Below are 57,671 nucleotides of genomic sequence, written 5' to 3'. Positions count from 1 at the left end.
CGAGCGGTACGAGCGTGTCCGCATCGCCACGCTGCCGCCGCACGCGCACCTTGCCGGGTTCGCCGCGGACGACATCTCGCACCTCGTGGCCGAACTCCTGGAGAACGCCTCGTCGTTCTCGCCGCCGGACATGTCCGTGGAGGTCTCCGGCTGGCTCCTGGAGAACGGTGAGGTGATGCTCTCCGTGCAGGACGAGGGCATCGGCATGACCACGGAGCGGATGAAGGAGCTCAACTCCCGGCTCGCGGAGTTCGAACCGGAGGACGCCTACGACCAGGAGAGCGGCGAGGGCCTCGGGCTCGGCCTGTACGTGGTGGCCCGGCTTGCCCACCGGCACGGCGTACGCGTGACGTTGCGCGAACAGAAGCAGGGCGGCATCGCGGCCGTCGCCGTCCTCCCGGGGACCCTCCTGACCCCTGCCCCCTCCACCGCCGTGCCCTCCGCCACCCCGGCCGCCGCGGCCACCCCCGCACTCACCTTCCCCGGCGCGGACGCCGAGGCCAACTCCAACGTCCTGTACGGCCGTTCGAAGCTCCCGGTGCGGCCCCCGGCCGGGGACGAGGACCCGTTCATCGCGGCGGCGCAGGAAGCGGTACGGGGGGCTGCCGCCGGGGACACGGTGAGCGAGGCCGAGGCGGGCGAGGACGCCCAGGCGCCGATGGGGTCCGCCCCGGCGCCGAGCGCACCCGAGCCGACGCCTGAGCCGACGCCCGAGACCACGATGGAGCTCCTGGCCCCGGTACCCCCGATGGACGAGCCGGTCGAGACCGGGGGAGTGCCCTGGGACGGAGCGCCCGCCGAGACGGCCTCGGATCCTGGGCCGGCCGCCCCGACCCGAACAGCCGCTGAGGCAGGGCCCGATGGGGCACCCGAGGCCGGACCCGCAGTACCCACCGAGTCGGTGGCGCCCACCGCACCCGAGCCGGTCTTCGAGTCGCCGGCGATCTCCGAGTCGCCGGAAGCCTCCCGCCCCCGCTCGGTCTCCGAGCCGGAGGAGTCCCCCCGAGCCAGGCCGGTCTCCGGGTCGGGCGATGCCCCCTGGGCCCGGACGACGTCCTCCCAGTCACCGGAGGCCACCCAGCGAGGGTCGGTCCCCGGACCGGAGGACACTCCCCGGCCAGAGGCACCCCACACCCCGTACCCCACCCCCCACGTAACCCTCCCCACCCAGACCACCACGGCCGCTCCCAAGACCACCCCCACCCCCGACCCCTACGCCATCGGCCCCGACACCCACGATCGTGTCCCTGACGCGGACGTGGACGAGCCCGAGCGGGTCACCGACAAGGGGCTGCCCAAGCGGACGCCGAAGATCTCCGCGCCCGCGCCGGCCCCGAGGCCACGCACGGGCGGTGTGGACGCCGAGGCACTGCGCCGCAGGCTCGGCGGGTTCCACCGGGGTGCGCAGGAGGGCCGCCGCGAGGTGGAGGCGGAGATCGCCGACCAGACAGCGGAGCTGAACGTGCCCGCGCATGGCGCTGGGCCGCACGCACAGGACGTAGAACCATCGGGGGGCACAGTCGAGGAGGCAAGCAGTTGACCGCGCCCAGTACCTTCGGCCTGAGCAGTGAAGCCCGTAACCTGCACTGGCTGTTGACGAACCTCGTCGAGGAGGTGCCCGGCATCCTCTCGGTTGCGGTCGTCTCCTCCGACGGGCTGCTGCTGCTCTCCTCCGACCCCGGGAGGAACGCGGAGGCCCGGGAGGCGAGGGAGGAACGCCCCACGGGCCCCAAGGGGTCCGCCGCCGACCTGGCCACCATCGTCTCCGGCATCGGCAGCCTCACGATCGGCGCCGCCAAGCTGATGGACGGCGGCCCCGTCAAGCAGACGATGGTCGCCATGGACGAGGGCAGCCTGTTCGTCATGTCGATCAGCGACGGCTCGCTGCTCGGTGTGCACGGCTCCCCGGACTGCGACATGAGCGTGGTGGCGTACCACATGGCGCTCTTCGTCGGCAGGGCCGGACACGTCCTGACCCCCGAACTCCGCGTCGAGTTGCGGAAATCGCTGGAGACAGAGTCGACGGGGAGCGCCCGATGAGCAGTGGTACACCCAAGCTCCCGGTCCGCGGCGGCGACCGCAAAGCCGCCCGCGTGCGCCCCTACTCGCTCACCGGCGGCCGTACCCGCTTCGGACACGTGCTGCTCGTGGAGACGTTCGTCGCGGCGCTCGAAGCCCCGGAGGAACGCCGGGAGTTGACCAACGGCTCGCTCGGAACCCGGGTGATGCCGGAGATGCGGGCGATCGTCGAGCTCTGCCGCCGGATGCGTACGGTGGCGGAGGTCGCCGCCCTCCTCAGGATGCCGCTCGGCGTGGTCCGCGTGCTCCTGAGCGACCTGGCGGACCAGGGAAAGATCCGTGTGTACGGAACCGGTCACGGCCCGGGACAGCCGGACCGCGCTCTGCTGGAAAGGGTGCTGAGTGGACTCCGTCGTCTCTGAGGGCGCGCCAAGAACCGCCTTCCCCAACGCAGTTCAGGTACAGGCGCCGTCGCCGCTCCCCGAGGCGGACGAGAACCTCCAGGCCTGGCAGACGGACCGCACCCGCGCCCCGATCGCGACGAAGATCGTGGTGGCGGGCGGCTTCGGAGCCGGCAAGACCACACTCGTCACCGCGGTCTCCGAGATCACGCCCCTCCAGACGGAGGCGCTGATGACACAGGCCGGCGCGGACACCGACGACCTGACCGGGACGCCGGAGAAGCTGACCACGACCGTGGCCATGGACTTCGGCCGCATCACGCTCGACGACGACCTGGTCCTGTACCTCTTCGGGACGCCGGGCCAGCAGCGGTTCTGGTTCATGTGGGACGACCTGGTGCGCGGCGCGATCGGTGCGGTCGTCCTCGCCGACACCCGCCGCCTCAAGGACTGCTTCCCGGCGCTCGACTACTTCGAGAGCTGCGGACTGCCGTACGTCGTCGCGGTCAACCACTTCGACGGCAGCGAGCGGTACGAGCCCGAGGACGTGCGCGAGGCCCTCACGGTGCCTCCGCACATACCTGTCATGATCATGGACGCGCGCCGCCGGATCTCGGTCGTCGAGACCCTCCTCGCCCTGGTCGGCCACGCGCTCGAAGTCAGCCCCGAGTAGGAGACAGCACCCGCATGCGGAAGATACTCGTCGTCGGAGCCGGCCAGTCCGGACTCCAGCTCGCCCTCGGCCTCCAGTCGCAGGGGTACGAGGTCACCCTGATGTCGAACCGGACGGCGGACGAGATCCGCTCCGGCCGTGTCATGTCGACGCAGTGCATGTTCGACACGGCACTGCAGCACGAGCGCGATCTCCAGCTGAACTTCTGGGAGTCCCAGGCCCCGAAGATCGAAGGACTCGGCGTCTCGGTGGCTGTGCCGGGCTCCTTCGACCCGGGCCCCTCGCAGCGTGCGATCGACTGGGTGGGCAAGCTCGACGGGTACGCGCAGTCGGTGGACCAGCGGGTGAAGATGGCCGGCTGGATGGAGACGTTCGCGCAGCGCGGCGGCCAGCTGGTGATCCACGGCGCGGCGGTCTCCGACCTCGACTACTTCGCCCGTACGTACGACCTGGTCCTGGTGTCGGCGGGCAAGGGCGAGCTGGTGTCCATGTTCGGCCGGGACGCCTCCCGTTCCCCGTACACGGAGCCGCAGCGCGCGCTCGCGGTGGCGTACGTCCACGGCCTGGGCCCGCGCCCGGAGCACCCGGACTACGACGCGGTCCGCTGCAACCTGGTCCCGGGCGTCGGCGAACTCTTCGTCATGCCGACCCTCACCACCTCAGGGCGTGCCGACATCCTCTTCTGGGAGGGCATACCCGGCGGCCCGCTGGACGCCTTCCAGGGCGTCAAGGACCCGGCCGAACACCTCTCCCTGACCCTGGAACTCATGGAGCGGTTCACGCCGTGGGAGCACGCGCGGGCGACGAAGGCCGAACTGACCGACGCGCAGGGCACGTTGTCCGGCCGTTACGCCCCCACCGTCCGTAACCCGGTCGGCCGGCTCCCCGGCGGCGGCCTGGTCCTGGGCGTCGCCGACGTGGTCGTGGCGAACGACCCGATCACCGGCCAGGGCTCCAACTCGGCCTCCAAGTGCGCCGCCGCGTACCTCGCCTCGATCGTCGAGCACGGTGAGAAGGAGTTCGACGAGACCTGGATGCGGGCGACGTTCGACCGGTACTGGGACACGGCGCAGCACGTGACGAAGTGGACGAACGCGATGCTCGGCGTTCCGCCGGAGCACGTCCTGAACCTCATCGGCGCGGCAGGCCAACTCCCGCCGGTGGCCGATCGCTTCGCGAACGGCTTCAACGACCCCGCGGACTTCGAGAACTTCTTCTATGAGCCGGAGAAGACAGGCGCTTACCTGGCGTCGGTCGCCGGATCCTGACAGCCCCCAGTACGAGATCAGGGCCCCTGGACACTGTGTCCGGGGGCCCTTTGCCGGTTGTCACCGCTTGGACGAGCATGCTCGTGAAATCTAGAAGAGCATGCTCGTGAAAGCGCGGGATTACGCGAGGTTGACGGTCTGGGGGCCGGTTGCGGGCTTCTTGATCGGGACATTCTTGACCTTGTACGTATTCACGTCGCCCTCATCGTCTATGCAGACAACCTTGGCGGTGCCGGTCGTGCCGTTCTTCGGAATGCCCGGGAGAGTGACGGTGTACTTCTCGACCGGATCCTCGCCGAGGAGTTCGTCCGAGTCGGCGGTCCCCTTCTTGGGGGTTATCGTCACTATCTGCGGTACTGAATCAGCGAATTTGGCGCAGCTCACGGTCCCAGTGACAGTTACCTTCACGGCGGCGTCAGCTGTGCCGATGGTTGCCACAGATGCAGCGAGCGTCAGCGAGGCCACGACCGCGGCGGGGCCGAGTGCCTTCCTTTTGGTGCTGCTGAAATTCGGCATTTCGGACTCCCGTACTGATTTTCAGACGGCTTTGTCGAGAGTGCCGGACTGTGTGACTGTGCAAGACGCAGACCGCAGCGCTGAATGGCGTATTTCGACGTACGCCGTCATATGGGTCCGCATGGGTGAGCCGATCGAATCCGGCTTTCGACGCCAACTTCCTTATGTGTGGAGAGCACTTCTTCAGGTGTGGCGTTCGTTAATCGAGCCTAGCGAGAGGTGGGAGGCGTGTCCACTTTTGGCCCAACGTGCGTGATTGACGCCTAAAACACCGCGGCGCCCCTAAAGGGGAGCCGGTGCGCCGAAGCCCTCATCCTCACCCTCCATGGCCCCCTCGGGAAGCTTCGGCGGCGTGTAGTGGCCCTTGGGCAGGGCAGATCCCGGATCCGGCCGCACAGCCCCGAGCACCGGATTGGCGGCAATGGGCGAGACCTTGATCTTCGTCCCGGGCCGGGGTGCCTGCACCACAACTCCGTCCCCCAGATACAGGGCGACGTGCGTGGCCTCGGGGAAGTAGACGACCAGATCCCCTGGCCGCAGCTCGCTCAGCGGAATGCGCGGCAGCTGGGCCCACTGCTCCTGACTGGTCCGGGGGATGGGCCGCCCGGCATGCTCCCAGGCCTGTGACGTGAGCCCCGAGCAGTCGTACGTGGCCGGCCCCTCCGCCCCCCACTCGTAAGGCTTCCCGACCTGCTCGACGGCGTACCGGAGCGCCTCCTCGCCCTCCCGCGAGGGCCGCCGCTCCCCGCTCAGCGCACCCGAGGCCATGAACTTCTTCTGGGCCGCGGCCTCCCCCGACTTCTCGAACTCGGCCAGCTCCGCGAGCTGATCGACGGTCAGTGAGGCAAGCAGCTCCTCGACCTCCTTCAGCCGCCCGCGCACCTCGTCCCGCTCCTTCTTCTGCCGTGCGGCGAGGGTGAGTTGACTGTCCAGGGCCTTGCGCGCGTCCCGGGCCAGGGTGTCCGTCCGCTTCTCGTTGCCGACCAGCCGGTCCACGGTCTTGGCCCGCTCGCGAGACAGCTGCATGACCACATGCCCCTGGTCGAGGGCGTGCTGCGGATCGCGGGCGAGCAGCAGCCGCACGTACGGGGAGATCTCACTCCGGCCTTGGTACTGCTGCCGGGCAAGCCGGCCGGCGGCGCCGCGGCTGTCATGCAGGGAGAGGCGCGCCTTGGCCAGCCGACCGTCCACCACCGCCACCTCGGCCCGCTTCTTCTTCAGCTGCTCCTCGGTGGCGTTGTACGTCTCGGTGGCCTGCTCGGCCTCCCGGTACAGCCGCTGAAGATCCGTCAGCAACTCGGCGACAGAACGCGAGCCGGGCTCGGAAGGCGCGGGAACGGCCGAAGCATCGGGCGAGAACACCAACACCACCCCGGCGGTCACCGTAGCCACGGCCGCCGTACAGACCAGACGCAGAAGCCTTCCTGACACGTCATCACCTCCGGTGCGGGGGTGGTCCGTCCACCTCTCACCGGCAGGATCGGGCGCGCGCATCCCGGGCGCGCGCCGGCTGGTCGGTTCGGCCGAAGAAGGTCACTCGTCGGCGTTGGCCTCCGGCGTGGCGTCCGGCTTGCGCCCGGTTTTAGACCAGGGCCACTTCAGCCCGCGCCCCGCAGCCCCCGAGGGGTCGTATTCATACTTCCACCCCTGATGCAGCCCGAGCCGTTTGCTCTGCCCGGCCTGCACCCGCCGGTAGACGAGCACGGTGGGCGGCCCACCACCGGAGTCCGGAACAGGAACCCGATAAGTCTTCGGCGGATGCCCGGTGGCCCCGAGCAGAACAGGCAGCACCCGCCCATCCAGCGGCCCACCAACAAAGGGAGTGTCTTCGCTCTTCACAGCCCCAGTGTCACAAACGCCACCACGACACGAGCGGGTACGCCACTCTCACGGGTGCGCCACTCTCACAGGCGTGCCACTCTCGCGGGCGCGCCACTTCCACCGGCGCGCCCCCCTCACAGCAGCCGCGCCGCGTCCCCGATCACCGGAAGCACCCGCCGCCCCAGCGATCCCACAACCCCGTCCGCACTCTCCACCACGAGCGCGGCCTTCACCACACCGGCGGTCTGCGGATCCCGCCCGGCGGTAGCCACGACCGCCACCACGAACTGCTCGACGAGCCAGTCCCGCAACTCGTCCAGCGGCGGTTCCTTGCCCTCGTCGAGCCAGATGAGCGAGGCGGCCTCCACGGCGGTGATCCACATCCGTACCGTCATCCGCAGCTTCAGCCCCGGTTCCCGCACACCCAGATGATCAAGAATGTGCTCGGCGGCAGCCCGCCGCACCCCGTCCACGATGGCCGTGGTCCGAGACGTCTCGACAACACTCCCGCCCTGCAACAAGGCGCTGAACCCGGCGTCGTGCTGATCCACGAACGCCAGATACCGGTCAAGAGCCCGCGACAGCCGCTGCGTCAGAGCCCCCTCCGGAGGCTCGGCGAAACACTGCTCCAACTCCTCCGCCGCAGACCGAAGCGCAGCCTCGTACAACTGCTGCTTCCCGCCCGGAAAGTACCGGTACACGAGCGGCCGGGACACCCCCGCCGCCTCGGCCACATCATCGAGCGAGACCTCCTCGGGCGCCCGCTGGGCAAAGAGCGACAGAGCCGCCTCAAGCAGCTGACTGCGCCGCTCCTCAACACTCAGCCGACGGTAGGCGGGGGTAGGAGCCGCAGAGGTCATGCCCGGCAGCGTAACGGGCGGACCACCGCACAAGCCCCCACGCCCCCGCAGCCGCCGTACAACGCAAGGGGCCGTGTCGGTACATCAAATGCCCGCATCCGGACGGATCCAAAGCAGACGGCACCTTCCATCCTCACAGTCGATCCGTCCGGATGCGGGCGGATGTACCGGCGCGGCCCCGCCCCCACGACGGCGCCCGGGCGCCACCGGCCGGCACCCGAAGGCCGCACCCGTCAGGCCAGCAGCCCCGACGCCTTCCACAACCGCCGCCCAGCCCCCCGAAGCACCCCGATGTCATCCAGGAACTCGGTCAACCGCTTGGCCCCGGTCTGCATCACATCCCGCCGATGCCCACTGGCCTTCACCTGGGCAAGAGCTTCCCGCTTGTCGAGCCCGACGTTCGTATAGACCGAGGGATTGACGAACGCGACGGAGAACACCCGGGCGAACTCACCCGAGGTCACCCGGGTGAACTCCTGGGACCACCGGGGCGCCGTCACCATCTGCCGCCGCAGCTCCTCCCGCGCGTACCGCACATGCCGGGCCTCCTCCACGACATGAATGCGCGTAACCCCCCTGACAAGGGTCTGCACCCGCTCGTCAGGGAAGGTCAACCGCTGCATCCAGTCCAAGATCTCCTCACCGAGCAGCGTCGCGGTAAAGGACCCCGGAGTCGTAGAAATGGTCTTGAACAGCCGCCCCAGATTCAAATGCGCCCGGCTCACCGGGTAGTAAGGCGTCTCACTCCGGACAATCAGCCGGGCGAACATCTTCGAGTGCCGGCACTCGTCCTCGATCTCGGTCAGCGCATACCGCACATGCGCACTGGTCGCGGCTTTGTCGTAAATGTGCCGCACCAGAAGCTGCATCAGAATGATCTCGAACCAGATCCCCAACGAGGCAAGCGCCGCAGCCTCATGCCGCGACAGAGCGATCCGCTGCTCCAAACTCATCCGCCGCCACAGCGGGGTGTCGTACAGCGACACCAACTCCGGCGGCCAGAACCACTTGCCGTCCTCGAACGGCGCGTCCCAGTCCAGCTCCTCGTCCGGGTCGAAGGAGTGCTTGGCGGAGGATTCGAGCAGCCGCGAGGCCACCTGCTCCCGGTCCTTGAGCAGACCGAGCGCGTCGCGCAGCACATCGGCTTCGATCATCGCTGTCCCCATCCCAAGTCGTACCGGACACCTGCGAGTTACCGGCGGTCACATTTTATGAGACAGCGTGTCAGCAAGCCCGTCAATCCCTCCCACACGACTTGTCGACGCCGAATAAACCCCACCCCCGCCAAGCCGCACCCGGCATCATCACCCCCATGACCGAGCCCTACGAGCCCGCCAACCCCGCCCAAGCGAACCGCCCCGCGGCCCGCCGCAGCCTGGAGGGCCTGGCCCTAGGCGACGCCTTCGGTGAGCGCTGGTTCCCCCTCTTCCGCGACCGCTTCCAGGCGTACGAGGAGATCCGCGCCCGGCGCACACCCCAGGAACCGGAGTGGCACTGGACGGACGACACGGCGATGGCGCTCGGCGTGCTCAGGGTCCTGGACGAGCACGGCGAGATCCGCCAGACGGAGCTGGCCCAGGCCTTCGCCCTCGGCTACGACGCGGACCAGGCCCGAGGCTACGGGTACGGGATGCACGAACTGCTCCCGCGACTCCTCCAAGAACCAGAGCGCTGGCGGGAGTTGGCAAGGGATCTCTTCGACGGCGAAGGCAGCCTGGGCAACGGCGCGGCGATGCGCGTCGCCCCGCTGGGGGCGTGGTTCCAGGACAGCCTGCCGCGCGTGGTCGAGCAGGCGAGACTCTCCGGCGAGGTGACGCACGCCCACCCGGAGGGCATAGCGGGCGCGATAGCCGTGGCGGTAGCGGCCGCACTCTCCGCCCGGGGCGAACTGGACCTGGCCGCCGTCGCGTCCGAGACCCCCGACAGCGCGGTCCGCGACGGCCTGACCAGGGCGGCGGACCTCCCCTTCACCACCGAACCCTGGAAGGCGTCCGACATCCTCGGCAACGGCCATCGAATCCGAGCCGACGACACGGTCCCCTTCGCGACCTGGTGCGCCGCCCGCCACCCGACCGACCTGACCGCCGCCCTCTGGAGCACGGCCGAGGGCTTCGGCGACGTCGACACGACCTGCGCGATCACGGGCGGAATAGTGGCCGCGCGCACAGGGACGGACGACGTCCCGGAGGAGTGGCTGCAACGCAGGGAAAAGGTACCCGGAGCTTCCTAGACGGCCCCGGCAGGGAACGACTTGCGCAGGGTGAACGCGTACGCGGTGGGTCCATGCTCACGCAGGTGAAGGATGCGCTCCTCGGCCTCCGCCACCGTGGGGCGGTGGCCGGCCGGAACCCACCACATGGCGACCATCGCCTCCTCCACCCGCTCGAACCAGTCGCGCCGGCGGGCCAGCAGCTCACGGTGCTGCCCCTGGTACATGAAGGCGGTCAGGGCGTTCGCGTCCCGCCAGGTCGACATGTTGATGATCAGCCATTCGTCGTCGAAGACGGCCAGGTCCGTCGCGTCGCCGGAGTCGCTCTGCAACCGCCAGACGAACCCCTCCGCCGCGTCGGCGACGGCGTTCACGGGGTCGAGTGCCTCGACGAAGTCCTTCAACTGAGGGGAATCCAAAGGCGCTTTGAGCCGGCCAATGTTCACCTGGGCGAGTTCGTACCCGAGTTCAGTCATGAACCGAACGATAGGTCGGCCCGCAGGCCCGCCACACCCCCCTTCTCACGGACCGGACATCACCATCGGCCCGCTCACAGGCCGAGCGCCGCCTCCATCACCGCCTTCGCGATGGGCGCCGCATCCCCACCCCCGCTGATGTCCCCCCGCTCGGCCGCCGCGTCCTCGACGACGACGGCGACGGCCACCGCGGATCCGATGGAGTCGTCGGCCTCGGCCCAGGAGATGAACCAGGCGTACGGAGTACCGGAGTTGCCGATGCCGTGCTGGGCGGTGCCGGTCTTTCCGCCGACGGTGGCGCCGGGGATGGCGGCGTTCGAACCGGTGCCCTCTGTCACCACATCCGTCATCAGCTCACGCAGTCGCAGCGCGGTGGAGGGGTTCATCGCCTGATGCAGCGTCCTGGGCCCGGTGCTGGACACCGTGGCGCCACCCCGGGTCGTCGTCTTCTCCACCAGATAGGGCGACTTGACGGACCCGCCCCCCGCCACGGCCGCCGAGATCATCGCCATCTGAAGGGGCGTGGCCCGGGTGTCGAACTGCCCGATGGAGGACAGTGCCAGCTGAGCACGGTCCAGTCGCATATCGAAGTTGCTGGGCGCGACAGCGAACGGAATCCTCAACTTCCGGTCGTTGAAGCCGAAGTTCGCCGCACTCCGCGTCATGTTCTCCAGCCCCACATCCACACCGAGCTTCGCGAACACGGTGTTGCAGGACCACTCGAAGGCGTACCGCAGCGAAGCGTTCTCGCAGCCCTCGATCTCGTTCGTGAGCGTGGTCGTCGTACCGGGCAGCGTGTACGGGTTCGGTGAGTCGGTCGGCATGTCGACATCCGTGACCACACCCGCGTCAAGCGCCGCCGCGGCCGTCACCACCTTGAACGTCGACCCTGGCGGATACGTCTGCCGGATCGCCCGGTTGAGCATCGGCTTGCTCTCGTCCCCGTTGAGCCGCGCCCAGGCCTCCGCCACCGCGGGGCCCGTCCCGGACAGCACCTCCGGGTCGTACGACGGTGTCGAGACAAGCGCGAGGATCTTCCCGGTGGACGGCTCGATCGCGGCCACCGCACCCCGCCGCGAGCCGAGCCCCTCGTAGGCCGCCTGCTGCGCGGCCGGGTCGAGGGTGGTGACGACCTTGCCGCCGGGGTTTTGGGCGCGCGTGAGGTCGTTCCACAGGGGGAGCGGGGCGAGCATCGGATCGCTGCCGGAGAGGATGCCGTCCTCGGCGTTCTCCAGGAAGGCGGTCCCGTACACCTGCGAGGCGAAGCCGGTGACGGGCGCGTACAACGGCCCGTTCTTGTACGTCCGTTCGTAGCGGAGCTGCTCGCCGCTGTCCTTGGAGCCGGTGACCGCCCTGCCGCCGACGAGGACGTCTCCGCGGGGCTGGCCGTAACGGGCGATCGGTTGGCGGCGGTTGGCGGGGTTCTCGTCGTACGACCGGGCCTGGAAGACCTGGACACGGGTGGCGTTGACAAGCAGAGCGACAAGCAGCACCGCGCACAGGGCGGCAGCTCTACGGATGTAGCGCGTCACAACGCAACGACCTCCCGATGGCTCACGGCGCCCCCGTCCCGTCGTACTGACTCCGCGCCGAGTCGCTGATCCGGATCAGCAGCGCCACGATGATCCAGTTGGTGACGACCGAGGACCCGCCCTGTGCGAGGAACGGCATCGCCATGCCGGTGAGCGGGATCAGCCCGGTCACCCCGCCCGCGATGACGAAGACCTGGAGCGCCACGATCGACGCGAGCCCGACGGCGAGGAGCCGTCCGAAGGGGTCGCGCAGGGTGAGCCCAGCCCGGTAGCCGCGCTCGACGAGGAGGGCGTACAGCAGAAAGATCGCGGACAGGCCGATCAGGCCCAGTTCCTCGCCCGCCGTCGCCAGGATGAAGTCCGACTTGGCGGCGAAGCCGATGAGGATGGAGTGGCCGAGCCCGAGGCCGGTGCCGAGCATCCCGCCGGCGGCGAACGCGAAGAGGGACTGGGCGATCTGGTTGGGCCCTTCGCCCGCCTCGATCGATGCGAAGGGGTGCAGCCACTCCTGCACCCGGCTGTGGACGTGCGGTTCGAGCCAGCCGACGGCGACCGCGCCCACGCCGGCGAGCAGCAGGCCCACCGCGATCCAGCCGGTGCGGCCGGTGGCGACGTACAGCAGGATCACGAACAGGCCGAAGAACAGCAGCGAGGTCCCCAGGTCCCGTTCGAGGACCAGTACGCCCACGCTCAGCAGCCAGATCGCGACGATCGGGCCGAGTACCCGGCCGGTGGGGAGCTGGAGCCGTTTGAACCGCCAGATCTGGCGGCCGGTGTACGCGAGCGCGTTGCGGTTGGCGGCGAGATAGCCGGCGAAGAAGAGCGCGAGCAGCACCTTCGCGAACTCGCCCGGCTGGATGGAGAATCCGGCGATCCGGATCCAGATGCGGGCGCCGTTCACGGCGGGGAAGAAGATCGGCAGCGTCAGCAGGACGAGTGCGGTGACGACGGAGACGTAGGTGTAGCGCTGCAAGACGCGGTGGTCGCGCAGGAAGAGCACGACCGCGATGAAGAGCGCGACGCCGAGCGTTGACCAGATGAGCTGGATGGGGGCGGCCTGGTCGCGCGGGGTCTCCAGGTCGAGCCGGTAGATCAGCACCAGGCCCAGGCCGTTGAGGAGTACGGCGATGGGCAGCAGCAGCGGATCGGCGTACGGCGCCCTCAAGCGGACCGCGAAGTGGGCAAGGAGTGCGAGCACGCCGAGCCCGGCGCCGTAACCGGCGGCGCCGGGCGGGACGGTGCCGTTCTTCGCGAGACCGACAGCGCAGTAGCCGTACACGCAGAGCAGAACGGCGAGGACGATGAGGGTGAACTCGATGCCACGGCGCCGGGGCAGGCGTACAGCGGGGGTGGGCGGCTCCGCTGCCACGGTCGTTCCGGACATTCCGGCCTTGATCATGTCCGGAACGTAGCAAGCGGAGTTCCTGATGTCCCGTTATGTAGTGATAAACGGGCTGTTCCGGTGCACCTTGCGCACCGCCTGCGGGCTCAGCACCAGCGGGGAGCCGGGCCGATGTTGTCGATGTAGCGCGCCGCACCCCAGGCCCAGGTGCCGTCGGTGAGCTGGTACCAGAGGCGGTTGCCGTCGACGGACTGGCCCGAGGTCTTGCAGAAGATGTGCACGATCTCGCCGTACCTCGCGACGCGGAGCACCCGGCTGCCACGGTTCGGGGCGGTGCGCAGGGCGAGTCCGCCGCGGGCGCTGATCCGGCCCTTGTAGCGGCGCGGGTCGTTGTCGCGACTGTCACCCCGTCCGTTCTCCGAGTCGCGGCCGTCGTCGTCCCTGCCGTCGAACCTGCCGTCGTCCCTTCCGTCTTCCCTCCCGTCGTCCCTGCCGTCCTCTTCCCAGTCACGGCCGTCGCCGTCGTCCCGTCCGTTGTCCCACTCGCGGCTGTCGCCGCTCCCGGGGTCCCAGTCGTCGTCGGCGAGGGCGGGGGTGGCGCCGGCGAGTGCGATGAGGCTGCCGGCGGCGAGAGTTATGGCGAGACGTGTGTACGTGGACCGCAGGGGTTTGGGGGACATGGGGGGCTCCTCCAGGAAAGGGGGCGAACCTGACTAATCGCCACATTAGGAGCGGGCCGGGGCGCGCGCAGGTCACACTGCGCCATCGGGGATCCAGAGGTGCTCAGAGCCTTCAGGGAGCTGCGGGGCCATCGGGGTGAGGAGCCCCCGGGGGCCCGGGTTGCTGCGCGGACTGAGGGAGCGTCAAGGTCGCCACCGCCCCGCCGTCGGGAGCGTTGGCGAACGCCAGCCGCGCGCCAAGGACCTCTGCCTGGCCGAGGGCGATCGTCAGCCCGAGCCCGTGCCCCTTCGAACCGCCCTCGGTCCGGAACCGCTGCGGCCCGTGCTCCACGAGGTAGTCCGGGTAGCCGTCGCCGTGGTCCCACACGGTGACGACCGGGCCGTCGACCGCCAGCACCACCGGCCCCCGCCCGTGCTTGTGCGCGTTGGCCACCAGATTCCCGAGCACCCGCTCCAGCCGGCGCCGGTCGGTCTCCACGCGCGTGTCCCGTACGACCCGGACCTCGGTCTCGGTCCCCGACGCCCGCACCACCCGCTCGGCCAGCGGAACCAGCGGCTCCGAGTCCAGGTCGAGCCGCTCACTCCGGGCGTCGAGGCGGGAGATCTCCAGCAGGTCCTCGGTGAGCGTGCGCAGCGCGGCGACCCGGTCGCGCACCAGCTCGGTCGGGCGCCCCGGCGGCAGCAGCTCGGCCGCCGCGTGCAACCCGGTCAGCGGGGTCCGCAGCTCGTGCGCCACGTCCGCGGTGAACCGCTGCTCGCTCAGCAGCTTGCCCTGCAACGAGGAGGCCATGGTGTCGAGGGCGGCGGCCACGGCGGCGACCTCGTCCTGGCGGCCCGAGCCGGAGGCGAGGGGGGTGACGACGGTACGCGGGTCGTTGACGCGCGCGTCCAGGTCGCCCGCGCTGATCCGCCGCGCGACCCGCGCCGTCGCGTGCAGTCGCCGGGTCACCCGGGTCACCGCGAACGCCCCCACAAGCAACGTCGCCCCGATCGCCAGCGCCGAGGACCACACGATCGCCCGGTCCAGCGCCTCGATGGCGTGCGCGCCCTGCGAGTAGTCGAACTTGACGGCTAGCGCGCGCCCGCCGTCGGCCGGTCCGGCCGCCCACATCGTGGGGTGCCGGTCCTGGTCGCTGCTGACCATCGTGCCGCGCCGCCCGTCCGCCGCCAGCTCGCGCAACTGCTTCGGCAGCCCGGGGAGATCGACGCCCGCGCCCGGCGGAAGCCGGTCTCCAGCCTCGTACGCCGTCGTCACCTCGGTGAGCCGGGCGAGTGCGCGGCCGCGCGCCTCACCGACGGTCTGGTTGGTCACCGAGACGTGCACGAGGACGCCGAGGAGGGCGGCGAGGCCGCAGCACATCACCGTGATGAAGGCGGCGGCCTTCCAGGTGAGGGTGGCGGTCCACTGGGGGAGGCGCCGGAGGGGGAGTCTCATGAGGCGCTCGGGGAGGCGCTCGGCGTGGCGGCCGGGGACCTGGACGGCGTGGGTGCCCCGGTGGAGCTGCCGACCCGCAGGATCTCGTCGCGCGTCGCCAGCATCGCGTGCTGGTGCGTGTCCCAGGACCAGACCGTGCGGTACTCGTAGCCGGGCAGGGTGGACGCGGCCCGGACGACCAGCTCGCGGCCCGCGAACTCGACGCCGATCACGGCGTCCGTGGTGTTCATGACCTGGACAAGACGATGCTTCTCGAAGGTGTAGACGCGCACGGTCAGCTGGTCCCCGGGCACCGTGAAGCCGAGCACCAGGTCGTCCTTGCCGTCGCCGGTGAGGTCGCGGTAGTACGCCTGGAGGACCGGGCAGCCCTTGCCCCGCGCGCCTGACGGGCCCCCGCAGTCACCGAGCCGCTCCGCGGTCTCCGGGTACAGCGCCGTCCGGCCGGTGTACTCGTCCGGGTGGGCGGCGACCTGCGCCTCGATCACCGAGACCGGGTCCAGCTCGTGGATGTCGTCGTTCTTCACCGCGATGCCCTTGACGACCTCGGTGTCCGCCTCGCCGTAGTCGAGCGCGGGCGTCGTGGCGGGTGCCAGTGTGGGCCACAGCTGGGAAGGGCCCACGGCGGTGGGTGTCTCGCCGGCGCCGCGCAGATCGCCCGGGTCGCCGCAGCCCGCGAGCGCGAGCAGCGGGACTGCGGCGAGCAGGGCGATCGCCCTGGGCACACGGCGGCTGTGGGTCACTGCACTCCAGCGAGGGAAACGGGAGGCGAGCGGCTCGCCCCGCACACCATATTCGTAGGGAAGTCCTTTTTGTTCACCGGCTGGACCCCGGTGCGGCCGGTGAACGGCCGCGCGAGTCTCACGGCTCCGCCAGCTCCTCCAGGAGCCTGGCCGTGGTGAGCCCGGCCCGCAGGTACTCCACGAACAGCTCATTGTGCAGCGCCCACGGCGAGCGCCGGGTCCGGATCAGCTGTATCGCCTCGTCTGCGGTGTGTCCCGCGCGCATCAGCGCGTGCGCGACCACGAGACCGGAGCGGTTGTAGCCGTGAAAGCAGCGGACCAGGACGCGGCGCCCGTCCTCCAGCGCGTCGTCGGCGGCCTGCGCGAGACGGATGACGCCCGCCAGCTGCGTACCGTCGAGGGGCCCGTCGGGGACCGGCCACACATGGTGCTCGACGCCCGGGTCCGGCCCGTGCCCCGGCAGCCGCAACAAGGTCAGGACCAGGTCGAACTCATCGTGTACGACGGCGAACTCCGGCTCTCCGGAGCGTCCCGTGAACGCGTGCCCGCCCATCCACAGGCCGGGCACGATCTCGCTCCACGGGCTGTCCGGAGCCGGCACATCCGACGGCCTTCTGCGGGTCCGCAACGACGCCTCCCACCAACTCCCCCAACTGCTCACAAAGGTAACCGGCTTCTTGCCCCTGGAGCACCCCGCCTGTTCCCATGGTCGTGGGGTGATGGTGCATGAACGGACTGCGCGTCATACCGACCTGGCGTCATGGCCAGGAGCGGTTGTACGTCTGCTTCACGGACGGGAGGAACGTCGCCTGGTACGACCGTGAGTCGGCCCGGGTCAATCTGCTCAGCGAGGAGCGCAGAGAGGACGTGCTCGACGCGCTCGGCCCGTTCCTGACCGGCCCGGTGACGGTGGGACCACCTCCCGTCCCCACCCCGGCTGAGCTGGCCCGCCTCACCCTGCACCCGGACGACGACCTGGCGCCGAACCGCCCGGGCGAGGCGCTGCTGATCGCCCTCGACCGCGACCCGGGCCCGGCCCACCGCCTGCGCCCCGATCCCCGCCGCCGAGCGCTCGCGGCGGAGCAGGCCGCGGGCGACGCCCTCGACCACCTGGAGGGCGCGGGCTGGCACACCCTGCACTCCCTCCCGCTCCCGGGCGGCGACCGCCTCCACCACCTGGTCATCGGCCCGGGCGGCCTCTTCTCCGTACGCGCCCTGTACGCCCGTAAACAGCGCGTCCTCGTGGCCGACCCGATGGTCACCGTCGGCCGCCGCGAACCGCACCCCCTGCTCCGCCGAGTCCGCGCCGACGCCGACCGCGCCTCGTACGCACTGACGGCCGAGGTGCGCCCCGTCCTGGCCGTGGCAGGCCCCGCCGACCTCGACGTCGCGGCGCCCCTCCGCGGGGTCCGAGTCCTCCAGGACACGGACCTCGCGGGCCTGGCCCGCCTCGGCGGGGTCCTCAAACCGGCGGACGTGGAGGCGCTGCACGCGATGGCGCGCGATCGGCATACGTGGACGAGGGTGTGAGCGTTTCCTACCGCTCGTTTCCTACGGCTCGCTTCCTACCGCTTGTGATGCAGCGGCTGGAAGTAGTGGCCGAGTGCGTAGGTCCCGATGTGCCTGCCCACCCGGTTGCCCACGATGTCGGCGGTCCGGAAGTGGATGCCCTCCCAGACCCGGGCGTTGATCACGTCACGGTTGAAGTCGGCCGAGTCGGTGTACGTACGGGTGGTGCCCGTCACCGCCGATGAGACCCGCAAGTCGATGTCACCGCCGGTCAGGCGGTCCAGGACGCTCATGACGGCACCGTCGTTGGCGCAGTGGCCGCCCATGTACTCGGGGTACGGAGGCGTGTTGGCGAGCGGCAGCCAGGACGGGTCGGCCTCGGTGGCGGGGTTGCCGTCGGTGTCGGCCAGTCGGATCGCCGTGATAGGGCGCCAAAGGGCGTAGGTGAACTTGGAGTTCCATGTGGTGATCGTCGCGTCGGCGGAGGCCGTGCCGGCGGCGGCGAACAGCCGGGCCGCCTCGACGATGTCCAGCCCGTGCCGTGCGGTGTAGTCGCGGTAGGCGGCCTGGAGTTGTTGCGGCAGGGGGTCGGTGAAGAAGAGCGCTGTCTCGGTCTGCTTCGCCGTCCGCACAGTGCTGGTCTTCGCGCCCATCGCCTTCACCTCGGCGAGGTCCCTGGCGTAGCGCTTGGATGTCAGCTCGGGCGGCGGTCCCGGCATGAACTGGTCCGGCGAATCGAGGAGCATCGGCCGCACCTTCGCCATCCACGGGTTGATGAAGGGCGTGTGGTTCGGCAGGGTGGGCCGCCAGACGCCGGGGGCGGGCTGCTTGTCGAACGTCACGGTCGCGCCGCGCCCGTCGTTCTCCCGAAGCTCGACGAGCCGAGCCGCCGCCCGCTCCCCGAACGCGACACCTTCGTCCTCCGGCTTCCCGTCGGGAACTTTCTCCAGCGACGCGGTGTAGGCGGCGTCGATCCTGGCCTGCGACCTCGGGAAGTACGTCAGGAGCACGCGACGGGCAGCAGCCGCGGCGGCCGCCGCGGACGACGCGGTACGCGGGCCACGCTCATGCCACTTGTACTGGGCGTACCGGCCCTCGATGCCCACCACCGCGTTGTACACGGCAGCCGACACAAAGCCGTACCAGATGAACGGCTCGGCAGTCGGCCGCTGCGCGTCCCCACTGACCACGGCGACAGCGGTCTCACTCCAGTCCCGGATCACATCGGAACTCGCGGCCCGCACCGGGGCGGCAGTGGAGGCCCAGGGCGAGGACGAGACCCCGAGAGCGAGAGCGGTGAACCCGACGACGAGTGCGCGGGGGAGGGCACGGGAGGGGGGCGGTGTCGCTTGCATGCGGCTCCTTTGGCAGTGGGTTTTCGCCCTGGCCGGGCGTAGATCTTTCAGCTCGGCCGGGGAGATCTTTGAGCCCGTCGGGCGTCTGAAGACGAGGTAGTGCCGTCCCGATCCCCCACCCACCCGTCGGGGCTGCACTTTTCAGCCTGGCCGGGGGAGATCTTTCAGCCCGTCCGGCGTTTGAGGACGAGCCCTTCGGGCGAACGGGGGTCTGGGGGCGGAGCCCCCAGGAGCAAGGGACGGGTAGGGGCGGAGGGGGCGAAAACCGCCTTCCACTCACGGCGGCGGCAGCCCCCGAGCGACCCCCCGGTCGAGCAAGGACGCAAGCAGATCCCCGTACTCCTCCACCCGCGAAGCGACGTCCCCCGCCTGAAAGGCCAGTTGGGAGCCGGCCCGGCAAGACGAGACCTCCCCCCAGGTAACCGGCGCCGACACCGTCGGCTCCGCCCGCGCCCGCAACGTGTACGGCGTCGCCGTAGTCTTCCGCGCAGCGTTCTGACTCCAGTCGACAAACACCTTCCCCGCCCGAAGATTCCGCGCCATCCGGTGCACAACCAGCCGAGGCATCACCTTCTCCGCCTCCACGGCCAACCCCTTGGCGTACTCCGTCACCCGCCCGGAGGGCGTCGACTCCAGCCCCGCCAGCAGATGCAACCCCTTCGCCCCGGACGTCTTCGCGTACGCCTCGACCCCGTCCGCCGCCAACCGCTCCCGCAGCCACAGCGCGACCTCGCAGCACTCCACGACGGTCGCCGGCGCCCCCGGGTCGAGATCGAAGACCAGCCGGTCCGCGTCCCCCGGCGCCCCGATGAGCCATTGCGGCGTGTGGAACTCGGTGACGAGGTTCGCCGCCCACATCAGACTCGCCAGGTCCTGGACCAGCACCATCCGAGCCGGCCCCTCCGACCGCGGCACCTCGGCGGTGGTGACCCACTCGGGCGTACCCGGCGGCACGTTCTTGGCGAAGAACACCTGGCCGTCGGGCCCGTCCGGATAGCGCAGGAAGGACACCGGCCGGTCCCTGAGGTGAGGCAGCAGAACCTCGGCGACCGTCGCGTAGTAGTGCAGCACCTCGCCCTTGGTGAAGCCGGTCGCCGGATAGAGGACCTTCTCCAGATTGCTCAGCGCGAGCCTTCGCCCCTCCACCACTGTGATCGGCGTCATACGATGACAATCTCACCAAACGATAAGAAATTGTCTGAAACCAGCTGCAATCGAGTGGAAGGTGCTGCACGTGCGATCCATATGGAACGGCGCCATCTCCTTCGGCCTGGTCAGCATCCCGATCAAGCTCGTGAACGCCACGGAGAGCCACTCGATCTCCTTCCGCCAGGTCCACCTCGACGACGGCGGCCGCATCCGCTACCGCAAGTTCTGCGAGGCGGAGGACCGCGAGGTCACGACAGGGGAGATCGGCAAGGCGTACGAGGACGCGGACGGCACGCTGATCCCGATCACGGACGAGGATCTGGCCCAGCTGCCCATCCCGACCGCCAGGACGATCGAGATCGTGGCCTTCGTACCGGCCGACCGGATCGACCCGCTCCAGATGGACACGGCGTACTACCTGTCCGCGAACGGCGTCCCCGCCGCCAAGCCGTACACGCTCCTGCGCGAGGCCCTCAAACGCAGCCAGAAGGTCGCCATCGCGAAGTTCGCCCTGCGCGGCCGGGAACGCCTGGGCATGCTGCGCGTGGTCGACGACGTCATCGCCATGCACGGCCTGCTCTGGCCGGATGAGATCCGCGCCCCCCAGGACGTCGCGCCGGACACCAGTGTCACCGTCCGCGACAAGGAACTGGACCTGGCGGACGCCCTGATGGACACCCTCGGCGAGGTGGACCTCGCCGACCTGCACGACGACTACCGCGAGGCCCTGGAAGAACTCATCGCCGCCAAGGCCTCCGGTGTGGAGGCCCCCGCCGCCCCCACCGGTGAGAAGACCGGCGGCAAGGTACTCGACCTGATGGCCGCCCTGGAGAAGAGCGTGCGCGAGGCCAAGGAATCGCGGGGCGAGGGCGAGGAAACGGGCGAAGCCGCGGAGGTCACCCGCCTCCCGGCGCGTACGGCCGCTCGCAAGTCGGCCCGTACGGCTCCCAAGGAGGTCGGCGGAAAGAAGTCGACGGCGAAGAAGACGGCGGCCAAGAAGACAACGGCGAAGAAGGCGACGACGGCTACGACGGCGAAGAAGCCGGCCTCCAAGACGACGGCCCGGGCAGCCACGAAGAAGACCGCGGCGAAGAAGGCGGCGGCAGCAAAGAAGACGTCACCCCGAAAGCGCACGTCGGCCTGAGCCGCCCTGTTGTGGGCATTCTTCGGTCAAGCGATCCGCCGCAACGCCAGCACCGCGTTGTGCCCGCCGAACCCGAACGAGTTGCTGAGGGCGAGGTCGCCGAGGGCGGGCAGCGGCCGCGGACTCTTGGTCACCACGTCCAGTTCGATGGCGTCGTCCTGTTCCTCGCAGCCGATGGTGGGCGGAATCAGGCCGTGGTGGAGCGTGAGCACGGTGGCGACGGCTTCGACCCCGCCCGCGGCGCCCTGCAGATGACCGAGGTGACCCTTGAGCGCGGTCACCGGGACCCTCCCGCCGAGTACGGCCCGCAGCGCGCCTGCCTCGGCGAGGTCACCGTCGGGGGTGGCGGTGGCATGGGCGTTGACGTGCACGACGTCCACGACATGGGCGCCGGCGTCCCGTACGGCCCGCCGCAGCGCGAGCGCGACGCCGCTGCCCGAAGGGTCGGGCGCGGCCATGTGGTAGGCGTCCGCGGACAGTCCCCACCCGGCGGCCTCGCAGTAGATACGAGCTCCACGGGCCCGCGCGTGCTCCTCGGCCTCGAGCAGCAGGAAGCCGGCCCCCTCGCCGTTGACGAAGCCGTCGCGGTCCTTGGCGAAGGGCCGGGAGGGGCTGGTGGATCCGAGACCGTGGGTGGACAGCGCGCGCATCGCGGCGAACGAGGCCATGATCGCCGGGGTGACCACGGCCTCCGCGCCGCCGGCCAGGGCGACATCGACATGCCCGTACCGGATGCGGTCGATGGCCTGCCCGATGGCCTCGGTACCGGAGGCGCAGGCGCTGGTCACGGTGCGGGCCTCGCCGGTGATCCGCAGCGCGAGCGACACCTGGGAAGCGGCCTGCGAGGGCACGGTCATCGGCGTGGTCAGCGGTGACACGGCACGCGGCCCTTTGTCCCGCAGCTTGCGGTCACCGCCGACGAGCACGGAGGCATCACCGAGGATGGCCCCGACACTGACCCCGACCTGCTCGGGTTCGAGCCCGCTCTCGACCGTCCCGGCCACGTCGAACCCACCGTCCTGCCAGGCCTCGCGCGCCGCGATCACCGCGAACTGCGCGGCCCGGTTCATCCGCCGAGCCTGCGGCCGAGGCAACAGCCCGACGGGATCGACAGGCACACTGCCGGCGATCCGCACGGGCAGCTCGGCGAACTCCTCGCCCTCCAACTCCCGTATCCCACAACGCCCTTCAACCAGCCCCTCCCAGAGCGGGTCCACCCCCACACCGAGCGGCGTGACGGCCCCGAGCCCGGTGACGACAACCCGCCGAGGCGCGGCGCCGGCGGCGGCCGCCCGACGCGGCCGGGGGAGATGCCGTACGACATGCCCCTCCGCGACCTCCCGAGCGACCCGTTCCCGCAGCCCCGAGTCCGACACGGGCTCCTCGACCCGACTCTCCAGGTCCCGGTACCACTGACCCCACCGGCGGCTGTACGACTCCTCGACGGCCCGGGGGTCGACGGCGCGCAGCGAGGTGACCCGATCCCCGTCCCGGAATTCCACCACCTCAAGATCGGCGGAACCGATCTCCGGAATTCCGGCGACATCCATCCGCCGACACCCCACCGTCACTTGGTGATCCCGCTGAAACACCCGATCGTGATCGCTTCCGCCGAGCGGCGGCCGCAGCGCCAGCCGAATGGTCTGCGGGTTCTCGGGCAAGGTGTGCATCACCACGTACCACCTGTCCGCCGCCACATCCTCTTCCGACAGAGCGAGAAGATCACCGGGAATCACTTCAGCGACGGTGACGGGGTGGGGCTGTACGGGGACATCAGCAGAATTGCGCATGTGAGCGGGATCTTTCTGTGCCAGTTGGAACGGGGAAGGAACGGGGAAATATCCGTCCCAACTGTCAACGACAAAAAACCACTTGTATAGATGCACCTGCCACTAATGTGCGCAATATCACCCAAAGCGAAGCTTCATGGTCAACTCTGGGCGAAGGTCATGTTCGGAGGGCGGGGCGGCGCCCCGAGCCCCTCGCGGCGATGCCCGCACACGGTGGGTACTGGCTGCGAGGGCCGCGACGCGAAATCGTTTTCTATGCAAATTCTGTGGGTCTCGCAAAGTGCCCCGAATGCCGTTTAGGGGAAATTCCCTTCTTGGTATTTTCGCTTGCAACTGGCAGTTTCCCCAGGTATTTTGATGCCGCGTCACACGGATAAGGATCCACCCCCCCCACCGAATTTATTCCCCCCAATGAGGCTCCGGTTCACCGGGAATTCCTTTGCCGCACAAGAGGCGTTGATCTCGCCGCAAGGAATGCCGGAAGCCGGCTCTTGCCTCCCCCACCCCCCGCAGTGTTGAGGAGTTGGTGTGCGCAGCACGCTGTCGTCGACGACGAACCCCGAGAGAACCTCACCCCGTCCGAAGCGTCCGTCCAGGAGACTCGGCTGGTCCGCGCTCGCGAGTGCCGTCAGCGCCATGGCGCTGGTCGTGGCGCTCCCGACAAGCGCGAGTGCCAACGTCCTCACGCTGCTGCCGCAGAACGCAGGCGGCACCGAGCAGACGTTCTCACCCGCCTACGACTATGACGGGGACGGTTGCTACGCCACCGCCGCCATCGGCGCCGACGGCACCATCAACCCCGGCCTGGCGCTGGGCGGCGATGTGAACGGCCACTGCCACGACCTGGCCCAACTGAACAACGCCAACACGTACGCACGCGTGAAGACGAACAACGGCTGGTCCGCGGTCATGTATGCCAGCTACTTCGAGAAGGATCAGGCCACCCTCGGCCCCGCGGCCATCGGACACACGCATGACTGGGAACACGTCATCGTGTGGATCAACAACAACCAGGTCCAGTACGTCTCGGTGTCGCAGCACTCCACCTATCAGACCCTTCCGGCCTCGTCGATCCTCTTCAACGGGACCCACCCGAAGATCGTTTACCACAAGGACGGCGTCTCAACTCACGACTTCCGCTTCGCCAACACCAATGACGACCCGCCGGAGAACGCCACCGGCGGCTGGTTCTTCCCGCGCCTCATCGGCTGGGACGGCTACCCGGCCGGCTACCGCGACAAGCTCATGACCGCCAACTTCGGCGACGCCACGATCAAGATCAACGACAGCAACTTCAGCTGGGCTCTCGCCGCCACCCTGCCCGCCGGAATCCCGTTCGACCCCTGGGCCTGAGACCGGGACTCCGGAGCGTTGCGGGTCCCTCCCGGTTTGAGGCCGGTGAGGGGGAGAGCTGGTGAGGGGCTGACTCGGCACGAGTACGGCGACTGTGGATCATGGAGTTCCCCGCGCTTCAGATCCGCCAGACAGGTCGCCGTGCTCGTTGTTGCTCCATCAACTCCCATGTCCTCACTGCCCGCGGTCGTGGCCCGCCTCGCGGGGGCGGGAGTGCCGCCTTGACCGATGCGTTACAGCCAGGGCATAACGCCCTACTGTCGTCGGCATGACGGAGCCAGTGGCAGAGACGCACCCACATGAGAGCGATCCGGACGCGGCACGCCTGATCGTTCTGTCCGACGGCGTCTACGCCATCGCGATGACACTGCTCGTCATCAACGTGGCGATCCCCGCACATCTGGACGCCGCCGCATTCCGCAGGGCCCTGAGCGATGCGCTTCCCAACATCGGCGCCTTCGCCCTCAGCTTCACCCTGATCGCCGGATTCTGGCGTGACCACCGCCGCATCCTCACCGCACTGCCCATCGACACGGCCATAGTCACCCGCCTGATCCTCCTCGGCCTCGGCCTGGTCGCCCTGATGCCCTTCCCGACCGCACTCCTGGCCGAGTACGCCTCCCAGCCGGAAGCCGTCGCCCTCTACGCGGGCGCCATGGCCACGATCAATGCGGTGCACGCGACCCTGCTGCGGCTCACGCAACGCCAAGTGCACCCCTCGCCCGAATCATCCGCCGCCACGGCCCGCCGCCGCTTCACCGCCCAACTCGGTTCCAGCGCCCTGATCTTCACCCTCTCCGTCCCCCTGGCCTACATCAACCCAGAAGCAGCCATGTGGTTCTGGCTCACCCTCATCCCCGCCCACTACGTCCTCGGCCACTACTTCAACCGACTCCCACCAAAGTGAACCGTCCGCCCCGAACGCGAGCTGGAACGCTTGGCATGTCTGGCACGTAGCAGTGCTAGCGACGGGTCTGGCTATTCAGGTTGACCTCGCACGGCAGTCGGAGCCCGTCCTCTTCGGCGTCCGACTCTGCCCCGGCCGGGCCTGGCACAGCGAGGCAACCGACGGGTTCGTGCCGGCACACCAACGGTGCGCGTGGAGTGACCTGGTTCACATCGGCGACCTGTCACGTCCGGTGCGGGTCGCTTGTCCCATGGGCGTCACCGGCACCGAAGCCGGTGCCCGACCTTGGGAGATCCAATGAACAACGGCCACCACATCGTCGTCCTCGGCGCTGGCTACACGGGCTTGTTCAGCGCCATCCGGCTGGCCCACCGCACCCGCCGGACCGACGTGAAGATCGCCCTGGTCAACCCCTCGAGCCGGTTCGTCGAGCGGCTGCGAATGCACCAGATCGCCGCCGGGCAAGAGCTGGCCGACCATCAGATCCCCGACCTGCTCGCCGGGACCGGCGTCAAGTTCGTCCAGGGCACGGCCACCGCCATCGACCCCGAGGCCCGGCGGATCACCGTCGACGGCACCGAGACCCTCGGGTACGACACGCTCGTCTACGCGCTGGGCAGCTCGACCGACACCGGCAAGGTCCCCGGCGCCGACACCCACGCGTTCACCCTCAACAACCCGGAGATCGCCGGTCGGTTCGCCGCGCGGCTCACGGAGGTCCCCGCGTCCGGCGGCACGGTCACCATCTGTGGCGGCGGCCTGACCGGAATCGAGGCGGCCACCGAGATCGCCGAGAGCCACCCCGGCCTGGACGTCACGCTGATCAGCCTGGACGAGCCGGGCGGCATGATGGGCCCCAAGGCCCGCGCCTACCTCTACGGCGCGCTGGACCGCCTCGGCGTCACTCTCGAGACCGGAACCCGCGTCACCAAGGTGCTGCCCGACGCCGTCGAACTGGCCGACGGCTGGCTCCTCCGCTCCGACGCCTGCCTGTGGACCACCGGCGTCAGGGTGTCGCCACTCGCCGCCGACGCCGGGATCGCCACCGACGACCGCGGCCTCATCCTGGTCGACGCCACCCTGCGTTCGGTTTCCCACCCCGAGATCCACGCCATCGGCGACGCCGCCGCCGTCCGTCTGGCCTGGGGACAGATCCACGGCACCTGCCAGAGCGGCCTGCCCACCGCCCAGTACACCGCCGACACCATCGCGCGGCTCGTGCACGGCAAGGCCGTCAAGCCGTTCCGCTTCGGCTACTTCCACCAGCCGGTCAGCCTCGGCCGCCGTGATGCCGTCATCCAGTTCACCAAGGCCGACGAAACCCCCCGCCGCATGCACCTCACGGGCCGAAGCGCCGTCGCATACAAGGAGATGGTCAGCAGCAGCCCGCTCACGACCTACCGGTTCAGCAAGCGCATGAACGTCACCACCATCGTCTCCAAGGGCGGCCGCGCCACCCGCAAGCCCGTGGCATGACGGGCGCATCGGCTCCCAGCGCCGTGATCACGGGCCTTGCCGTTCTGGTTACGGCGCTGGCAGCATGAGCCGATGGTCGACGCCAGGGACGAGCAGGACCCGTACATCGAACACCGCAGGCTCCTGTTCGCCACCGCCTACCGCATGCTGGGCAGCGTCACCGACGCCGAGGACGTCCTCCAGGACACCTGGCTGAGCTGGAGCACCGCGCACCGCGACGCGATCAGCCACCCCAAGGCGTACCTGGTGCGCACAGTCACCAACCTCTCGTTGAACCGCCTCACTTCCGCACGGGCAACCCGCGAGACCTACGTCGGGCCGTGGCTCCCCGAGCCCCTGCTGACCTCCCCCGACATCGCCGCGGAGACCGAACTGGCCGACAGCGTCTCCACCGCGATGCTGGTTGTGCTGGAAACCCTCAGCCCTGTCGAACGTGCCGTCTTCCTGCTCCGCGAGGTCTTCGGCTACTCGCACGCCGAGATCGCCGAGACCCTCGCACGTCCCGAGCCGACAGTCCGTCAGATCGCCCACCGCGCACGCAAGCACGTACAGACCCGCCGCCCCCGCTTCGACGCCGACCAGACCAAGCGCCGGCAGGTCACCACCCAGTTCATAGATGCCTGCGCGGGCGGCGACCTGAACGCCTTCATGAAGCTGCTCGCCCCCGAGGTCACCGCTTGGTCCGACGGCGGCGGCAAGGTCACCGCCGCCCGCCGCCCCCTCCACGGCACCGAACACGTCGCGCGCTGGATCCTGGGTTTCCTGGCCAAGCCCGAACTGGCCGCCCTGACCATGGAGCCGGCCGTCATCAACGGCGAGCTCGGCATCCTGGCCACCCTCGACGGACACACAGTCGGCGCCATCTCGTTCGACCTCGCCGACGCCCACATCCAGAACCTGCGCTTCCAGGTCAACCCCGAAAAGCTCACCGGCCTGACCCCCGACAACAGCTTGGCACTGTCCTGAAGCGTTCAGCCCTGAAGCAGCCCCGTCCGACGGCAGGCAAGCCATGGACGGACTCCGGCGAGACGCACGACCGAAGGGGTCTGAAACAGCGGACGGAAGGCGAGGTACGCATCGTGCCGATTCCGCCGCCGTTGGTACGGCTGCTCCGGGAGCACCTGAAGGAGTTCGGCCCGGCGAAGGACGGCCCGCTCTTCGCCAGTGAACGGGGGCAACGTCGTGGCCGCGTCGTCGTACTTCGCGCGTGTGGAAGCAGACGCGAGAGCTGGCCGATGGACGCGATCCCTGGAGAGATCCGGGGCTTTCGTTATGTCTGCACGGCTACGCTGAACAGGCGCGAGAACGGCCTCTGACGTGCTGCGACCCCCTGCTAGATCAACACGCTATTACAACGTGATCACTGTCATGAGGCTGCCTTCGACAGCATCCGCCTGCATAAACGCCAAGACCCCGTCCTCAGCGAAAGCGCTGATGGCGGGGTCTCTGGGCACCTCATACAGGGTGCCCCCGGCAGGATTCGAACCTGCGCACACGGCTCCGGAGGGCACGCCGTACCTGTCGCAGTTCGGCCCCCTGAACTGCAGGAACGCCGCTGACTGAGCCCGGGTGAGGAACGTTCACTCGCCACTCACTCGGAGCGGCTCCGTGGAGCCCTACCGGCACAGTACGTGGCTCGCGTGGCTTCCTTCGGCCCTCAACTTTGAGCCCCGTGGCGAGAACAGCGCTCTACCTGCCAGTGATTTGCCCGGTCACCCTGTCAAGAGCGGTGGGCACGACAACTGGCTGAGTGTGGGGAGCGCTTGGGGGTGGCTGGTGGCCTACGTTCCTATTCTGAAGGGCAAAGCGGGGGAGTTTCTGGCGCTTGGACACGTCACAGCGGAGGTGCAGGCTCAGCTCCGCCCAGTGATGGAGATCGTGCCGGACTTTGAGCTTCGGGACTTGCTGGAGACCTTCTGCGATCACGCGATGGAGAACGTGCCAGACGGCATGGTCCTCACAGTTGACTGTGGTGCGTTGCCCCCAGTCCGCGTGCTCAGCGGGGACGCGGGCGGGCCCATGGTGCGGGTTGGGGAGTCTCTGGGGCTTCGCGGTGTTGCCATGTGCCCAGTCTTCAGGTGTTCCGATACTGACGAAGTGTTGGCGGAAGTAGCAGCGGTGTCCGCCGGCCACCGGCAGGGAGCATGCCTGCGCGTATCTACGGCGGAGGGCCTCAGCGATTCGCTCCCCTGCGCAGACGAGATACGGGATCTGCTCCGAGCGGTACAGCTGGCTCCGGAGGAAGTCGACTTGCTGTTTGATGCCGGTCCAGTGCACTCGGATCGGGCCCGGGAAGTCCTGGCCGAAGCGACCACTGAAGCCCTGAGGCGTCTCTCATGCTGGCCATGGAGGCGTCTCTGCGTGGCGGCCGGCGCCTTCCCGGTCAACCTGAAGGGATTCGAGCGGGGCCGAGCAACGCCTGTCGTCAGGGAGGACGCGCGGTTATGGCAGGCGGTCGCCGAGAAGTGGCCGGGGCGGCAACCGGAATTCGGAGACTTCGGCGTGACGTACCCCCGCATCTTGCCCAAGAGCCGTGGGACCCCAGATCCCAACATGCGTTACACCACGGCGGCCGAGTGGCAGGTCTTCGTATATCCGCGGGTCAGGCCGGGCAACGACGACTTCTTCACTCTCAGCCAGGACTTGGTCAACTCGCCCTACTGGCCTCTCACGGGAGCCGCTACGTCGTGGGGGGACGCTCGACTTCAGGAATGCGCTCAACGGAAGCGACCGAAGGCAGGTGGGGGCACCGAGTGGCGCGCCTGGGCAACCTCGCACCATCTAGCCGTCGTAACGTCTCAGCTGGCGACGACTGGGCATCCATAGAGCTGCAGTCGCGGAGTGGTGGCCAGGCCACCATCGAAGCGGTGGTTCGTCCCCAAAGGCTCCGGAGTGAATGCGTAGATCAGCTCTCATAGCCGCTTGACCTGCAGTGGAGTTTCTCAAGAGGCTCCGTCGGTACCGAGTGTGTCGGAGGTGTGTCGAGCATCACCCTCGTGATGCCCTCGCCGCGAAGCCAGTGGACTTGCGTCAGGCCCAGTTGCTCAGCGGCCGTTCAGGGCGGCCGCGTCCGTGTCCGCGCCGGCCGCGCGTTCTTGTGCGCCGTTGTCACCGCGCCGGGCGCCTGGGTACCCTGCGTCTAGCCATGCGGACCCGGGCTGAAGTGCTGGGTCTGACAGCAACCCTCCATTGACCATGCGGACGAGCAAGTAGCTCAGACGACACGTCAATTGACAGGGTTTCCCATTCCTTGTGGCCGCATCGGCACGCGTTGTGCTCGCGCGGCTTCTGAGACGTGATGTGAGACAACAGTGATCTATTCGTTCATCGCGCACGCGAGCCCAGGGCGGAGCAGAGTGTTCGCCCTTGTCAAAAGTCCTCGCGAAGAGTTGGAGGCAGTGACCACGCTCGGAGCTGGTGATCTCCACCTAACTGAGGAACTGGTCGGAGCGCTCAACGGCTTCCTGGCCGACCGGGATGACAAGGCTCTCGAAGTAGTCCTGAACCGAGTTCCAAAGGCTGTGCGCACCGCCACGCAGCACTACCTCAAGGAGAAGTGCCCGCCGATGCTCGGAACATTTACTGGGTTCGGGCCGATCGATGTAGTTCGCCCCGCTGTCTACTTCAGGGACATCGATGATGAGCTGGAGGAGTACCTTGATGGCGCCTACATGATCGGTCTCGGTATTCGCATGTCGAACGAACGGGACAGCGAAGGCGATGTCGAGTGGGTTCTGCAATTGCTCAGCGACGAGGTCTCCGTGCCAGCCAGCGCCGAGCCCCGCACATGGGAGCTTCCCGCAGAAGCGAGTCACCTGCAGACCTGGACGAGTAAGCGACGTACTGGGTCTGTCGGTCCCGTCCGTGGGGCGCTCAATGTGGCCGAGGAAGCAAGCGCCCAGGGGCGTTGGGTAAGAATCCACACCCTGCTTCACAGCGACCGCGACGTCGACTTCGAGGGCAACGGAACCTCAGAGTTCGTCGTCGATGTCTTCGATGCACCCATCCCACCGCAGTGCTTGGATGAGTAGTTCGAGCCTGCGTCAACGGCTCCGGAGCACAATCAGAGTTCGGCTTGCGAATGGCCTCTGAGCAGCAGGTTCCTTGATTCAGAAAGGTGTGAGGTGCCCTCCTGTATCGCAGATAGTGCGAAGTTGGAAGTTGCCTCCGGCTCCTGCGCCCATCGAGAGGTCGGCTTCGCCGACGGGCTGTAACACCCTGGTGCGTCGGTGTTACAGCCCGTCTGTGACCGTGTGCCTCAGAGTCCCGAGGCGCACTACGGGATGGACCCGAGGGGGACGGGCTGCATATGAAGAAACCCTCCGGGGGGAGTCATCATCGGCCCCACGTTCACAGCCATTTGTTGTACAGCGAAAGCACGTCCGATGTGGTTTTCGATAATCTTTACGGCGCCCGTGCCGCCAAAGGTTTGGGTCGTGGCATGGAAAACGCTAAGCACGAGATCTTGAAGAACCTGGTCGTCTTCCAAGTCCTCGACGATTACTCCTTGAGCGCGCGCGTGGTCGCGATCGATGCCACGGCCGTGAGCCTTGTGTAGATCAGCGTCGGCGAAATACTTAGCGATCGCCTCACTCTTCTGATCTCGGTCAGGGTCTGCGGCTAGCATGTAGCTTCTCAGCCACTCTTTTACTAGTTCGCGCCCCAACTCCTCGTACTGAGCGCAAACCTCCAAGAGTCCTGGGGCGTACTGCTGGAGAATTGGAAGCCATACACTCAGGCGGGTTGCGTCATTTGAGCATTCTTCGGCTGCGCGCTCGAACTGTCGGATAAGGGCGCGGGCAGGCATGGCGCGACCACCAGTGACAAGCTGAGGATCGATTGGCCCGAGCTGCGAATGCTTACCCATGACAATTACGTTCGCAGAAAGTGCCCACATTGTTGCGGCTGACATAGCGGCCAGAGGTACGAAGACACGCACGTCTTCGTACTTGGATCGCATGTAGCTCACTAGGCTATTGGCGGCTTCTGGAGATCCGCCAGGGCTGTGAAGGATAAGGTCAAGACTTGGGCCGGGAAGATCTCGGAAACACTCCATCAATCCTTGCATATCCTGCAAGGTGATTGATGTGTTTGCGGGATTAGCCTGCGCGCCTAGAAAGTCTGTCGCGTAAAGAACTACATTTCGCCCGGTGTGGGCATGTAGCTCAGTTAGATACTTCCGTCGGATCAAGTCAAAGTCCGGCCCTGCCGATCCTTGACTGGCCGACTCTCCGATTTCTCGAAGGATGTCTCCCCACCCTGGCACTGAACTAAGAGTTCCCTCCTGTAGCGAAGCGAGTCAGGGGGGTGGAAATTACAGGTTGAGGGGCACGCTGACTGGCGGCCCGATAAACCCGCATGACCTCTGCAACTCCAGGGCGCTTCATCGCGGCATTCAGAAGCTCTTCTTGCTTCTGCGTCGGACTTTTTTTGTCACCCACGGTTACTCTCCCCATATGGTCGGATGCTATCAACTTTACAGGCGCCCCCGGGGCGGGCGAAAGATACTGGGTGGAACCCGCTCGGATTGTTTCGGTATTGATCAGGTGTGCTAGTGGTCGACACTACATGTAGTGATCTATTTGAGGCGATGCCACTAGATAGCCGACTGCCTCGGCCGCAGAGGGTGCTTCCTGCCTGGCGCCCGCAGAGGTTGGACCTGCCGACGGACTGTAACCCCCTCGGGTGTTGCAGCCCTCTGTAACCGGACAGCCCGGACACCGTGACTTTGAGCTGTCCGGTCTGTTTGCGCAGGTGAGAGCCTTAACCGGACAGTCGGACAGGTGGGACACTTCATGTCCGCCTCCTGGGAAGTGGGACGCTAGTAGGAAGTCGTCACGTAACTGGGAGGAAGGCCACGTGCCGCAGGCCAGTCCGCGAGGTAGGTACCTGGAGATCTCTGAATTCTCTGCGTCAGAAGATCAAGGGCGGTGAGATCACCGAAGAACTGAAGTCTCAGGCAGAACTCATGAGTTCCTACAGCGTGAGCCGTAGCACCATCGAGCGGGCCCTTGACGTGCTCAAGTGCGAGGGCCTGATCGAATCTGTGCAGGGGGCGGGTTGGTACGTGTCGGGGACCGGTGACCGTCGCCCGTTGGTCGTGAGGGTGACCGACCTGTTGCGGGCCGACGAGGTCAAGGTTGGAGACCCCTTCCCCACCGAGAAGAAGCTGTGCGACCTGTTCGGCGCATCGCGGACCGCCGTCCGTTCCGCCATCGCGCAGATGGAAGGGCAGGGGCTCATCGGCAAGGGGGCGACGCGGGGGCGGGAAGTGCGTGCTCTGCCTATCGGCGAGGGGGGCCAGACAGCATGACGACGAGTGAGCGCACGGCGTTCGATGCGGATGCGGCAGAGGACATCTTGCGAAGGGCATGCGCCCTCGCCGATGTGGACGCGGCCGGCATCGAGATGTTGAGGTTCGGGGACCATGCGGTGTTCCGTATCGACGGAGGCCGGATCATCTCGCGCGTGGGCCGTAGCCCCGATCGGTTGCCTTCCGTGCGCAGGGAGGTAGCCGTCGCGGAGTGGCTCGCGGCTGAGGAGTACCCGGCGGCGCGACTCGTCACAGAGGCGGAACAGCCCGTCGTAGTCGAGGGGCACCCCGTGACCTTCTGGGAGGGGCTCGCCGACGGCGAAAAATACGCCAGCACACGTGAGATGGGCGAACTCCTCCGGCGGCTCCACGAACTAGAGCCGCCGTCCTTCTCTCTGCCTCTGCTTCGGCCCTTCGACAAGGTCACCCAGCGCTTGGAGCGCGCCGCGATCCCGGATCGGACACGCGCCTATCTCGACTCTCTGGCACACGAGTTGGCAGCCGAGTATGACCGTCTGAGGTTCGCTCTTCCGGCGGGACCCCTGCACGGAGACTTCAACGTCGGCAACGTCCTGCGTGACGATGCCGGGCACCCAAAGGTCATCGACCTGGACGGCTTCGTCACGGGCCCGCGTGAGTGGGACCTCATGCAGACTGCGATGTACTACGACAGTTTCGGCTGGCACACAGAGGCCGAGTACGCCGACTTTGCCGAGGGCTACGGCTTCGACGTTCGGCAGTGGTCGGGGTACGCCGTACTCCGCAACGTCCGCGAACTGCTCATGGTGACGTGGCTTTCGCAGAACGCCGGCACGAATCCGCGAGCGGCCGAGGAAGTTGAGAAGCGGGTGGAGAGCCTGCGCTCAGGCGGCTCGCGCCGGGACTGGGCACCGTTCTAGGACTGCGTCCCGACCTGTTGCCAGAGGCGGTAGCCGCGGGCTTGTTCTGCGAAGTCGCGGAACTCCGCGGCCTGCTTCATGCCGTCCGTGACGCGCCCCTGGAACTCCCGTACGTACTGTACGCAGCGCGCCGACTTCAGCCCCTCCCCGAGCTGTAGAGCGCTCATCGCGATCTCGAAGCCCTGGCTGGCCTCGCCCTGGTTGATGTACGCCTCTGCCTGAACCATGGTCGCGAAGAAGTCGCTGCAGTTGTTCAGACCGTCGCCGAATATGGAGCCCGCGCCCCGCTCTGTGGCTTGGACGGAGCGCCCCAAGTCGCGGAAGCAGTGCCCGAACTCGGCTGCCAACTCCACTTCATCGAAGTAGGCGATGTATGCCGGATCACTGTCCGCGGTGCGCGTGCTGAGCTGGCGTTCGGCTTCGGATAGAGCGAGGTCACAGCCTCGATCGTCGCCCAAGCGAGCCAAGGCCCGTGCCTCCATCGCGCGGAACTGGCCGGCAAGCGTCGGCGTGAGGCTCGCGGCCGGACCCGCGAGCGCGGCACGCGCCAGAGTCGCCGCCTCGCGGTACCGGCCGACGAAGGTGGCCTGATGGCTCATGGCGGAAAGGATGCTCCCGCCGAGTAGCCGGTCGCCGGCCGCGTGGGTCATGCGCAAACCGACTCTGTCCACGGACGTACGGGTATGGAAGATCAATCAAGTCCGGAGCAAAAGAGCTCCGTACCAGCTTCGTTGGACCGTCGCGGGTAAGGTCAAGACGGCCAGTTTCCGCACGATTGCCCTCGCCGAGCATCGCCGCTCCGATCTGTGGAAGGCGATGGTGAAGGGAGAGGCGTTCGACGTCGAGTCGGGGCTGCCGGAGTCTGAACTCCGCGCGGCTGCGGCACGGGCGAACACCAGGCCCGACCCGTCATGGTGGGACTTCAGCCGGGAGTACATGGCAAGCCGTTGGCGCACATCGGCGGCCAAGACCCGAGAGGGGGTGGCGGACAGCCTCGCCACGGTCGCGCTCGCGATGATGGGCGACGGGAAGAAGGCACCGTCACTGGAAGAGGTCCGCTTGGCGATGCGGTGGGCTGTCGTACCGGCGCATCAGGACGAAGACCCTCCTGAGAATCTCGAGACTGCCTGTATGTGGCTTCAGCAGCGCTCATTGACTTTGTCGTCATTCACCGACCCCAAGGTGGTGCGGGACGTCCAATACCGGCTGTCGTTCAAGTTGGACGACAGCCCGGCAGCAGGCGAGACCTACAAGCGGCGACGCCGCGGCTTCAACACCGCGATTCAGTACGCGATCGAGTGTGGGTACCTGGACGTGAACCCACTCGCGGGCCTGAAGCGCGCGGGTCCCACCCACGGGGACGTCGTAGACCCGCGGGTCCTGGTGAACGCGGTGCAGGGGACTCAGCTCCTTGTGGCGGTCTCGTACATCGGCTCGGTGCATCGCAACCGAGGGCGTCGACTGGTCGCCTTCTTCGCATGCCAGCTCTACGCAGCGATGCGGCCGGCCGAAGCGGTTGGACTCAGAGAAAGGGACTGTTACCTACCCGAAGAGGGGTGGGGAACGCTCACGCTCAAGGAAACTCGTCCGATCTCCGGCAAGCGGTGGACGGACTCAGGGAAGCGGCAGGATAAGCGCGGCCTCAAATCCCGTGCAACCAAGGCTGATCGACCGGTACCGATCCCGCCGCTGTTGGTCGTGATGCTGCGCGAGCACATCAGGGAGTTTGGGACGGCGAAGGACGGACGGGTCTTCCACAACGAACGCGGTGAGGTACTTGGGACTTCGAGCTACTGGCGGGTGTGGCAGGAGGCGCGCCTCATCGCCCTCCCGCCGGACAAGGCAGAATCGCCGCTCGCGCATCGGCCCTACGAGCTGCGTCATACATGCATCACGAACTGGCTGAACGCGGGCGTCCCTGTTGCCGAGGTCGCGCGCCGCGCGGGCAACTCACCCGAGGTCATCCACCGCCGTTACGAGGGTTGCATCGACGGCCATGAAGAGATGAACAACGGGAAGATTGAGAAGGCGATGGGCTAGCTTAACGAAGATCCATGAAGCCTGACGTGTCCAAGTGATCGGATTTATGGCCAAGTCGAGGCGAGAATTGCAACTTCTCGCCTCGACTGGGGTCTCCTGGGTGTCAGAATCCCTGGACCTGTTCGCAGGTGGATTCGGCTAGTCAGAGTCAGATGCCGAGTATGGCGCGCACTGCATTGCCCGGGTCGATACCGAGCATGTATGCAATTCCGAGGATGCAGAGGACCATCGCTGCCGTACCGCCGATCTTGTTCGCGAAGCCCTTGAGGAACTCCGTGCCCAGCAGCTTCACTACCTTCCAGACCCCAGCCCGTAGTTGAACGGAAAGCAGTCGGCTCCGCTTCCTCATGAGTGTGGTGCGGCCTGATGTCGCACGCATGTCCTCAGAGGACGTCTTGGACAGGTTCTTAGGACGCCTGGGCATTCTCAACTCCATGGGGTGTCGATTGGATAGGGTCCAATCACATGGCGTGAGCGTGTAGTTGCGTCAGGTCGCAACCGCTTGTTGCCGCAGGTCAGCACAACTTGGTGCAGTCGCAACATGGAGGTGCAATGGGGGAGAGGCTTCCGCAGAGACGGGGACTCGGCGCGCTCGACGAGACACTCGATATCAGGGTGCGGAGGTGCGCGCAGCGACTCCGCGAGCTTGTTGCTCGTCTAGACATGCCAGCCTACGAAGTCGCAGACCTGCTCACGTCTGAGGGCATGAGCATAGATAGACATCGCCTGTCGAAGTTCCTCAATGGCCGTGAAGTGCCTCGCCATAGGCTCGCCCAGCGCATCCACGATGTCCTGGCCGAAGTGGAGGGCGCTGACGTGGATGCGCAGGAAGTCGCTCTGACCCGCAAGATCATGTACGAAGCCGCCCTCGCGAACAAGCAGCCACTGCTCGCCCGGGAACACGAACTCGCGGAAGCAACCGAGAGACTGCAACTGGAGCGCGTGCGTACAGCTGAATCGCTGACCGAACTGAAGCACGAGCTGGACGCCGCCCGCGAGCGCTGCCGTCAAGCCGAGGAGGCATTGGAAGACCTGGCCGCCCGTACCGACGAACAGATCACCGATCTTAAAGCCCAACGGGACAGCGCTAGACGTCGCATCGAAGAACTCGAGGAGCACATGGCGCGTACGGAAGCGCTGCTAAGACTGCAGTCGAGCGACATTGCGATGATGGAGCGCGCATCTACGGAGACTGCTGTAGAACTGGCGCGATGGGAAGCGGGAACGCCGCAGCAGTCGGTTCAAGAACTGTATGCGCAGCGCTTCATGGACCAGGTAGCGCAATGGCGAGACGCGGATGAGGACGAGAAGGCCGAGGAAGCGATTCAGCACTTGTGTGAAAGGCAGCCACTCCCTATGGCGCGAGCTGTCTGGAGCCAGTTTGCGCGGAACCGTCGCTGGCCTGATCTGGAACGGGTCATGATTGCCATCGCGTGCTTCGGTGACCCCTTGGAGCTCTTCCATTCTGTACGCAATGCTACTTTCGTCACTAATCCGGGCCGCGCGTTCTGGTCCGATGATCTCTTGATCGCGCTGGCGCAGCACGCCCCTCCCAATACCGTACGGCGCTTCAGCAAGGCGGCTCGGGAGCGTGGTGCGGATGGGGTTCTCGACGTGCTGAGTGGACGGATTGCCGAGCAGTCGCGGGCGAGGAGGAGGAGCTTGCTAAGTGGGGATGCCGCACTTCGTCATGACCTCAGGGCCAAAAGGCGAGAGGTCGCAAAGGATCGGTTTGGAGATGTGGTCATCGCCTTGCTGAGGCCTGTCTGGTGGGTGATACGGCGACGGCAGTTTCGGCAGGTCAATAAGGCGGCCGAGCAAGTCGGCAGCGCTACGTGACTCCACCGACGGGGCTGGGGGCCGCAACGCGCGAGACTCCCGTGCCGTCGGGGAGGGGTAGGAAGCCGATCCATGGCGACCTGCGTCGGTAGAGCAGTGCGGTTCACTCGCCACTCACTCGCGATCAGTGATACTCAATGCCGAAGAGCGGGACCCAGTAAGACTGGGTCCCGCTCTTCATGCAAGGCATTTGCGCTGGTCAGCCACATCATCGTGCTGGTTGAAGCGAAGTGCCCCCGGCAGGATTCGAACCTGCGCACACGGCTCCGGAGGGCATGACTAGGCAGATCCGGGAACATGTTCTGACCTTCACGTTCTCTCTGTGACACACGGCTTGGGACTGATCTCTATCGCATACCGTGCGTGGAAGTGCCTTCGATCCGCCTGGCGGGTGCGCGCACCGGCTGACCGATGCGGCCTCGGGGTACGTCGTCCGGGGTGAGAGCAACGAGGCGCACTCTCGCGCTGGTTGATTTAGATCAGCTAGCTCGCACATCTGGGCGACGTCTTAACTGGTCGCCGCCCCACGCTAGAGGCAACGCAACGTGAGGGGCGTACTGCATCTGCGCTGAGACTTGCCTAGCAAGGGGCAGGAAGCTTGTCGAAACGCCCCCTAAGCGAGGACCGCAGCGAGCGCGCAGGTAACGGCGGCTGCGAGCGTGACCACCGCTGCAAACGCTCCGGCGCCGCGCATCAGCGCGGACGGGTAGTTGGCGCCGGCGAGGCGGGCGAGTTTGGCCGTAGCAGCGGCGACCAGCAAAGCGAAGATCATGACGAGGCCGAACGAGAAAAGAACGATGACAAGGTCGGGCACAACCAGCTCCGTGTAGTCGACGGGTCGTTGACTTGTATGAAGCTCGCGGAATCGGTGTTCGCCATGGTTCGGGCGGACGATGATGAACACTGGCGGACACATCGATTGGGGGAGGCGTGCGAGACGAGCAGGCGGTGCGTGATGCAGCACGCGCTGAGCTACGCAGTAAATTGACGGACGGGCTCGCTCGTGCCCGGCTGGCAAAGTCGCAGCTGGCGCAGCAGACCGCTTTGAGCCGCACGACCATCCACCAGGCGCTCCAGGTCGGTGGCCCTGTCCCTTCCCCGGAAACGGTTGCGGCCCTCTCACGTGTGCTGCGCTTGCCGGAGCGAGAGATGCAGGATCTACGGCGGGCGGCCATCGGTGAGACCGGCCCTGTTCCGCAGGTCGCCGCTCCGGGTAAGCCAATCGGCGACTGGAACCCCTTCGACTTGGAAGTACATCCTTCCGGTCTTATCTCAAGCGACGATGTGACCGCTCGGACTACCGATCGTCTGCTGTCGGCTTACGTTCCCCGAGCCCACGACCGAGTCCTCGAAAATGCGGTCGAGGACGCTCTGCAGGGGCGCAGTCGACTGGTGGTGCTGGTTGGTTCTTCCTCGACTGGTAAAACGAGGGCATGTTGGGAGGCAGTTCAGCCCCTGGCTGATCACGGATGGCGCCTGTGGCATCCCTTTGACCCCACACGTGCTGAGGCAGCGCTTGCAGAACTCGAGAGGGTGCAGCCGCATACCGTCGTCTGGTTGAACGAATCCCAGCATTATCTCGGCGATCGCCTGGTAGGCGAGAGAGTCGCGGCTGCTGTCCACAGCCTCCTCACGCACTCCCGAGGCCCCGTCCTCGTGTTAGGGACGCTTTGGCCTGAGTACGCCGACCAGTACACGTACCGCCCCGACGCAAGCGCGCTCGACCCGCATAGCCAGACGCGGGAAGTTCTTGACGGGTGCACTGTTACCGTCCCCGACGCTTTCGACCAGGACGCGCTGGGCAAGGCGGCTGATCTAGCGAAAGCTGGCGATGGCCTGTTGGCCGGCGCACTCACCCGCGCCAAGCGCGATGGACGGGTAACACAGGACCTCGCTGGAGCACCTGAATTGCTACGCCGATATGAACGCGGCACGCCAGCCGCCCGGGCGGTTCTGGAGGCGGCGATGGACGCACGTCGACTCGGTGTGGGCCTTCATCTTCCCCAGATTTTTCTCACCGATGCGGCATTCGACTACCTAACCGACCATGACTACGACGAGCTGGGTGATGACTGGGCGGAAGCCGCATTCGCCGAACTCGCGCGCCCCGTTCATGGCAAGCAGGCACCACTTCGACGTACCGGGCCCCGACCCCAACGTCGTCCGCCCAGCAGCGAAAACCGAGATGCAGCCCGCACTCTCGTCTCCGGACCCGTGTTCCGCCTCGCTGACTATCTCGAACAGCACGGGCGTGCCACGCGCGGCACACTGTGCCCGCCTGCGTCCTTCTGGTACGCCGCCCACACACAGTTCGGGCAACCCGAAGATCTCCAAAATCTCGCAAGAGCCGCTGACCATCGACACCGTCGGCAGTGGGCACATCATCTGTGGCTCCGTGCGGCGGAGGCGGGCAGTGGCTCTGCCATGGAGTGGGTCATGCAGGCACGGGAACAGGCGGGGAACCATGAGGGGGCGAAGGAAATAGCTTGGCGGGCCGTCCGTGCGGGTTACCCCGGTGCGCTGGTCAGTCTGGCTTGGATGAAGGAGGAGGAGGGAGATCAGGACGAAGCTGAATCCATCATTCGTCAAGCTGCCGACAGTCACCCAGACGTCCTCGTGGCACTAGCGGTTAGGCACGAGGAGGCGGGCGATTACGAACGCGCGGAAGTTCTCTACCGCAGGGTCGCCATGTCGGGTCATGCGGCTGCCTTGTCCAACCTGGCCCGTCTGCGAGAGGTAGACGGCGATCACCGGGAAGCCGAAGAGTTCGCCCTCAAGGCTGCCAAAGCCGGCCTCACCGACACCTTGATCGACTTGGCGCAGATACGTGAACAGGAAGGGGATCTGAAGCGCGCGGAGGTCCTCTACCGCCAGGCCTCAGGAGCCGGCAGCACCCGTGCCCTGGCTGACCTTCCTAACCTGCTGGAGCGGGCCGGAGACTCCACAGGCGCCGAGCAGATGGCCCGAAAAGCCGTGAGGGCGGGCATCACCCGTGCCCTGGCCGACCTGGCGCGTCAGCGGGAAGAGGCTGGCGACTTCGCGGGCGCCGAGGCCATGGCTCAGGAAGCTGTCCACTCTGGTAGCCACGACACGCTGTTGCAGCTGGCATCCATGCGGGAGCACCAAGGCAACCTGAAACGCGCTGAGGCGCTGTACCAAACGGCCGCTGATGCCGGAGCCACGCTTGCTTTGGTTGACCTGGTGCGGTTGCGGAGACAAGCAGGAGATCTGAAGGGTGCAGAAGCCATCTGCAGAAAGGCAGTTGCGGCCGGACACACCAGCGCACTTGTGGAACGGGCGCAGATCCGGGATGAGGCCGGAGACCGGCAGGGGGCTGAGACAGCGGCCCGTGCAGCTGCCGAAGCTGGACACACGGACTTTCTCACGACCCTTGCCCGGGGACGGGAGAAGGAAGGCGACACGGAGCAGGCTGAAGCCCTCTACCGCCTCGCCGTGGACGCCGGGGACAGCGCGGCTCCTGCCCACCTGTCGCGGTTTCTTGAAGGAGCCGGAGACATCCACGGTGCCGAGGAGATGGCTTGCAAGGCCGCCGCCATGGGCAACACTGAGAGGCTGTTCGCCCTTGCCCGGGGACGGGAGAAGGAAGGCGACACGGAGCAGGCTGAAGCCCTCTACCGCCTCGCCGTGGACGCCGGGGACAGCGCGGCTCCTGCCCACCTGTCGCGGTTTCTTGAAGGAGCCGGAGACATCCACGGTGCCGAGGAGATGGCTTGCAAGGCCGCCGCCATGGGCAATACCAAGAGGCTGTTCACCCTTGCCCGGAAACGGGAGAAGCAAGGCGATACTGAGCAGGCCAAGGCTCTCTATCGCTTGGCAGCAGACGCCAGGTCTTCCGAAGCAGGGGAGGTGCTGGTGCAGATGCTGGAGAAGGCAGGCGACTGCCACGGTGCTGAGCTGGCGGCCGCCACGTACCGCTCGGCGTTTACCACGCTGTTGAGGTTGCGGGAGACGGCCGGGGACAGTTCTGGGACGGACCGTCTGTACCGCCAGGCCGTAGACGCTGGTCGTATCTGGGACGTTCCTTCAGCCCATGAACGGTGGCCGTACGGGCTGGATCCGGACGGCTCTCCCACACCCCCATGGGAGTAATGCGTCCGCGCGCGTCCCGAGCGGGCAGGGACTGTGTCACCTCGTCACAGCCGGTACATGGCCGCAGGCACTGGCCTCACACATGGGAAGCTTGGGGTCGTGAGTGACTTTGGAAAGCTTCAGCGTGGCCAGGAAGGAGCCCACGTGCCGCAGGCCAGTCCGCGGGGGTACGTACTTGCAGGTCGCTGAGTCTTTGCGTCGGCAGATCGAAGCGGGAGATGTCGGAGACGCTTTGCCATCGGAGGCAGCCCTCATGAGCGCGCACGGTGTCTCCCGCAATACCGTACGACGCGCTCTCAAGGTGCTTGAGGGTGCCGGTGTAGTTGAGTCAGCTCCCGGTATTGGGTGGTGCGTCGTCCGAAGTGGTGATCGACGCCCCCTCGCGCAGCGAATGGCAGACCTGATCGCGGAGGACTCGCTCTCGGAGGGCGATACGTATCCGTCCGAAGCGAAGCTCTGCGAGCGCTTCGGTGCCTCTCGCACTGCTGTGCGCCGAGTCCTTGCCCAGATGGAGGGGAACGGCCTGCTCGCCACCGTCCACGGCAAAGGGCGAACCGTACGCGCTCTCCCGACGCCCACCGTCCAGCCGTAGCCTTGGCCGCCATGGGACTGACTGAGTGGGCGTACTCGCTCTCCGAATCGTTGCTGTCCGATCCGCTCCCGCGTCGGTGGGCGCACTCGCTGGGGGTTGCCAAGCGCGCTCGCTCCTTGGGTCCGATCATGGGTGACGATGCTGAGTTGTTGGAAGCCGCCGCTGTGCTGCATGACATCGGGTACTCGCCGGCCATCGCCACGACCGGCTTTCACCCGCTGGATGGCGCGCGGTTCCTCCGGGACCAAGAAAAGGCAGACGAGCGGGTCGTTCGTCTCGTAGCTCACCACTCCTGCGCCCTGCTGGAAGCCGAGGAGCGCGGACTAAGGCAAGAGCTTGAGGGGGAGTTCGAGCTAGAGCGTTCGGACCTGGTCGACGCTCTGCTGTATTGCGACATGACGACGACGCCCGACGGGACACGGACCACGTCGGCCGAGCGGCTGGACGAGATTGTGCAGCGGTACGGCTCGGACACGATCGTTGGGCGGTTCATCCAGCGCGCGGCCCCCGAGATTCACGCAGCGGCGAAGCGTGTTGAGGGCCGATTGGTGCAGGTCTCTACCGACGGTCAGCCGATGTAGGGCTCTCGCCGCGAGTCGTCGAGACCGTGCCGGATTCGCAGCATCATCGACGGGTGAATGTCCAGTCCATCGAGGTCCGCTGGGTTGACCCAACGGACCTCTTTCGATTCGCTGCTCGTACGCAGGGAACCGCCGACGGGGTGGGCTCGGAAGCAGATGGAGAACTGTTGCCGGACCTCCCCGTCGTCGTACGCCAGCACGTGTTCAGGGTCGGTGTAGAGCCCCACGATGCCGTCTACCTCAACGTCAATGCCGGTCTCTTCCGCGACCTCACGGACGGCAGTGTCACCGATGCGCTCGCCGATGTCGTGGCCACCGCCGGGCAGCGCCCACAGATCGTTGTCCGTCTTGTGGATGAGCAGCAACCGCCCCGCGTCGTCCTGGACAACCGCGGTGACTGAGGGACCACCGAGTTGGCATGAGGGGCGTTCGGGTCGCGGAAGTAGTCGATGCGGCTCATCAGGCAGTGCCTTCCCAATCGGCAGGTGAAGAGATCGAGCGGGCCGATTCCCAGACCTTCTCAACGCTCTCAGCGTATGCGTCGAAAAGTTCACCGCCGGGCACGCGTCGCAGGTGCAGCACGGGCGCCATGCAGGCGCCGACGCCGTAGAGGTGCCCGTTCGCCAGCATCTCGTCATCGGCCCGGTAGATCGAGTTGTAGAGGGTCGTACCGTGCAACCGGAACTCCACCCCGGGGAGACCGAAGAGCGGGCCGTAGTTGATGAGGGCGTTCCGGATCTTGCCTGCCATCGCCGCGTCGATCCCTTCGTCCTCGCCGCGCACGGCCACGGCCGGCGACGTGGGCTCTCCCAGGATGAGGCGGATGGGTACTCCGTTGGCTGACTTCTCTTTCACGATGCGGTGGAACGTCGCGTCTTCTGTGAGCCAGAACCCGGAGTACACCAACAGGTCAAACTGGCGAGTCGCCTTGGAGTAGAGGTTCGTCCAGAGGGTTTGCATCACGACGGACCGATGTGGATAGAGCCTGACCAACTCCGCGTTGCCAGAGGCAGTGACCTCCGCGGATGTGCGTTCGTCCGGCCACAGGTACGACACTTCGCACTTCAGAAGCGAGGCTGTCGCGTACTGGAATCGACGATATGGCTTGCGCTCAGGCTCGTTGATCCATCGTTCGACCGTCTTCGACGCGACCCCGAGCCGTTGGGCGACCTCATCGAGCGTCAGGCCCAAGTCCACTATCGCGCGTGGGCTGAACGTGGCCGCCGGGCACTCCCTGTCGGCGAAGGTCGCGCACGGCACGATGCCGCTGTTGTGGGTGGCGTTCTCCGAGATCGGCGCGCATGTCTACGCCGTGAGGATCGGCGCGGCGACCGGTCGCCGTATGGAGAAGATCCGGGTTTCCCGCTGGCTGCTCGCGTTCCCTTCCACGTTCGCGCTGTGGCGCCGGATGACGCTGTGGGAGGTCACCTCCTATAGCGCGGCCCTGGTGCTGGAGAAGGAGCGGCAGTTGGCCCGCGCGGACCTGCGCGAGCGGTTCGGATGGAAGCGGCACTGGAAGACTCCGCGGCGCGAACGCGTGATGCTGCGCCTGGGCGAACTCGCTCCCTCCACCGAACAGGACACCCCCGCGCCGCCCTCACTGGCGAAAGCGCCGGCACAACCGCCCGCGCCCAAGCCGCGCCCGCGGCGACAGCCGACGACCAAGGCCGCGGGCAAATCGCAGCGCACCTTCGATGACCTGCTGAACGAGGCGTGCGCGGTCACCGCATCGTGGATGGACGCGGAGCTGAACGCGGAGGCCGTCCGGACTACGGTGCACTGCTCGGCTGCCAACGCCCGCCTGCTGCGCGATGCGTTGAAGGCTGAGCGCGCCCACGGTCCCTCGCTGCACGTCGTTCCCCGATGTCCGCGGCATTCGGCAAGTGCTACGACCCGACCGGCGCGATGCAGCCATCCCACCTACCCGTGGCGACTGGCCCCCGACGACCTCGCCACCCGACGACAGCTCAGCGCCAAGGGGCTGCGTCCGGGCGGTTAGCCGATCGCCGCGCAAGCGATGCGGGTCAACCGGCGCGACGGGGGCGTGCGCGTCGCCTACCTCTACCGCGTCGACTGCGCCAAGCTGGTACGGCCGATGACGTGGCGCACGTGGGGTGCGCTCGCGCTGGCGATGCTCGCCCGACGTACCTGCCCCCGCTGCCTTCTCGATGCCGGTTACTGCATCCCGACCTTGCACGGCATCTGTGGGCTGTGCATCAACGCCGAGGGACAGCGCGCTGCTTGACCAACTACAGCAGCCAGTCCAGAAATTGGCCGACGGCTGACGCCCCGCGGTGCTTCAAGCGGTGCTCACGGTTGCAGAAACGCCGTCGACGCCACCGCCCAGGCTGCGAAACCGGTGTATCGCACCACTTGCATGGCCGCATCCGAATCTCTGGCTCCCCGTCCATGCCCGCACAGTAGCCGCCTGCCGCAGGGTCCGTCCGCTCAGCTCCTACAGCGACGGCCGGACCCCGCACTCGGTCGGGTCGGAATTGGCCGACTCAGTGCGGGCCGACCGCAGAGCGCACCTGAGGTGTCCGAGTTGTCCGTCTGTCCGGTTCCCCCACTTGGCCAGCACGAACGACTCGGACAGTCGGAATTGGAGCTGTCCGGGCTGTCCGGCTCGATTGAAGCCGAAGGGACGGCGACATGAGCGCCCGCGCGCTGGACGAGAAGATGACCGATAAGGAGGCCATCACCGGTAGAAGGTCGCCCCGTCGACCTTCTACCGGTGGCGCCAACTTGGGAAGGGTCCCCGCTCGATCAAGCTGCCGAACGGCGACGTGCGCATTCGACGATCCGAGTACGAGCGGTGGCTTGCGGAGCGGGAGGACGCTGCGTGAGCGCGACGAACGACACCTCTGCTGGCCGCTCTCGGGGATCGGCCCGGCCGGGGTACTCCCTGGACGTCAAGCTGTGGAATGTCGCGAGCACGGGGCGGAAGTCCCGCCCCTACCAGCCGCGTTGGGTGGTTGCCGGACAGGTGCACGGTGCCACTTTCGCCACGTCCGCACTCGCCGAGAGTCGGCGGTCGGAGCTGTGGCAGGCCATGAACCGGCGCGGTGAGGCGTTCGAGATCGAATCAGGGTTGTCTGAGTCCGAAGTCCGCGCGGCGGCGGAAGCGGTCGAAGCGGCCGAGGCCGAGGCGCCATTGCGGTGGTTCGAATTCTGCCGGAAGTACGTTGCTGGGCGGTGGCGCACCAGCGCCGCCAAGACGCGCGAAAGCATGGCGGACGGTCTTGCGGCTGTGGCGCTCGCGATGGTGAAGCGCGGGGAGGGCGCCCCCAAGGACACGGACCTGCGGCTGGCGTTCCGGTGGGGAGTTGTCCCCGCGAACGCTGGGGAGGATCCGCCGGCCGAACTGAAAGCCGCGTACGAGTGGCTCACGACCAAGGACCGAGCGGTAGCCGACTTGGGTGACGCTGAGGCGTTCGAAGACGTGATGTATCGGCTCAACTACCGACTGGACGGCGCCCGGGCGGCAGGGGAGACGTACAAGCGGCGGCGCCGTGCCCTGAACACCGCACTTGAACACGCGGTGGATGTCGGAGAGCTCCCGGCGAATCCGCTCCTGCGGGCCCGCAGAAAGCGAGGCGGCTCTGACAGTGCTGTTGATCGTCGCGTTCTCGCGAATGCCGTCCAGGGGCGCCAGTTGCTCACTGCCGTCTCCTACGTCGGGTCGTGGGATCGTAACCGCGGCCGTCGTCTTGTGGCGTTCTACGCGGTGCTGTACTACGCGGGGCTTCGGCCTGCTGAGGCGGTAGGACTACGGCTGTCCGACTGCCACCTACCGGAGACGGGTTGGGGAACGCTGACGCTGCGGGAGACACGTCCTGTTTCGGGCAAGCAGTGGACCGACTCCGGGGAGCGGCACGACCGCCAGGGCCTAAAGGCCCGAGAGGCGGACACAGATCGACCTGTGCCCATTCCGCCCGTCCTGGTCGCCATCCTCCGGGCGCATCTGAAGGAGTTCGGGACGGCCAAGGAGAGGCGGGTGTTCGGCAACGAGCGCGGGGGAGTCGTCGGCTCATCCACGTACTGGCGCGTGTGGGAGGAGGCGCGTGAGTACGCCCTTCCGCCGGACCGCGTCGAATCGCCGTTGGCCGGTCGCCCTTACGACTTGCGCCACGCGCGCATCACGCGATGGCTGAACGCGGGGGTGCCCATCGCTGAAGTGGCTCGCAGGGTCGGCAATTCTCCGGAGGTGATTCACCGGCGGTATCACGGCTGCATCGACGGTCACGAAGAAGCCGCCAACGCAAAGATTGCACAGTCGCTGGAGGAAGAAGGCGACGGAATTTAGCGGGAAATCAAGCTCGGGAATTATTTCGAGATGCTTGTGCGCATAGCGGAAGGTTAGGCTTCCGATACATCCCTACCCACGGCATCACGAAGCGTTAGGTGCGGACTTGCGGCAGAGTTGGGTGAAATATATACGGGGAGGTGTCGGAGTGAGACCATCGAGCGTCGAGGCTCATTTCGGAGGACTACGTGACCCATTCCGCCCCAACGAGCGGTGGCACACCAAGGGCACCAAAAACGCCCGAACACTGGACCGCCGTGGCCTCCTTAATCGGTGCTGCCGTTTCGGCCCTAACGTTCCTGGTAGGGTTCATCGGCTTACCGGCGGTGGGTGTTGATTCACCCGCAGGTGCATCCGCAACCGTGACGGCTTTTGTCACGACTACCGCTACTGTCACTGCCAAAGCATCCGTACCGTCTGGAACTTCAGGTGACGAGCCCTCTCCATCTGGATCAACTGCCATCCGCTGGTCAGGCACACTTCTGCTCACCACGGCCCGCTACGACCTGGACTTGATTCCTCCAGAACAGGCGCAGGCTACCAGTGCGGATATCCTCTTCTACAGTATTCGGGACCAGTTGGAAGCGGACTTCGAGAGCGAAGACGTGGCGCTTGTACCTTCGGGGGAAACTCCGGATGCCGCTGAGTGCACGCTCCTGGCGAAAACACAATCCAGGCAAAGTGTGTTTGTTCCTGCTGGACGAAGTATTTGTCTGATCACTGACTCGGGACGCACTGCATTCGTAGCAGTGGAGGAAGTGAACGCCGTTGACGAGACGGCAAGGGTTACTGTCCAAGTCTGGGATAAGCCGTAACCCTGCTCTAGTGGGCCCGGCTACTTGCCAGGGTTGAATACAGCGGTAGTGACGGTTCGAGTCCGTCCGCCCTGGTCAGTGGTTCGTAGACGTGGTGCTCGGCTAGTTCTTGCCCCGACGCCTGGTCAAGGGTTACTTCAAGCGCCTTCGCGGCACCCGTGCGGGCCCCGCACGCCGCCGCCAGTCGCAGCCAAAGCGCCGAGCAGCCCACAGCCTCCGGCGATCAGGGCCTCAACCCCTCGTTCATCGCACCATCCTCACCGCGGGTGGCGTGGCATGCCGCAGCACCCTACGGCACAAGAGTGTGTCGGAGGCGTGTCGCGAACAGTGAGAGACAACGAGAAAGAGCGGGAGTCAGTGAGACTGACTCCCGCTCTCTCATGTCGGCATCCGCGCAGGTCAGAGCTTGGTTCTTGCTGGCTGACTGGCGAGTGCCCCCGGCAGGATTCGAACCTGCGCACACGGCTCCGGAGGCCGTTGCTCTATCCCCTGAGCTACGGGGGCGTGTCGGGCGCTTTGTGCGGCGACGGGTAGAACCCTACCAGCTCTTTTGGGGGTGACGGGCATGGGTTTCGGTGGGGGTGGGGCGGGGTGTTGTCGGGGGAGTGGCGGGTTCCGGGCGGGGTTGGAAGAGGGGCGTCCGCAGGGGGTGGAAGTGGGGAAAACCCGGACGCGGCGGTGGGTGCGGACCTACTCTCAAGTTGTGCCAGGCGCGTCGGGTCGGGTGCTTGTTGTGGACGACAACAAGGTCATCCGGCAGCTGATCAGGGTCAATCTCGAGCTGGAGGGTTTCGAGGTCGTGACCGCGGCCGATGGTGCCGAATGCCTGGACGTCGTGCATCAGGTGCGGCCCGATGTGGTGACACTCGATGTGGTCATGCCTCGGCTGGACGGATTGCGCACCGCCGCTCGGCTCCGGGCCGATCCACGGACCCGGAATCTTCCCCTCGCCATCGTCAGTGCCTGCACTCAGTACGAGGTCGAGAGCGGACTCGATGTGGGGGTCGACGCATTCCTCGCCAAGCCCTTCGAGCCCGCCGAACTCGTACGGCTCGTACGGCAGTTGATGGAGCGTCGAGGGAGCGGCGGTGGCGGCAGTGGCAGTGTTGCCAGCGGCGCCAGTGGTGTCGGCGCTGGTGGTGATGGGGGCGACGCCGGGTCATCGTTCCACGGCGCCTTCGGTGCCGAGGAGGCCGAGAGAGCCGAGCGGGCCGAGAGGGCCGGACGTACCGGTCACTGACGGGCTACTCGCCGACCGACCTGCCCGTCGCTCACGAACCGCCACTCACACCCCACCGACCGACGCCCGCGCGCACCACCAACGTCGCCGCCCGGTCGCCCACCTCCGCCCACCTCACCCACGAGGCGCCCCCGCCCCGAATCCGCCTCCCACCCCCGTCCACATCCCGGACCCACCCCCAAACCGACTCGCCTACCCACCCCCCTCCTCCCCTAGGCTTGTCCCGTGACCCCCGTCGAGCTCTCCCGTACCGTGCTGCGCGCGGTGCGTTGTGCCGTGGATGAGGGGGAACTGAGCGTGGCGGTGCCGGAACGGGCCGTGGTGACCTCTCCCGGGCCCGGCGGATGTGGGGACTACGCCACGAACATCGCGTTGCAGCTGGCGCGTCCGGCCGGGCGGGCGCCGCGGCAGGTTGCCGAGATCCTGCGGACGCACCTCAGGGGCGCGGCCGGTGTCAGCGAGGTCGCGATCACCGGACCCGGATTTCTGAACATCAGCCTCAATCAAGAAGTCGCCCAAGAACTCGCCCGGACGCTCGTGACCGAGATCCTCCAGCAAGGCAGCCGGTACGGGTACGGAAATGGGGACGAGTACGGGGACCGGTACGGGGACGGCGACACCCTCGCCGAGCAGGTCATCGCCCTCCGCGTCCCCCACGACACCCGTGCCGAGCTCCTCGCCGACACCCTCGTACGGATCATCGCCACCCAGGGCGGCCGCGCCGAGGTCCATCACGCCGAACCCGTCGATCTCCGCCCCGTGCCCGCCCCCGAGGACCCCGCCCCCCTCGGCCACGACGCCGCCCGCTGGGCCCTCCTCCACCCCGCGCCCCACGACCGGCCCAGGATCACCGCGGACCATCTCGTCCAGCGTGAGAGCAATCCCCTCTTCCGCGTCCGGTACGCCTACGCCCGTACCCGGGCCCTCAGCCGCAACGCCGCCGCGCTCGGCTTCGACAGTGCTCCCGGCGACGTATCCGAAGCGCAGGACCTCCTCGCCCCCCTTGCCGAATACCCCCGCGTCCTCAGCGCCGCCGCCACCCACCGCGCCCCCGACCGGCTCGCCCGGCATCTCGTCACCACCGCCGACGCCCTTCTCGACTTCCAGCACACGGTGCTGCCGGTCGGTGACGAGAAACCCTCGGCCGCCCACCGTGCCCGGCTCGCGCTCGCCGAAGCCGCCGGGACGGTGCTGGCCGGTGGCCTGTCCCTGCTCGGCATCAGTGCACCCGAACATCTCTGAAACAGCAGACGACACTGCAGACGACACCGCAGATGACACAGCAGAAAGCCCACAGACATGAGCCGTTCCGCACACCCCGCCGGGCCCCGTCACGCCGATGTTCTGACCGAGGGGCACTACACCGCCCCGCCCGCCGACCTCAACGCCCTCGACCCGAAGGTCTGGGCCCACACCGTCAGCCGTAACGAAGACGGGGTCGTCAGCGTCGGTGGCATCGATGTGGCCACGCTCGCCGAGGAGTTCGGCACCCCCGCGTACTTCATGGACGAGGCCGACTTCCGGGCGCGGGCGCGTTCCTGGCGTACCGCCTTCGGGCACGACGCCGACGTCTTCTACGCCGGGAAGGCGTTCCTGTCCCGGGCCGTCGTGCGCTGGCTGTACGAAGAGGGGCTCAACCTGGATGTGTGTTCCGGTGGTGAGCTCACCACCGCCCTCTCCGCGGGTATGCCCGCCGACCGCATCGCCTTCCACGGCAACAACAAGTCCACCGAAGAGATCACCAAGGCCGTCGAGAGCGGTGTCGGACGTATCGTCCTCGACTCCTTCCAGGAGATCGTCCGCGTCGCCCACATCGCGCAGTCCCTCGGCAAGCGGCAGCGCGTGCAGATCCGGGTGACGGTGGGTGTGGAGGCGCACACCCACGAGTTCATCGCGACCGCGCACGAGGACCAGAAGTTCGGGATCGCGCTCGCCGACGGGCAGGCCGCGGAGGCCGTACGACGGGCTCTCGCCCTCGACGGGCTCGAAGTCGTCGGGATCCACAGCCACATCGGGTCGCAGATCTTCGACATGGCCGGCTTCGAGGTCGCCGCCCGTCGCGTGGTGGCGCTGCTCGCCGCCGTCCGGGACGAGCACGGTGTCGAGCTGCCGGAGATCGACCTCGGTGGCGGCCTCGGTATCGCGTACACCAGCGAGGACGACCCGCGCGATCCGCACGAGATCGCCAAGGCGCTCAACGAGATCGTCACCCGTGAGTGCGAGGCCGCCAAGCTGCGGACGCCTCGGATCTCGGTGGAGCCCGGGCGCGCCATCGTGGGCCCGACCGCCTTCACTCTCTACGAGGTCGGCACCATCAAGCCGCTCGACGGGCTCCGGACGTACGTCTCCGTGGACGGAGGCATGTCCGACAACATCCGGACCGCTCTCTACGACGCCGAGTACAGCGTCGCTCTCGTTTCTCGTGCGAGTGACGCCGAGCCCATGCTCGTGCGCGTCGTCGGCAAGCACTGCGAGAGCGGCGACATCGTCGTACGTGATGCCTTCCTGCCCGCCGACCTCGCGCCCGGCGACCTCATCGCCGTGCCCGCCACCGGCGCCTACTGCCGTTCCATGGCCAGCAATTACAACCACGCGCTCCGCCCGCCGGTCGTCGCCGTGAACGACGGCGAGGCCCGGGTGATCGTCCGCCGCGAGACGGAGGAAGACCTGCTTCGCCTCGACGTCGGCTGAGTCTCACCGGTGGAAGATCTCCGGTCTTCCACCCCGCTGAAAATGAAATAGCCGTCTCACGATCCGGACGAGGGGCAGAAACTCCCGTCCGGTGAGTGAGACTGGTCCAACCGTGACGGTAAGAGGAAACGAGGTCGGATGATGCGTACGCGTCCGCTGAAGGTGGCGCTGCTGGGCTGTGGGGTTGTCGGCTCAGAGGTGGCGCGCATCATGACGACGCACGCCGACGATCTCGCCGCCAGGATCGGGGCCCCGATCGAGCTGGCCGGCGTCGCCGTCCGCCGCCCCGCCAAGGTCCGTGAGGGCATCGACCCCGACCTGGTCACCACCGACGCCACCGCGCTCGTCAAACGCGGGGACATCGACGTCGTCGTCGAGGTCATCGGCGGTATCGAGCCCGCTCGTACGCTCATCACCACGGCCTTCGAGCACGGCGCCTCCGTGGTCTCCGCCAACAAGGCGCTCCTCGCGCAGGACGGCGCCGCGCTGCACGCCGCCGCCCAGGAGCACAAGCGGGACCTCTACTACGAGGCCGCCGTCGCCGGTGCCATCCCGCTCATCCGGCCGCTGCGCGAGTCCCTCGCCGGCGACAAGATCAACCGCGTGATGGGCATCGTCAACGGAACCACCAACTTCATCCTCGACAAGATGGACTCGACGGGCGCCGGGTATCAGGAAGCCCTCGACGAGGCCACCGCGCTGGGATACGCCGAGGCCGACCCCACCGCCGACGTCGAGGGCTTCGACGCCGCCGCCAAGGCCGCGATCCTCGCCGGAATCTCCTTCCACACGCGCGTGCGCCTCGACGACGTGTACCGCGAGGGCATGACCGAGGTCACCGCCTCCGACTTCGCCTCGGCGAAGGAGATGGGCTGCACCATCAAGCTGCTCGCCATCTGTGAGCGGGCCGCGGACGGCGGCTCAGTCACCGCGCGCGTGCATCCCGCGATGATTCCGCTGAGCCATCCGCTCGCCTCCGTGCGCGGCGCGTACAACGCCGTCTTCGTGGAGTCGGACGCCGCGGGCCAGCTCATGTTCTACGGGCCGGGTGCCGGTGGCGCGCCGACCGCGTCCGCCGTGCTCGGTGACCTCGTGGCCGTCTGTCGCAACAAGCTGAACGGCTCGACGGGGCCCGGCGACTCCGCGTACGCGCAGCTGCCCGTCTCGCCCATGGGCGAGGTCGTCACGCGCTACCACATCAGCCTCGACGTGGCCGACAAACCGGGTGTTCTCGCCCAGGTGGCCACTGTTTTCGCCGAGCACGGGGTGTCCATCGATACCGTGCGTCAGCAAGGCCGACAAGACGGAGGCGGCGATGCCTCCCTCGTCGTCGTCACCCATCGTGCGTCCGACGCGTCCCTCAACGGGACCGTCGAGGCGCTGCGCAGTCTCGACACCGTGCGGGGTGTCGCCAGCATCATGCGGGTTGAAGGAGAGTAACCAGCAATGACCCACCAGTGGCGCGGAATCATCGAGGAGTACCGGGACCGGCTGCCGGTATCCGACAGCACGCCGGTCATTACGCTCCGTGAGGGCGGTACGCCGCTCGTGCCCGCGCAGGTGCTCTCCGAGCGCACCGGGTGCGAGGTCCACCTCAAGGTGGAGGGTGCCAACCCGACCGGATCCTTCAAGGACCGCGGTATGACCATGGCCATCACGAGGGCCAAGGAGGAAGGCGCGAAGGCCGTCATCTGCGCCTCCACCGGCAACACGTCCGCAAGCGCCGCGGCCTATGCCGTACGCGCCGGGATGGTCTGTGCCGTTCTCGTGCCGCAGGGCAAGATCGCGATCGGCAAGATGGGCCAGGCCCTCGTGCACGGCGCGAAGATCCTCCAGGTCGACGGAAACTTCGACGACTGCCTGACGCTGGCGCGCGCGCTGTCCGACAACTACCCGGTGGCGCTGGTCAATTCGGTCAACCCGGTACGCATCGAGGGCCAGAAGACCGCCGCGTTCGAGATCGTGGACATGCTCGGCGACGCGCCCGACATCCACGTCCTGCCGGTGGGCAACGCGGGCAACATCACCGCGTACTGGAAGGGGTACAAGGAGTACGCCGCCGACGGCATCGCCAAGAGGACCCCGCGCATGTGGGGTTTCCAGGCCTCCGGTTCCGCCCCGATCGTGCGCGGCGAGATCGTCAAGGACCCGTCGACCATCGCCACCGCGATCCGCATCGGCAACCCGGCGTCCTGGCAGTACGCACTGGCCGCCCGGGACGAATCCGGCGGCTTCATCGACGAGGTGACGGACCGTGAGATCCTGCGCGCCTACCGGCTGTTGGCCGCGCAGGAGGGCGTTTTCGTCGAGCCCGCCTCTGCCGCGTCCGTCGCCGGACTGCTGAAGGCCGCCGAGCAGGGCAAGGTCGACCCGGGCCAGAAGATCGTCTGCACGGTCACCGGAAACGGGCTCAAGGACCCCGACTGGGCCGTCGCGGGAGCCCCGCAGCCGGTGACCGTCCCGGTGGACGCCGTCGCGGCCGCGGAGCGCCTCGGCCTGGCGTAGTCGGCGAACACCCGGCACAGGCACGCCTGTAGAGGTACAACCGACGCGGGTACACCCGACAGGGGGTGCACGGGGGGCTTACGACACGCATCGTGCGCCTCCTGTGCGCCCTATGTCGCCACAGAACCTGTCTTCGATAGGCTGTACTGAACCCGCCCGCCGCATATGCCGCGGTGCCGCCCTCGTTGCGGCCTTCGGGTATTGACGTACCCGTCAGGTTCGTATCGCCAGTCGTCCCAGGTCGCAACGCAACTCGTCCCACGTTCGTATCGCCAAGTCTTCGAGAATCTCGTACATCACGCAGCTCAAGGAGAGTCATCGAGCGATGGCCGGTCCAGCCTTCCGCGCCGCCGCCGTCCGGGTGCGCGTCCCCGCCACCAGCGCCAACCTCGGGCCGGGCTTCGACGCCTTCGGCCTGTCACTGGGGCTGTACGACGACGTGGTCGTCCGGGTGGCCGACGCCGGGCTGCACATCGACATCGCGGGTGAGGGCAGCGAGACGCTGCCGCGCGACGAGAATCATCTCCTCGTACGTTCCCTGCGCACCGCCTTCGATCTGCTGGGCGGACAGCCGCGCGGCCTCGAGATCGTCTGCGCCAACCGCATCCCGCACGGGCGGGGTCTCGGCTCCTCGTCGGCCGCCATCTGCGCCGGCATCGTCGCCGCGCGGGCGGTGACCATAGGCGGGGACGCCAAACTCGACGACACCGCCCTTCTGGAGCTCGCCACCGAGATCGAGGGGCACCCCGACAATGTCGCGGCCTGTCTGCTCGGCGGATTCACGCTCTCCTGGATGGAGACCGGTGCTGCGCGGGCGATCAGGATGGACGCCGCCGATTCCATCGTTCCGGTGGTTTTCGTACCGGGAAAGCCGGTTCTCACCGAGACCGCGCGCGGATTGCTTCCGCGCACCGTGCCGCATGTCGACGCCGCCGCCAACGCGGGCCGCGCCGCACTGCTCGTCGAGGCCCTCACCCGGCGCCCCGAGCTGCTGCTGCCCGCCACCGAGGACCGGCTGCACCAGGACTACCGCGCCCCGGCCATGCCCGAGAGCATCGCGCTGGTGGAGCGGCTGCGGGGCGACGGCATCCCCGCGGTGATCTCCGGCGCGGGCCCCACGGTGCTGGCCCTCGCCGACGCGGCGACGGCCGACAAAATCGCCGACCTCGCAGGTCAGGGGTGGGCCGCCAATCGACTGGACCTCGACGCCACGGGGGCGAGCGTGCTGCCGCTCGCACCCTCCGGCGTCAATTAGAAGCGTGCGGTTGCCGGATTTCGAGAGGGGGAATGTTTGTTGGATCCGGTAGTGTTAATCTCAAGTCTGCACCCGACCTCACCACGGCGAGGTGCTTCGCGTCCCCGTCCGGGACACCCATTCTTCCGGGAGCCTCCCAAACTGCTTTGTGCCATGCATTGGGTGCTATGTGCTGAGCAGTGTTGAGCACGCTCCGGAACCGGCGTGACCGTGCCGATGTCACCGCAATTCAGTGCCACGGCTCCGGAATCGTCATCACCAGTTATTTCTTCCGCCGCGTTGGCGGACCACCGCCCCGGCACGGTCCATACAAAAAGGACCAAATCCGGACAGCAAAACCGGTCGCCGTGCCAGACAGGCCGACGTCCGCTCCAGGGAAGGACCCTTCGTGAGCGACACCACCGATCTGATGGGCGCACGTGTCGAGGAGACCGCTGCCGCGCCCGCCACGGACGCCTCTGCCGCGCCTGCCTCCGGTGCAGGCTCCCGGCGGCGCCGCGGTACCGGCCTTGACGGCATGGTGCTGGCCGAGCTTCAGCAGGTCGCGTCCGGCCTCGGTATCAGGGGCACCGCGCGTATGCGCAAGAGCCAGCTGATCGAGGTCATCAAGGAGGCGCAGGCAGGCGGGGGTGCCCCGGCGAAGGCCGACACCGCCACCGAGACCAAGCCGAAGCGCCGCGCCACCTCGAAGGCTCGTACGGGCGATGAGGCCGTCGCGGCCGAGGCCAAGGCCGAGAAGCCCGCCGCCGCCGAAAAGGCCGTGGCCAAGCAGCAGATCGAGATTCCCGGCCAGCCCGCCAGCGATGACGCCCCCGCGGGCGAGCGTCGCCGTCGCCGTGCCGTCGCCGAGGCCGGCAGCCCCGAGACGGTCACCGCCGAGGCGAAGAGCGAGCCGAAGACGGAGACCCTCGTCGAGGTCAAGGCCGACGCCGGTGACGGTGCCGACGGCCGTCAGGGCCGTCGTGACCGCCGTGACCGCGACCGTGGTGGCCGTGACCGCGACCGCCGGGGTGGCAAGGCCGACGAGCAGCAGGGCCAGGGCCAGAGCCAGGGCGGTCAGGGTCAGGGCGGCGGCCAGCAGCAGCGCCAGGACCGTCAGCAGCAGAGCCAGGGCGGCGGCCGTCAGGACCGCCAGGACCGGCAGCAGCGTGACAACGGACCGCAGGACGACGACGAGTTCGGCGATGGCCGTCGTGGCCGTCGTGGCCGTTACCGGGACCGCCGTGGCCGTCGAGGCCGCGAGGACTTCGGCCCGAACGAGCCGCAGGTCGCGGACGACGACGTCCTGATCCCCGTCGCGGGCATCCTGGACATCCTCGACAACTACGCGTTCATTCGTACGTCCGGCTACCTGCCGGGTCCGAACGACGTGTACGTCTCGCTCGCCCAGGTCCGCAAGAACGGTCTGCGCAAGGGTGACCACGTCACCGGCGCGGTCCGTCAGCCCAAGGACGGCGAGCGCCGCGAGAAGTTCAACGCGCTGGTCCGCCTCGACTCCGCGAACGGCATGGCCGCCGAATCCGGCCGCGGCCGCCCGGAGTTCAACAAGCTGACGCCTCTTTACCCGCAGGACCGGCTCCGTCTGGAGACCGACCCGGGCGTGCTGACGACCCGAATCATCGACCTCGTCGCGCCGATCGGTAAGGGCCAGCGCGGTCTGATCGTGGCCCCGCCGAAGACCGGCAAGACCATGATCCTGCAGGCGGTCGCCAACGCGATCACCGTCAACAACCCCGAGTGCCACCTGATGGTCGTCCTGGTCGACGAGCGTCCGGAAGAGGTCACCGACATGCAGCGGTCGGTGAAGGGCGAGGTCATCTCCTCGACCTT

49 protein-coding genes, 1 tRNA gene and 4 pseudogenes (2 of these 54 cut by a window edge) are annotated in these 57,671 nt (G+C 67.5%); 32 read left to right on the top strand and 22 right to left on the bottom strand.

Annotated elements, in window-relative coordinates; translation table 11 throughout:
- The 5 genes in view from OG266_RS14050 to OG266_RS14030 are tightly spaced (at most 14 nt apart) and all read left to right on the top strand, a layout consistent with a single transcriptional unit that may run on beyond the window.
- Positions 1 to 1,540 carry the end of a nitrate- and nitrite sensing domain-containing protein gene (locus OG266_RS14050; protein WP_371545923.1) on the top strand. The gene continues 1,673 nt to the left of window position 1, outside the view, so the window shows 1,540 of its 3,213 coding nt (coding positions 1,674-3,213); the start codon falls outside the window, past its left edge; its stop codon occupies positions 1,538 to 1,540.
- Complete coding sequence (locus OG266_RS14045) at positions 1,537 to 2,040, top strand: roadblock/LC7 domain-containing protein (RefSeq protein ID WP_371545922.1); 504 nt, start codon at positions 1,537 to 1,539, stop codon at positions 2,038 to 2,040. The genes OG266_RS14050 and OG266_RS14045 overlap by 4 nt, the downstream gene beginning before the upstream one ends.
- The gene (locus OG266_RS14040; RefSeq protein ID WP_326720674.1) at positions 2,037 to 2,441 is read left to right on the top strand and encodes a DUF742 domain-containing protein; all 405 of its coding nucleotides are present in this window, start codon (positions 2,037 to 2,039) and stop codon (positions 2,439 to 2,441) included. Before OG266_RS14045 ends, OG266_RS14040 begins: the two co-directional genes overlap by 4 nt.
- A complete protein-coding gene (locus tag OG266_RS14035) occupies positions 2,422 to 3,093 on the top strand; it encodes an ATP/GTP-binding protein (protein ID WP_329545496.1) in 672 nt (223 codons plus the stop codon). Before OG266_RS14040 ends, OG266_RS14035 begins: the two co-directional genes overlap by 20 nt.
- Positions 3,094 to 3,107: 14 nt before the next feature.
- Entirely contained in the window at positions 3,108 to 4,361 is a 1,254-nt protein-coding gene (locus tag OG266_RS14030) for a styrene monooxygenase/indole monooxygenase family protein (RefSeq protein WP_371545919.1), read from the top strand.
- A 120-nt stretch (positions 4,362 to 4,481) separates the two neighbouring features.
- Here OG266_RS14030 and OG266_RS14025 read toward each other — a convergent pair whose 3' ends face one another.
- From OG266_RS14025 to OG266_RS14005, 5 genes are all read right to left on the bottom strand, one after another.
- Positions 4,482 to 4,877 carry a hypothetical protein gene (locus OG266_RS14025; protein ID WP_266454307.1) on the bottom strand — a complete coding sequence of 132 codons (396 nt, stop codon included), beginning with the start codon at positions 4,875 to 4,877 and terminating at the stop codon, positions 4,482 to 4,484.
- 282 nt (positions 4,878 to 5,159) lie between these two features.
- Complete coding sequence (locus OG266_RS14020) at positions 5,160 to 6,308, bottom strand: NlpC/P60 family protein (protein WP_371545917.1); 1,149 nt, start codon at positions 6,306 to 6,308, stop codon at positions 5,160 to 5,162.
- Positions 6,309 to 6,410: 102 nt separating this feature from the next.
- Positions 6,411 to 6,716 carry a hypothetical protein gene (locus tag OG266_RS14015; RefSeq protein ID WP_266454303.1) on the bottom strand — a complete coding sequence of 102 codons (306 nt, stop codon included), beginning with the start codon at positions 6,714 to 6,716 and terminating at the stop codon, positions 6,411 to 6,413.
- Positions 6,717 to 6,832: 116 nt separating this feature from the next.
- A complete protein-coding gene (locus tag OG266_RS14010; RefSeq protein WP_266454300.1) occupies positions 6,833 to 7,558 on the bottom strand; it encodes a TetR/AcrR family transcriptional regulator in 726 nt (241 codons plus the stop codon).
- Between the two features lie 233 nt (positions 7,559 to 7,791).
- Positions 7,792 to 8,712, bottom strand: coding sequence for a diiron oxygenase (locus OG266_RS14005; RefSeq protein WP_371545914.1), 921 nt, complete (start codon positions 8,710 to 8,712; stop codon positions 7,792 to 7,794).
- Between the two features lie 158 nt (positions 8,713 to 8,870).
- On the opposite strand from OG266_RS14005, the gene OG266_RS14000 reads away from it, so the two are divergent.
- A complete protein-coding gene (locus OG266_RS14000) occupies positions 8,871 to 9,788 on the top strand; it encodes an ADP-ribosylglycohydrolase family protein (RefSeq protein WP_371545912.1) in 918 nt (305 codons plus the stop codon).
- Here the strand turns inward: OG266_RS14000 and OG266_RS13995 are convergent.
- The 7 genes from OG266_RS13995 to OG266_RS13965 form a co-directional block, all read right to left on the bottom strand.
- Positions 9,785 to 10,243, bottom strand: a complete 459-nt coding sequence (locus tag OG266_RS13995; RefSeq protein ID WP_371545910.1) for a DUF3291 domain-containing protein — start codon at positions 10,241 to 10,243, stop codon at positions 9,785 to 9,787. The genes OG266_RS14000 and OG266_RS13995 overlap by 4 nt on opposite strands.
- 74 nt (positions 10,244 to 10,317) lie before the next feature.
- Entirely contained in the window at positions 10,318 to 11,775 is a 1,458-nt protein-coding gene (locus OG266_RS13990) for a penicillin-binding transpeptidase domain-containing protein (protein WP_371545908.1), read from the bottom strand.
- Positions 11,776 to 11,797: 22 nt separating this feature from the next.
- Positions 11,798 to 13,174 carry an FtsW/RodA/SpoVE family cell cycle protein gene (locus OG266_RS13985; protein ID WP_371545906.1) on the bottom strand — a complete coding sequence of 459 codons (1,377 nt, stop codon included), beginning with the start codon at positions 13,172 to 13,174 and terminating at the stop codon, positions 11,798 to 11,800.
- Between the two features lie 89 nt (positions 13,175 to 13,263).
- The gene (locus tag OG266_RS13980) at positions 13,264 to 13,797 is read right to left on the bottom strand and encodes an SH3 domain-containing protein (RefSeq protein WP_371545904.1); all 534 of its coding nucleotides are present in this window, start codon (positions 13,795 to 13,797) and stop codon (positions 13,264 to 13,266) included.
- A gap of 112 nt (positions 13,798 to 13,909) precedes the next feature.
- The gene (locus tag OG266_RS13975) at positions 13,910 to 15,232 is read right to left on the bottom strand and encodes an ATP-binding protein (protein ID WP_371545902.1); all 1,323 of its coding nucleotides are present in this window, start codon (positions 15,230 to 15,232) and stop codon (positions 13,910 to 13,912) included.
- Positions 15,229 to 15,972, bottom strand: a complete 744-nt coding sequence (locus OG266_RS13970; protein WP_371545900.1) for a hypothetical protein — start codon at positions 15,970 to 15,972, stop codon at positions 15,229 to 15,231. Before OG266_RS13970 ends, OG266_RS13975 begins: the two co-directional genes overlap by 4 nt.
- A gap of 118 nt (positions 15,973 to 16,090) precedes the next feature.
- Entirely contained in the window at positions 16,091 to 16,600 is a 510-nt protein-coding gene (locus OG266_RS13965; protein WP_371545898.1) for a dual specificity protein phosphatase family protein, read from the bottom strand.
- Positions 16,601 to 16,698: 98 nt separating this feature from the next.
- Here OG266_RS13965 and OG266_RS13960 point away from each other — a divergent pair, with 98 nt between their 5' ends.
- Complete coding sequence (locus tag OG266_RS13960) at positions 16,699 to 17,502, top strand: nuclease-related domain-containing protein (protein WP_266454283.1); 804 nt, start codon at positions 16,699 to 16,701, stop codon at positions 17,500 to 17,502.
- A gap of 35 nt (positions 17,503 to 17,537) precedes the next feature.
- Here OG266_RS13960 and OG266_RS13955 read toward each other — a convergent pair whose 3' ends face one another.
- Complete coding sequence (locus tag OG266_RS13955; RefSeq protein WP_371545896.1) at positions 17,538 to 18,836, bottom strand: vanadium-dependent haloperoxidase; 1,299 nt, start codon at positions 18,834 to 18,836, stop codon at positions 17,538 to 17,540.
- Between the two features lie 276 nt (positions 18,837 to 19,112).
- A complete protein-coding gene (gene ligD / locus OG266_RS13950) occupies positions 19,113 to 20,000 on the bottom strand; it encodes a non-homologous end-joining DNA ligase (RefSeq protein WP_371545893.1) in 888 nt (295 codons plus the stop codon).
- 61 nt (positions 20,001 to 20,061) lie between these two features.
- Between ligD and OG266_RS13945 the strand changes: the two genes are divergently transcribed.
- Positions 20,062 to 21,129: a Ku protein gene (locus tag OG266_RS13945; RefSeq protein ID WP_266454278.1), complete on the top strand. Its 1,068-nt coding sequence runs from the start codon at positions 20,062 to 20,064 to the stop codon at positions 21,127 to 21,129.
- Between the two features lie 26 nt (positions 21,130 to 21,155).
- On the opposite strand, the gene OG266_RS13940 is transcribed toward OG266_RS13945, so the two are convergent.
- Positions 21,156 to 22,919, bottom strand: coding sequence for a beta-ketoacyl synthase (locus tag OG266_RS13940; protein ID WP_371545891.1), 1,764 nt, complete (start codon positions 22,917 to 22,919; stop codon positions 21,156 to 21,158).
- Between the two features lie 636 nt (positions 22,920 to 23,555).
- On the opposite strand from OG266_RS13940, the gene OG266_RS13935 reads away from it, so the two are divergent.
- The 6 genes from OG266_RS13935 (at position 23,556) to OG266_RS13910 (ending at position 30,686) form a co-directional block, all read left to right on the top strand.
- Complete coding sequence (locus OG266_RS13935) at positions 23,556 to 24,272, top strand: NPP1 family protein (RefSeq protein ID WP_266463729.1); 717 nt, start codon at positions 23,556 to 23,558, stop codon at positions 24,270 to 24,272.
- A 268-nt stretch (positions 24,273 to 24,540) separates the two neighbouring features.
- Positions 24,541 to 25,179 (top strand): TMEM175 family protein, encoded by a 639-nt coding sequence (locus OG266_RS13930; RefSeq protein WP_371545889.1) that lies wholly within the window; start codon positions 24,541 to 24,543, stop codon positions 25,177 to 25,179.
- 297 nt (positions 25,180 to 25,476) lie between these two features.
- Positions 25,477 to 26,655 (top strand): NAD(P)/FAD-dependent oxidoreductase, encoded by a 1,179-nt coding sequence (locus tag OG266_RS13925; protein ID WP_371545887.1) that lies wholly within the window; start codon positions 25,477 to 25,479, stop codon positions 26,653 to 26,655.
- 72 nt (positions 26,656 to 26,727) lie between these two features.
- A complete protein-coding gene (locus OG266_RS13920) occupies positions 26,728 to 27,621 on the top strand; it encodes an RNA polymerase sigma-70 factor (protein WP_371545886.1) in 894 nt (297 codons plus the stop codon).
- A 603-nt stretch (positions 27,622 to 28,224) separates the two neighbouring features.
- A complete protein-coding gene (locus tag OG266_RS13915) occupies positions 28,225 to 29,481 on the top strand; it encodes a hypothetical protein (protein ID WP_371545884.1) in 1,257 nt (418 codons plus the stop codon).
- 572 nt (positions 29,482 to 30,053) lie between these two features.
- Complete coding sequence (locus tag OG266_RS13910; RefSeq protein ID WP_371545882.1) at positions 30,054 to 30,686, top strand: hypothetical protein; 633 nt, start codon at positions 30,054 to 30,056, stop codon at positions 30,684 to 30,686.
- A gap of 245 nt (positions 30,687 to 30,931) precedes the next feature.
- Here the strand turns inward: OG266_RS13910 and OG266_RS13905 are convergent, their stop codons facing one another.
- The gene (locus OG266_RS13905) at positions 30,932 to 31,921 is read right to left on the bottom strand and encodes a hypothetical protein (protein WP_371545880.1); all 990 of its coding nucleotides are present in this window, start codon (positions 31,919 to 31,921) and stop codon (positions 30,932 to 30,934) included.
- Positions 31,922 to 32,461: 540 nt separating this feature from the next.
- Here OG266_RS13905 and OG266_RS13900 point away from each other — a divergent pair.
- Both OG266_RS13900 and OG266_RS13895 read left to right on the top strand, forming a co-directional pair.
- The gene (locus OG266_RS13900; protein ID WP_371552781.1) at positions 32,462 to 32,968 is read left to right on the top strand and encodes a GntR family transcriptional regulator; all 507 of its coding nucleotides are present in this window, start codon (positions 32,462 to 32,464) and stop codon (positions 32,966 to 32,968) included.
- Positions 32,965 to 33,867 (top strand): phosphotransferase enzyme family protein, encoded by a 903-nt coding sequence (locus OG266_RS13895; protein ID WP_371545878.1) that lies wholly within the window; start codon positions 32,965 to 32,967, stop codon positions 33,865 to 33,867. Before OG266_RS13900 ends, OG266_RS13895 begins: the two co-directional genes overlap by 4 nt.
- Here OG266_RS13895 and OG266_RS13890 read toward each other — a convergent pair.
- Positions 33,864 to 34,466 (bottom strand): hypothetical protein, encoded by a 603-nt coding sequence (locus tag OG266_RS13890; protein WP_371545876.1) that lies wholly within the window; start codon positions 34,464 to 34,466, stop codon positions 33,864 to 33,866. The two genes, OG266_RS13895 and OG266_RS13890, sit on opposite strands and share 4 nt — an antisense overlap.
- On the opposite strand from OG266_RS13890, the gene OG266_RS13885 reads away from it, so the two are divergent.
- Positions 34,465 to 35,907 (top strand): tyrosine-type recombinase/integrase, encoded by a 1,443-nt coding sequence (locus OG266_RS13885; protein ID WP_371545874.1) that lies wholly within the window; start codon positions 34,465 to 34,467, stop codon positions 35,905 to 35,907. The genes OG266_RS13890 and OG266_RS13885 overlap by 2 nt on opposite strands.
- A gap of 148 nt (positions 35,908 to 36,055) precedes the next feature.
- On the opposite strand, the gene OG266_RS13880 is transcribed toward OG266_RS13885, so the two are convergent.
- Positions 36,056 to 36,199, bottom strand: a complete 144-nt coding sequence (locus OG266_RS13880; protein ID WP_371545872.1) for a hypothetical protein — start codon at positions 36,197 to 36,199, stop codon at positions 36,056 to 36,058.
- Positions 36,200 to 36,570: 371 nt separating this feature from the next.
- Here OG266_RS13880 and OG266_RS13875 point away from each other — a divergent pair, with 371 nt between their 5' ends.
- On the top strand, positions 36,571 to 37,746 hold the full coding sequence (locus tag OG266_RS13875; RefSeq protein WP_371545870.1) for a hypothetical protein: 1,176 nt from the start codon (positions 36,571 to 36,573) through the stop codon (positions 37,744 to 37,746).
- A 613-nt stretch (positions 37,747 to 38,359) separates the two neighbouring features.
- On the opposite strand, the gene OG266_RS13870 is transcribed toward OG266_RS13875, so the two are convergent.
- A complete protein-coding gene (locus OG266_RS13870) occupies positions 38,360 to 38,650 on the bottom strand; it encodes a hypothetical protein (protein WP_371545868.1) in 291 nt (96 codons plus the stop codon).
- 26 nt (positions 38,651 to 38,676) lie between these two features.
- Here OG266_RS13870 and OG266_RS13865 point away from each other — a divergent pair, with 26 nt between their 5' ends.
- The 3 genes and pseudogenes from OG266_RS13865 (at position 38,677) to OG266_RS13855 (ending at position 43,029) form a co-directional block, all read left to right on the top strand.
- Complete coding sequence (locus OG266_RS13865; protein WP_371545866.1) at positions 38,677 to 41,856, top strand: tetratricopeptide repeat protein; 3,180 nt, start codon at positions 38,677 to 38,679, stop codon at positions 41,854 to 41,856.
- Between the two features lie 144 nt (positions 41,857 to 42,000).
- Positions 42,001 to 42,448, top strand: a pseudogene (locus tag OG266_RS13860) (GntR family transcriptional regulator).
- A gap of 11 nt (positions 42,449 to 42,459) precedes the next feature.
- Positions 42,460 to 43,029, top strand: a complete 570-nt coding sequence (locus tag OG266_RS13855) for an HD domain-containing protein (protein WP_371545865.1) — start codon at positions 42,460 to 42,462, stop codon at positions 43,027 to 43,029.
- On the opposite strand, the pseudogene OG266_RS13850 reads toward OG266_RS13855, so the two are convergent.
- Positions 43,017 to 43,489 (bottom strand): annotated as a pseudogene (locus OG266_RS13850) (NUDIX domain-containing protein). The gene OG266_RS13855 and the pseudogene OG266_RS13850 sit on opposite strands and share 13 nt — an antisense overlap.
- Positions 43,489 to 44,214: an XRE family transcriptional regulator gene (locus OG266_RS13845; protein ID WP_371552779.1), complete on the bottom strand. Its 726-nt coding sequence runs from the start codon at positions 44,212 to 44,214 to the stop codon at positions 43,489 to 43,491. Before OG266_RS13845 ends, OG266_RS13850 begins: the two are co-directional and overlap by 1 nt.
- 678 nt (positions 44,215 to 44,892) lie before the next feature.
- Between OG266_RS13845 and OG266_RS13840 the strand changes: the two are divergent.
- The 4 genes and pseudogenes from OG266_RS13840 (at position 44,893) to OG266_RS13825 (ending at position 48,150) form a co-directional block, all read left to right on the top strand.
- Positions 44,893 to 45,274: pseudogene (locus OG266_RS13840) on the top strand (RRQRL motif-containing zinc-binding protein).
- Between the two features lie 407 nt (positions 45,275 to 45,681).
- Positions 45,682 to 45,875 (top strand): annotated as a pseudogene (locus OG266_RS13835) (helix-turn-helix transcriptional regulator).
- On the top strand, positions 45,872 to 47,335 hold the full coding sequence (locus OG266_RS13830) for a tyrosine-type recombinase/integrase (protein WP_371545863.1): 1,464 nt from the start codon (positions 45,872 to 45,874) through the stop codon (positions 47,333 to 47,335). The pseudogene OG266_RS13835 and the gene OG266_RS13830 overlap by 4 nt, the downstream one beginning before the upstream one ends.
- 188 nt (positions 47,336 to 47,523) lie before the next feature.
- A complete protein-coding gene (locus tag OG266_RS13825) occupies positions 47,524 to 48,150 on the top strand; it encodes a hypothetical protein (protein ID WP_371545862.1) in 627 nt (208 codons plus the stop codon).
- 432 nt (positions 48,151 to 48,582) lie between these two features.
- Here the strand turns inward: OG266_RS13825 and OG266_RS13820 are convergent.
- Positions 48,583 to 48,654, bottom strand: a tRNA-Arg gene (locus OG266_RS13820).
- 145 nt (positions 48,655 to 48,799) lie between these two features.
- Here OG266_RS13820 and OG266_RS13815 point away from each other — a divergent pair.
- The 7 genes from OG266_RS13815 to rho form a co-directional block, all read left to right on the top strand.
- On the top strand, positions 48,800 to 49,390 hold the full coding sequence (locus OG266_RS13815) for a response regulator (protein WP_371545860.1): 591 nt from the start codon (positions 48,800 to 48,802) through the stop codon (positions 49,388 to 49,390).
- A gap of 225 nt (positions 49,391 to 49,615) precedes the next feature.
- On the top strand, positions 49,616 to 50,632 hold the full coding sequence (gene nrtL / locus OG266_RS13810; protein WP_371545858.1) for an ArgS-related anticodon-binding protein NrtL: 1,017 nt from the start codon (positions 49,616 to 49,618) through the stop codon (positions 50,630 to 50,632).
- Positions 50,633 to 50,689: 57 nt separating this feature from the next.
- A complete protein-coding gene (lysA, locus tag OG266_RS13805) occupies positions 50,690 to 52,081 on the top strand; it encodes a diaminopimelate decarboxylase (protein ID WP_266454249.1) in 1,392 nt (463 codons plus the stop codon).
- Positions 52,082 to 52,222: 141 nt separating this feature from the next.
- Positions 52,223 to 53,521: a homoserine dehydrogenase gene (locus tag OG266_RS13800; RefSeq protein WP_326726031.1), complete on the top strand. Its 1,299-nt coding sequence runs from the start codon at positions 52,223 to 52,225 to the stop codon at positions 53,519 to 53,521.
- Positions 53,522 to 53,527: 6 nt separating this feature from the next.
- Positions 53,528 to 54,586, top strand: a complete 1,059-nt coding sequence (gene thrC, locus OG266_RS13795; protein WP_266454247.1) for a threonine synthase — start codon at positions 53,528 to 53,530, stop codon at positions 54,584 to 54,586.
- A 325-nt stretch (positions 54,587 to 54,911) separates the two neighbouring features.
- The gene (gene thrB, locus OG266_RS13790; protein WP_266454245.1) at positions 54,912 to 55,841 is read left to right on the top strand and encodes a homoserine kinase; all 930 of its coding nucleotides are present in this window, start codon (positions 54,912 to 54,914) and stop codon (positions 55,839 to 55,841) included.
- 388 nt (positions 55,842 to 56,229) lie between these two features.
- Positions 56,230 to 57,671: the 5' portion of a transcription termination factor Rho gene (gene rho, locus OG266_RS13785; RefSeq protein WP_266454243.1), read on the top strand. The gene runs 589 nt beyond the window's last position; only the first 1,442 of its 2,031 coding nucleotides appear in the window; the start codon lies at positions 56,230 to 56,232; its stop codon lies off the right edge, out of view.

The sequence above is a fragment of the Streptomyces sp. NBC_00554 genome (genome assembly GCF_041431135.1).
Taxonomy (GTDB): Bacteria; Actinomycetota; Actinomycetes; order Streptomycetales; family Streptomycetaceae; genus Streptomyces.
The sequence above is the reverse complement of the archived record's forward strand: the minus strand, read 5'-3'. Positions and strand labels throughout refer to the sequence as shown.

Excerpts from the sequence above, each read along its gene's own strand:
- OG266_RS14040 (WP_326720674.1), top strand. The coding sequence starts at position 2,037 with ATGAGCAGTGGTACACCCAAGCTCCCGGTCCGCGGCGGCGACCGCAAA.
- OG266_RS14030 (WP_371545919.1), top strand. The coding sequence starts at position 3,108 with ATGCGGAAGATACTCGTCGTCGGAGCCGGCCAGTCCGGACTCCAGCTC.
- OG266_RS14025 (WP_266454307.1), bottom strand. The coding sequence starts at position 4,877 with ATGCCGAATTTCAGCAGCACCAAAAGGAAGGCACTCGGCCCCGCCGCG.
- OG266_RS14010 (WP_266454300.1), bottom strand. The coding sequence starts at position 7,558 with ATGACCTCTGCGGCTCCTACCCCCGCCTACCGTCGGCTGAGTGTTGAG.
- OG266_RS14005 (WP_371545914.1), bottom strand. The coding sequence starts at position 8,712 with ATGATCGAAGCCGATGTGCTGCGCGACGCGCTCGGTCTGCTCAAGGAC.
- OG266_RS14000 (WP_371545912.1), top strand. The coding sequence starts at position 8,871 with ATGACCGAGCCCTACGAGCCCGCCAACCCCGCCCAAGCGAACCGCCCC.
- OG266_RS13995 (WP_371545910.1), bottom strand. The coding sequence starts at position 10,243 with ATGACTGAACTCGGGTACGAACTCGCCCAGGTGAACATTGGCCGGCTC.
- OG266_RS13985 (WP_371545906.1), bottom strand. The coding sequence starts at position 13,174 with ATGATCAAGGCCGGAATGTCCGGAACGACCGTGGCAGCGGAGCCGCCC.
- OG266_RS13980 (WP_371545904.1), bottom strand. The coding sequence starts at position 13,797 with ATGTCCCCCAAACCCCTGCGGTCCACGTACACACGTCTCGCCATAACT.
- OG266_RS13975 (WP_371545902.1), bottom strand. The coding sequence starts at position 15,232 with ATGAGACTCCCCCTCCGGCGCCTCCCCCAGTGGACCGCCACCCTCACC.
- OG266_RS13960 (WP_266454283.1), top strand. The coding sequence starts at position 16,699 with ATGAACGGACTGCGCGTCATACCGACCTGGCGTCATGGCCAGGAGCGG.
- OG266_RS13955 (WP_371545896.1), bottom strand. The coding sequence starts at position 18,836 with ATGCAAGCGACACCGCCCCCCTCCCGTGCCCTCCCCCGCGCACTCGTC.
- ligD (WP_371545893.1), bottom strand. The coding sequence starts at position 20,000 with ATGACGCCGATCACAGTGGTGGAGGGGCGAAGGCTCGCGCTGAGCAAT.
- OG266_RS13940 (WP_371545891.1), bottom strand. The coding sequence starts at position 22,919 with ATGCGCAATTCTGCTGATGTCCCCGTACAGCCCCACCCCGTCACCGTC.
- OG266_RS13935 (WP_266463729.1), top strand. The coding sequence starts at position 23,556 with ATGGCGCTGGTCGTGGCGCTCCCGACAAGCGCGAGTGCCAACGTCCTC.
- OG266_RS13930 (WP_371545889.1), top strand. The coding sequence starts at position 24,541 with ATGACGGAGCCAGTGGCAGAGACGCACCCACATGAGAGCGATCCGGAC.
- OG266_RS13925 (WP_371545887.1), top strand. The coding sequence starts at position 25,477 with ATGAACAACGGCCACCACATCGTCGTCCTCGGCGCTGGCTACACGGGC.
- OG266_RS13920 (WP_371545886.1), top strand. The coding sequence starts at position 26,728 with ATGGTCGACGCCAGGGACGAGCAGGACCCGTACATCGAACACCGCAGG.
- OG266_RS13895 (WP_371545878.1), top strand. The coding sequence starts at position 32,965 with ATGACGACGAGTGAGCGCACGGCGTTCGATGCGGATGCGGCAGAGGAC.
- OG266_RS13885 (WP_371545874.1), top strand. The coding sequence starts at position 34,465 with ATGGCGGAAAGGATGCTCCCGCCGAGTAGCCGGTCGCCGGCCGCGTGG.
- OG266_RS13890 (WP_371545876.1), bottom strand. The coding sequence starts at position 34,466 with ATGAGCCATCAGGCCACCTTCGTCGGCCGGTACCGCGAGGCGGCGACT.
- OG266_RS13875 (WP_371545870.1), top strand. The coding sequence starts at position 36,571 with ATGCCAGCCTACGAAGTCGCAGACCTGCTCACGTCTGAGGGCATGAGC.
- OG266_RS13855 (WP_371545865.1), top strand. The coding sequence starts at position 42,460 with ATGGGACTGACTGAGTGGGCGTACTCGCTCTCCGAATCGTTGCTGTCC.
- lysA (WP_266454249.1), top strand. The coding sequence starts at position 50,690 with ATGAGCCGTTCCGCACACCCCGCCGGGCCCCGTCACGCCGATGTTCTG.
- OG266_RS13800 (WP_326726031.1), top strand. The coding sequence starts at position 52,223 with ATGCGTACGCGTCCGCTGAAGGTGGCGCTGCTGGGCTGTGGGGTTGTC.
- thrC (WP_266454247.1), top strand. The coding sequence starts at position 53,528 with ATGACCCACCAGTGGCGCGGAATCATCGAGGAGTACCGGGACCGGCTG.
- thrB (WP_266454245.1), top strand. The coding sequence starts at position 54,912 with ATGGCCGGTCCAGCCTTCCGCGCCGCCGCCGTCCGGGTGCGCGTCCCC.